Origin of the sequence: Gordonia lacunae, from assembly GCF_002149015.1 — a bacterium.
Classification (GTDB): Bacteria; Actinomycetota; Actinomycetes; order Mycobacteriales; family Mycobacteriaceae; genus Gordonia; species Gordonia lacunae.
Window position 1 is genome coordinate 1 of sequence record NZ_NGFO01000036.1, and the last position, 46,199, is coordinate 46,199.

General features: G+C 67.7%; 48 protein-coding genes, 3 tRNA genes and 2 pseudogenes. 28 read left to right on the forward strand and 25 right to left on the reverse strand.

The features are described 5' to 3' along the window. Positions 1 to 385: 385 nt before the first annotated feature. The 3 genes and pseudogenes from CA982_RS27225 to CA982_RS27235 form a co-directional block, all read left to right on the forward strand. Positions 386 to 478, forward strand: a pseudogene (locus CA982_RS27225) (hypothetical protein); the annotation flags it as partial. A 109-nt stretch (positions 479 to 587) separates the two neighbouring features. Continuing rightward, positions 588 to 893, forward strand: a complete 306-nt coding sequence (locus CA982_RS27230) for a hypothetical protein (protein WP_425269102.1) — start codon at positions 588 to 590, stop codon at positions 891 to 893. 33 nt (positions 894 to 926) lie between these two features. Beyond that, positions 927 to 1,094 (forward strand): annotated as a pseudogene (locus CA982_RS27235) (DUF559 domain-containing protein); the annotation flags it as partial. Between the two features lie 106 nt (positions 1,095 to 1,200). Here CA982_RS27235 and CA982_RS22615 read toward each other — a convergent pair. Then, positions 1,201 to 2,025 carry a maleylpyruvate isomerase family mycothiol-dependent enzyme gene (locus CA982_RS22615; RefSeq protein ID WP_086537427.1) on the reverse strand — a complete coding sequence of 275 codons (825 nt, stop codon included), beginning with the start codon at positions 2,023 to 2,025 and terminating at the stop codon, positions 1,201 to 1,203. 159 nt (positions 2,026 to 2,184) lie between these two features. On the opposite strand from CA982_RS22615, the gene CA982_RS22620 reads away from it, so the two are divergent. The 5 genes from CA982_RS22620 to CA982_RS22640 all read left to right on the forward strand — a co-directional run bounded on the left by CA982_RS22620 (position 2,185) and on the right by CA982_RS22640 (position 7,179). Then, on the forward strand, positions 2,185 to 3,762 hold the full coding sequence (locus CA982_RS22620; RefSeq protein ID WP_086537428.1) for a serine/threonine-protein kinase: 1,578 nt from the start codon (positions 2,185 to 2,187) through the stop codon (positions 3,760 to 3,762). Positions 3,763 to 3,840: 78 nt separating this feature from the next. After that, positions 3,841 to 4,824, forward strand: coding sequence for a helix-turn-helix transcriptional regulator (locus CA982_RS22625; protein WP_086537429.1), 984 nt, complete (start codon positions 3,841 to 3,843; stop codon positions 4,822 to 4,824). Between the two features lie 102 nt (positions 4,825 to 4,926). Continuing rightward, positions 4,927 to 6,018: an NAD(P)H-binding protein gene (locus CA982_RS22630; RefSeq protein ID WP_086537430.1), complete on the forward strand. Its 1,092-nt coding sequence runs from the start codon at positions 4,927 to 4,929 to the stop codon at positions 6,016 to 6,018. A 50-nt stretch (positions 6,019 to 6,068) separates the two neighbouring features. Further along, entirely contained in the window at positions 6,069 to 6,776 is a 708-nt protein-coding gene (locus tag CA982_RS22635; RefSeq protein WP_086537431.1) for a CPBP family intramembrane glutamic endopeptidase, read from the forward strand. Positions 6,777 to 7,107: 331 nt separating this feature from the next. Continuing rightward, positions 7,108 to 7,179 (forward strand) — tRNA-Val (locus tag CA982_RS22640). A gap of 56 nt (positions 7,180 to 7,235) precedes the next feature. Here CA982_RS22640 and CA982_RS22645 read toward each other — a convergent pair. Further along, positions 7,236 to 7,712, reverse strand: a complete 477-nt coding sequence (locus tag CA982_RS22645; protein ID WP_086537432.1) for a hypothetical protein — start codon at positions 7,710 to 7,712, stop codon at positions 7,236 to 7,238. After that, positions 7,705 to 8,358 carry an RNA polymerase sigma factor gene (locus tag CA982_RS22650; protein WP_086537433.1) on the reverse strand — a complete coding sequence of 218 codons (654 nt, stop codon included), beginning with the start codon at positions 8,356 to 8,358 and terminating at the stop codon, positions 7,705 to 7,707. The genes CA982_RS22645 and CA982_RS22650 overlap by 8 nt, the downstream gene beginning before the upstream one ends. Positions 8,359 to 8,482: 124 nt before the next feature. Between CA982_RS22650 and CA982_RS22655 the strand changes: the two genes are divergently transcribed. The 7 genes from CA982_RS22655 to CA982_RS22685 all read left to right on the forward strand — a co-directional run bounded on the left by CA982_RS22655 (position 8,483) and on the right by CA982_RS22685 (position 11,437). Then, the gene (locus CA982_RS22655; RefSeq protein WP_086537434.1) at positions 8,483 to 8,986 is read left to right on the forward strand and encodes an Asp23/Gls24 family envelope stress response protein; all 504 of its coding nucleotides are present in this window, start codon (positions 8,483 to 8,485) and stop codon (positions 8,984 to 8,986) included. Continuing rightward, a complete protein-coding gene (locus CA982_RS22660) occupies positions 8,986 to 9,324 on the forward strand; it encodes a hypothetical protein (RefSeq protein ID WP_086537435.1) in 339 nt (112 codons plus the stop codon). Before CA982_RS22655 ends, CA982_RS22660 begins: the two co-directional genes overlap by 1 nt. Continuing rightward, positions 9,321 to 9,500 (forward strand): hypothetical protein, encoded by a 180-nt coding sequence (locus tag CA982_RS22665; protein ID WP_004022968.1) that lies wholly within the window; start codon positions 9,321 to 9,323, stop codon positions 9,498 to 9,500. The genes CA982_RS22660 and CA982_RS22665 overlap by 4 nt, the downstream gene beginning before the upstream one ends. After that, the gene (locus CA982_RS22670) at positions 9,493 to 10,047 is read left to right on the forward strand and encodes an Asp23/Gls24 family envelope stress response protein (RefSeq protein ID WP_086537436.1); all 555 of its coding nucleotides are present in this window, start codon (positions 9,493 to 9,495) and stop codon (positions 10,045 to 10,047) included. Before CA982_RS22665 ends, CA982_RS22670 begins: the two co-directional genes overlap by 8 nt. Next, the gene (locus tag CA982_RS22675; protein WP_086537437.1) at positions 10,044 to 10,622 is read left to right on the forward strand and encodes an Asp23/Gls24 family envelope stress response protein; all 579 of its coding nucleotides are present in this window, start codon (positions 10,044 to 10,046) and stop codon (positions 10,620 to 10,622) included. The genes CA982_RS22670 and CA982_RS22675 overlap by 4 nt, the downstream gene beginning before the upstream one ends. Beyond that, positions 10,619 to 11,167: a hypothetical protein gene (locus CA982_RS22680; protein WP_086537438.1), complete on the forward strand. Its 549-nt coding sequence runs from the start codon at positions 10,619 to 10,621 to the stop codon at positions 11,165 to 11,167. The genes CA982_RS22675 and CA982_RS22680 overlap by 4 nt, the downstream gene beginning before the upstream one ends. A gap of 72 nt (positions 11,168 to 11,239) precedes the next feature. Beyond that, positions 11,240 to 11,437, forward strand: a complete 198-nt coding sequence (locus CA982_RS22685; protein WP_010841182.1) for a CsbD family protein — start codon at positions 11,240 to 11,242, stop codon at positions 11,435 to 11,437. 84 nt (positions 11,438 to 11,521) lie between these two features. Here CA982_RS22685 and CA982_RS22690 read toward each other — a convergent pair whose 3' ends face one another. The 4 genes from CA982_RS22690 to CA982_RS22705 all read right to left on the reverse strand — a co-directional run bounded on the left by CA982_RS22690 (position 11,522) and on the right by CA982_RS22705 (position 14,696). Beyond that, a complete protein-coding gene (locus CA982_RS22690; protein ID WP_086537439.1) occupies positions 11,522 to 12,727 on the reverse strand; it encodes an RtcB family protein in 1,206 nt (401 codons plus the stop codon). A 208-nt stretch (positions 12,728 to 12,935) separates the two neighbouring features. Further along, positions 12,936 to 13,418, reverse strand: coding sequence for a peroxiredoxin (locus tag CA982_RS22695; protein WP_086537440.1), 483 nt, complete (start codon positions 13,416 to 13,418; stop codon positions 12,936 to 12,938). Beyond that, positions 13,415 to 13,837: a DUF3052 domain-containing protein gene (locus CA982_RS22700; RefSeq protein ID WP_086537441.1), complete on the reverse strand. Its 423-nt coding sequence runs from the start codon at positions 13,835 to 13,837 to the stop codon at positions 13,415 to 13,417. The genes CA982_RS22695 and CA982_RS22700 overlap by 4 nt, the downstream gene beginning before the upstream one ends. Before the next feature lie 241 nt (positions 13,838 to 14,078). Then, a complete protein-coding gene (locus CA982_RS22705) occupies positions 14,079 to 14,696 on the reverse strand; it encodes a hypothetical protein (protein ID WP_144066096.1) in 618 nt (205 codons plus the stop codon). Between the two features lie 152 nt (positions 14,697 to 14,848). Here CA982_RS22705 and aceE point away from each other — a divergent pair, with 152 nt between their 5' ends. The 6 genes from aceE to CA982_RS22735 all read left to right on the forward strand — a co-directional run bounded on the left by aceE (position 14,849) and on the right by CA982_RS22735 (position 23,375). Then, entirely contained in the window at positions 14,849 to 17,731 is a 2,883-nt protein-coding gene (gene aceE / locus CA982_RS22710; protein WP_414963249.1) for a pyruvate dehydrogenase (acetyl-transferring), homodimeric type, read from the forward strand. Between the two features lie 76 nt (positions 17,732 to 17,807). Beyond that, entirely contained in the window at positions 17,808 to 19,079 is a 1,272-nt protein-coding gene (locus tag CA982_RS22715) for a PucR family transcriptional regulator (protein WP_086537443.1), read from the forward strand. A gap of 195 nt (positions 19,080 to 19,274) precedes the next feature. Continuing rightward, the gene (locus tag CA982_RS22720) at positions 19,275 to 20,183 is read left to right on the forward strand and encodes an ACP S-malonyltransferase (RefSeq protein ID WP_086537444.1); all 909 of its coding nucleotides are present in this window, start codon (positions 19,275 to 19,277) and stop codon (positions 20,181 to 20,183) included. A gap of 132 nt (positions 20,184 to 20,315) precedes the next feature. After that, complete coding sequence (gene acpM, locus CA982_RS22725) at positions 20,316 to 20,618, forward strand: meromycolate extension acyl carrier protein AcpM (RefSeq protein WP_004022984.1); 303 nt, start codon at positions 20,316 to 20,318, stop codon at positions 20,616 to 20,618. Further along, entirely contained in the window at positions 20,618 to 21,886 is a 1,269-nt protein-coding gene (locus CA982_RS22730) for a KasA/KasB family beta-ketoacyl-ACP synthase (RefSeq protein WP_086537445.1), read from the forward strand. Before acpM ends, CA982_RS22730 begins: the two co-directional genes overlap by 1 nt. Before the next feature lie 37 nt (positions 21,887 to 21,923). Continuing rightward, positions 21,924 to 23,375 carry an acyl-CoA carboxylase subunit beta gene (locus CA982_RS22735; protein WP_086537446.1) on the forward strand — a complete coding sequence of 484 codons (1,452 nt, stop codon included), beginning with the start codon at positions 21,924 to 21,926 and terminating at the stop codon, positions 23,373 to 23,375. A gap of 74 nt (positions 23,376 to 23,449) precedes the next feature. On the opposite strand, the gene CA982_RS22740 is transcribed toward CA982_RS22735, so the two are convergent. The 5 genes from CA982_RS22740 to CA982_RS22760 form a co-directional block, all read right to left on the reverse strand. Further along, on the reverse strand, positions 23,450 to 23,968 hold the full coding sequence (locus tag CA982_RS22740; RefSeq protein WP_004022987.1) for a DUF3145 domain-containing protein: 519 nt from the start codon (positions 23,966 to 23,968) through the stop codon (positions 23,450 to 23,452). Between the two features lie 128 nt (positions 23,969 to 24,096). Then, entirely contained in the window at positions 24,097 to 24,915 is an 819-nt protein-coding gene (locus tag CA982_RS22745) for a serine hydrolase domain-containing protein (protein ID WP_086537447.1), read from the reverse strand. Between the two features lie 23 nt (positions 24,916 to 24,938). After that, entirely contained in the window at positions 24,939 to 26,069 is a 1,131-nt protein-coding gene (locus CA982_RS22750) for an NDMA-dependent alcohol dehydrogenase (RefSeq protein WP_086537448.1), read from the reverse strand. A 256-nt stretch (positions 26,070 to 26,325) separates the two neighbouring features. Then, a complete protein-coding gene (fadD5, locus tag CA982_RS22755) occupies positions 26,326 to 27,930 on the reverse strand; it encodes a fatty-acid--CoA ligase FadD5 (protein WP_086537468.1) in 1,605 nt (534 codons plus the stop codon). A 78-nt stretch (positions 27,931 to 28,008) separates the two neighbouring features. Continuing rightward, a complete protein-coding gene (locus CA982_RS22760; protein ID WP_086537449.1) occupies positions 28,009 to 28,815 on the reverse strand; it encodes an enoyl-CoA hydratase-related protein in 807 nt (268 codons plus the stop codon). A 201-nt stretch (positions 28,816 to 29,016) separates the two neighbouring features. On the opposite strand from CA982_RS22760, the gene CA982_RS22765 reads away from it, so the two are divergent. Then, entirely contained in the window at positions 29,017 to 30,204 is a 1,188-nt protein-coding gene (locus CA982_RS22765; protein ID WP_086537450.1) for a TetR/AcrR family transcriptional regulator, read from the forward strand. A gap of 540 nt (positions 30,205 to 30,744) precedes the next feature. Here the strand turns inward: CA982_RS22765 and CA982_RS22770 are convergent. The 5 genes from CA982_RS22770 to CA982_RS22790 form a co-directional block, all read right to left on the reverse strand. After that, positions 30,745 to 31,656 (reverse strand): hypothetical protein, encoded by a 912-nt coding sequence (locus CA982_RS22770; RefSeq protein WP_086537451.1) that lies wholly within the window; start codon positions 31,654 to 31,656, stop codon positions 30,745 to 30,747. Positions 31,657 to 31,718: 62 nt separating this feature from the next. After that, positions 31,719 to 32,144, reverse strand: coding sequence for a pyridoxamine 5'-phosphate oxidase family protein (locus tag CA982_RS22775; RefSeq protein ID WP_086537452.1), 426 nt, complete (start codon positions 32,142 to 32,144; stop codon positions 31,719 to 31,721). Positions 32,145 to 32,210: 66 nt separating this feature from the next. Further along, the gene (locus CA982_RS22780; RefSeq protein WP_086537453.1) at positions 32,211 to 32,963 is read right to left on the reverse strand and encodes an isocitrate lyase/PEP mutase family protein; all 753 of its coding nucleotides are present in this window, start codon (positions 32,961 to 32,963) and stop codon (positions 32,211 to 32,213) included. 118 nt (positions 32,964 to 33,081) lie between these two features. Then, on the reverse strand, positions 33,082 to 33,729 hold the full coding sequence (locus CA982_RS22785; protein WP_086537454.1) for a dihydrofolate reductase family protein: 648 nt from the start codon (positions 33,727 to 33,729) through the stop codon (positions 33,082 to 33,084). A 122-nt stretch (positions 33,730 to 33,851) separates the two neighbouring features. Beyond that, positions 33,852 to 34,712: an SDR family oxidoreductase gene (locus tag CA982_RS22790; protein ID WP_086537455.1), complete on the reverse strand. Its 861-nt coding sequence runs from the start codon at positions 34,710 to 34,712 to the stop codon at positions 33,852 to 33,854. 106 nt (positions 34,713 to 34,818) lie between these two features. On the opposite strand from CA982_RS22790, the gene CA982_RS22795 reads away from it, so the two are divergent. Together CA982_RS22795 and CA982_RS22800 are read left to right on the forward strand one after the other, a co-directional pair. After that, the gene (locus tag CA982_RS22795) at positions 34,819 to 35,211 is read left to right on the forward strand and encodes a winged helix-turn-helix transcriptional regulator (protein WP_086537456.1); all 393 of its coding nucleotides are present in this window, start codon (positions 34,819 to 34,821) and stop codon (positions 35,209 to 35,211) included. 60 nt (positions 35,212 to 35,271) lie between these two features. Beyond that, a complete protein-coding gene (locus CA982_RS22800; protein ID WP_086537457.1) occupies positions 35,272 to 35,460 on the forward strand; it encodes a hypothetical protein in 189 nt (62 codons plus the stop codon). Between the two features lie 69 nt (positions 35,461 to 35,529). On the opposite strand, the gene CA982_RS22805 is transcribed toward CA982_RS22800, so the two are convergent. Further along, positions 35,530 to 36,591 (reverse strand): hypothetical protein, encoded by a 1,062-nt coding sequence (locus tag CA982_RS22805; RefSeq protein ID WP_086537458.1) that lies wholly within the window; start codon positions 36,589 to 36,591, stop codon positions 35,530 to 35,532. 96 nt (positions 36,592 to 36,687) lie between these two features. Next, positions 36,688 to 36,760: transfer RNA gene (locus tag CA982_RS22810), tRNA-Asn, on the reverse strand. Between the two features lie 297 nt (positions 36,761 to 37,057). Here CA982_RS22810 and CA982_RS22815 point away from each other — a divergent pair. After that, positions 37,058 to 37,131 (forward strand) — tRNA-Ile (locus CA982_RS22815). A gap of 38 nt (positions 37,132 to 37,169) precedes the next feature. On the opposite strand, the gene CA982_RS22820 is transcribed toward CA982_RS22815, so the two are convergent. The 6 genes from CA982_RS22820 to CA982_RS22845 all read right to left on the reverse strand — a co-directional run bounded on the left by CA982_RS22820 (position 37,170) and on the right by CA982_RS22845 (position 43,483). Then, positions 37,170 to 37,409, reverse strand: coding sequence for a three-helix bundle dimerization domain-containing protein (locus CA982_RS22820; protein WP_086537459.1), 240 nt, complete (start codon positions 37,407 to 37,409; stop codon positions 37,170 to 37,172). A 79-nt stretch (positions 37,410 to 37,488) separates the two neighbouring features. Beyond that, positions 37,489 to 38,046: a dihydrofolate reductase family protein gene (locus tag CA982_RS22825; protein WP_086537460.1), complete on the reverse strand. Its 558-nt coding sequence runs from the start codon at positions 38,044 to 38,046 to the stop codon at positions 37,489 to 37,491. A 116-nt stretch (positions 38,047 to 38,162) separates the two neighbouring features. Then, the gene (gene dnaG / locus CA982_RS22830; protein ID WP_086537461.1) at positions 38,163 to 40,085 is read right to left on the reverse strand and encodes a DNA primase; all 1,923 of its coding nucleotides are present in this window, start codon (positions 40,083 to 40,085) and stop codon (positions 38,163 to 38,165) included. A 64-nt stretch (positions 40,086 to 40,149) separates the two neighbouring features. Further along, positions 40,150 to 41,466, reverse strand: coding sequence for a deoxyguanosinetriphosphate triphosphohydrolase (locus CA982_RS22835; protein WP_086537462.1), 1,317 nt, complete (start codon positions 41,464 to 41,466; stop codon positions 40,150 to 40,152). Then, positions 41,459 to 41,962 (reverse strand): cold-shock protein, encoded by a 504-nt coding sequence (locus CA982_RS22840; protein WP_086537463.1) that lies wholly within the window; start codon positions 41,960 to 41,962, stop codon positions 41,459 to 41,461. The genes CA982_RS22835 and CA982_RS22840 overlap by 8 nt, the downstream gene beginning before the upstream one ends. Before the next feature lie 135 nt (positions 41,963 to 42,097). Beyond that, positions 42,098 to 43,483 carry a glycine--tRNA ligase gene (locus CA982_RS22845; RefSeq protein ID WP_004023004.1) on the reverse strand — a complete coding sequence of 462 codons (1,386 nt, stop codon included), beginning with the start codon at positions 43,481 to 43,483 and terminating at the stop codon, positions 42,098 to 42,100. 203 nt (positions 43,484 to 43,686) lie between these two features. On the opposite strand from CA982_RS22845, the gene CA982_RS22850 reads away from it, so the two are divergent. The 3 genes from CA982_RS22850 to CA982_RS22860 all read left to right on the forward strand — a co-directional run bounded on the left by CA982_RS22850 (position 43,687) and on the right by CA982_RS22860 (position 46,110). Next, complete coding sequence (locus tag CA982_RS22850) at positions 43,687 to 45,225, forward strand: M28 family metallopeptidase (RefSeq protein ID WP_086537464.1); 1,539 nt, start codon at positions 43,687 to 43,689, stop codon at positions 45,223 to 45,225. An 85-nt stretch (positions 45,226 to 45,310) separates the two neighbouring features. Then, positions 45,311 to 45,685: an ArsR/SmtB family transcription factor gene (locus CA982_RS22855; protein WP_086537465.1), complete on the forward strand. Its 375-nt coding sequence runs from the start codon at positions 45,311 to 45,313 to the stop codon at positions 45,683 to 45,685. Then, a complete protein-coding gene (locus CA982_RS22860; protein ID WP_086537466.1) occupies positions 45,682 to 46,110 on the forward strand; it encodes a Fur family transcriptional regulator in 429 nt (142 codons plus the stop codon). The genes CA982_RS22855 and CA982_RS22860 overlap by 4 nt, the downstream gene beginning before the upstream one ends. Positions 46,111 to 46,199 lie beyond the last annotated feature (89 nt).

The following is a 46,199-nucleotide window of genomic DNA, read 5'->3' on the forward strand; positions in this document are numbered from 1 at the left end:
GTCGTTGCCCACAAAGATCATGACACTCGTTCACCTCGTCTTCGGTCGTCTCGACGATCTCGATGTGAACCTTCGGGAGATCACCCTGACGCGGCCTAATGGATCAGTGCTCACCCACACCTTCAGGGGGCACGACATCCCAGAAGCGTTCTAGCGGGTGATCCTCACCCGGCCGGGCCACGGTCTTCGTCTAGAAATCCAACACACCGTTTCAGGGTCCGGCAGTGGTCACCGACCGGGAAGGCTCACACGACCAGCATCCCCCAAAAGAGAGCCGATCCACCCCCATTAGGGTCCCGGGCTTCCGGGACAAACCGCAACCGGAACCTTCAGCCTCGCCGGCTGTTGTCACACAACGAAACCGAAACGGCCGCTGCCGCGTCCAATGCACGTGGACGACCTTCATCAACTCATCAGCAGACAGGATGGCGTGGTCTCGACGTCGCAGGCGATCGCGATCGGGGTGAGCCGATCGGCGATCAGCCGACGACGCGCCGCCGGTGAATGGGTCGCCGTTGCCCGCGCGGTCTACCTCGTCGCCGGCCATCATCGTTCGGCGCGCGCAGGCACGCATCGCCGTGCTCTCCGTGAGCGCAGACGCAGCACTCGGTGGAGTCGCCGCCGCGTGGTGGCTCGGTCTACATCCCACCGAGCCCCGAAAGCACCTCCTCTTCACAGCCTCTCGCGGAGTCCACGGGCGGTCGTCGGCGACCGCGGTGATCCGGCACCGACACCTCGACGACATCGCACTCCTCGATTCGGCTCTCCTGTCCGGCACCGTGAAACTCGGCGACCTGCAGGCAGCACACTCGCGATACCCCAGACAGCACGGATCACCGGCCCTCACCCAGTACTTGCGACTGCTCGGTGACGGTGCCCGATCGGAGGCCTAGCGAATCGTGGCCACGCTGCTTCGCAAGTCCGGCATGTCGGGCTGGACCCCGAACTCGAGCGCCGAGGGGTATGTCATCGACGTGGCTTTCACCCGGGAGAAGCTGGCTGTCGAGATCGACGGATTCGCCCATCACCGCGATGTCACGACATTTCAGCAAGATCGGACAAAGCGCAATGCGCTGATCCACGCCGGGTGGACCGTCCTGAACTTCACCTGGGCCGACATCATCGAACGCGGCGATCAGGTCGTGAGCGCGGTGCGACATGCCCCTGAACCGTTCGACCGCCCCGACGCGTCGCCGCCGATCAGATCACGTAGTTCATCCGGCTCAGGATCGCTTGTCCCAGAGCCTGATCACCGTGCAACTCCACCGCCGACGGATCGGCGTCACGCCGACCCCCGGCGAACCGCGCCAGGTTGGTCGCGTCCAGTCGGATGCGCACGTCGGCGGCATCGTCACCACCGTCGAACTCGTCGACGACGCCCGCCCGGTCGCCGACCGCGATCCGCACGGTTCGCGGGGCCACCCCGGTGACGTCGAAGAGCACGGTGCTGCCCTTGGGCGCATCGGCTCGCTTGCCGACGACGAACGGGAGCGACGCACCGATCTCGTCGAGTGCGAAGGACGCCGGCCCGGGGTCGGCGACCGCGGAACGGTCGGTGCCGTCACGCAGGTCGATCTCGTGCACCCAACAGTCGAAGATGCGGATCCGCATGAACCGGCCGTAGGTGTCGGGTCCGGCGGGCGTCATCGCCTCGGCGTCGAAGTCGCTCTGCGACATGGCTTTCAGCGCGGCGGTGCGGACCCCGATGATCTCGTCGAGGGCGGCGACGACCTCGGCACGCGGCTTCGGACGATAGTGGTCGACCCACTTCTCGTTGAGCTCGCCGATCGGATTGCGGACATGGTCGAGGGCGCTGACCGTACGGGTGGCCTCGACGTCGCGACCGTCGAGCATGCTCTCGGTTCCGACGATGTGGGCGACGATGTCGGCATTGGTCCACCCGGGGAGAACCGACGGAGCCGACCATGCGTCGTCGTCGAGCGCCCGGGCCAGCTCACCGATCACGCGCCACTGGGCGATCAGCGCCTCGGTCACGTCGTCGATCGGCAGGATCGTCGTCCCCATCGTCACTCCCTCGGGTCGGTGTCGGCGTTCGGGTTGCCGGCGGATCACTCGGATCAACCGTATCGGGGACCGTTCCACGAATCCCGGGACCCGCCGAACGAAGGACAACACGCGGGTGTCGGCTTCGGGGGACGACCACGGCCCCCTACTCTTGTCCGCGTGGCTGCAACCCTGCGCGCCGGCGACCGGCTCGGCCCCTACCTCCTCGAGGAGTTGATCGGACGGGGTGGAATGGGCGAGGTCTACCGCGCCACCGACAACCGCAAAGATCGGGTCGTCGCTCTGAAGGTGCTCGGCCCCCAGGTCCCAGACGATCCCGCCTTCCGCGACCGGTTCCATCGCGAATCACGCGTCGCCGCACGCCTCAACGATCCACACGTGATCCCGATCCACGACTGGGGTGACATCGACGGTCGCCTGTTCATCGACATGCGCCTGGTCGACGGGCGTGACCTGCGCACCCTGCTCGTCGAGGACGGGCCCCTGCCGGCCGAGCGTGCGCTGCGGATCGTCGGCCAGATCGGCGACGCTCTCGATGCGGCGCATCGTTCCGGGTTGGTTCACCGTGACGTCAAACCCGACAACATCCTCGTTGACGATCGCGACTTCGCGTACCTCGTGGATTTCGGCCTCGCACAAGCAGACACGGACACGCGGTTCACCAGCACCGGTACCGCGGTCGGCTCATTCGGCTACATGGCGCCCGAGCGGTTCGGCGACGACGTCGTGGGCCCGCCCGCAGATGTCTATGCGCTGACGTGCGTGCTCTTCGAATGCCTGTCCGGCGTACACCCGTTTGCGTCGGCGACCACCATCGAACGGTTGATCGCCGCTCACCTCACCTCCCCGCCACCGCTCCTGGGCGTGTCTGTCGACCGGGTCATTGCCCGCGGGATGGCGAAAGACCCTGCGCAGCGGCAGCATTCGTGTGCCGAACTGGTCGTCGACGCCGGCGCGGCTCTCCGCTCGGAGCCCCTCGGCGCGGCGCCGACGGTCATCCCGGCCGGACCGCCGACCGTCGTGCCCACCACGTCTTACCCGCGCGGACCGGGCGCCCCGTCCCGTCCGATCGGACCCTCTGGTCCGGGCGTGCAGTGGGATGCCACGCAGGCCGCGGCCTGGACCCCGCCACCCTGCCGTCGTTCGCCTCTCGTCCCGATCATCGTGGCCAGCGTTGTCGTCCTACTGATCGGTGCCGGAATCGTCGCCTGGGCCATCGTCGCCACCCAGCGGGACAGCCCGTTCGCGGCAGATGACACCTCAGCCCAGTCGACGGCCACCGCGACATCGGCCTCGCCGACGATGTCGACGTCGGTTGAACCCGGCAACACTTCACCACCGGGCCCGTCGGCTCGGCCAGAGCCAGCGTCACTACCCACAGCGAGTTCACCGCGCGCAGTCGTCCCGGGCGACCTCGGTCTCTCGGTGCCGATGACCCGGCCGGTGTGCGACGGCACGGGGATCGTCGTGGTCGCCAACGCGACCGCGCCCGGGAACTACCCCGACGAGGTGCAGTCCTACCTGAACCAGTATCCGGGCGCGAGTTACCTCCGAACCGACCAGTCGTGCCCGTCGCTGCGGCAGAGATACGACGACGGCAGTGCGATCTACACGGTCTACTACGTGGCGGGACCCACCCAGGATGAGGTGTGTTCCCTCAAGAGCCGCCTCGGTCCGTCGGCCTACGGCAAGTGGCTGGACACGGTCTCTGACCCGAGTGCACAGATCGCCTGCTGACCCGCGCTCGTGACCGGTCTCGGCGCTCGCGCCGAACAAGGACCGAACCTGTCCGCAACATCGGGCACGATGAGACGCATGTTGGAAACCTCCGCGCGGTTGCTGGCGCTGTTGTCGCTGCTGCAGACACGACGGGAATGGTCTGGTCGAGAGCTCGCCGAACGCCTGGACATCACCACCCGTACCGTGCGCCGCGATGTCGACAAGCTGCGCGAGCTGGGCTACCCGGTGGACGCCAACGTCGGCTCGCGCGGCGGGTACCGACTCGGCGCCGGAGCCGAGATGCCGCCGCTGCTGCTCGACGACCAGGAGGTCCTCGCGGTCGCCCTGGGGCTCGACGCGGTCACCACCGGCGCGGTCGCCGACATGGCGGAGGCGTCGGCGGGCGCATTGGCGAAGCTGCGCCAGGTCATGCCCTCGAGACTGCGCCACCGGCTCGATGCACTGCGGATCGAGGCCGTGCCCCGGACGGCGCCGGCGAGCGCCGTGTCGGCCGACCGGCTCACCGAGATCGCGACCGCATGCCACCGGAACGAGCGCCTGCGGTTCGACTACCGGCGCAACGACGGCGAGGAGAGTCGGCGCGAGATCGAGCCCTATCGGCTTGTGCGCAACGGAAATCGTTGGTATCTGGTCGGTTTCGACCTCCAGCGGATGGCCTGGCGGTCGTTTCGCGTCGACCGGATGGAGCCGAAGGTACCGACCGGCCCACGCTTCACCCCGCGCGAGCCCCCCGAGGGCGGGGCCGCGGCATTCGTGCTGCGCGGCCTGGGTTCGGTGTACCGACGGGCGACCGCGCGGGTGCGTATCCACGCGCCGCTCGACGAGGTCTCGGCGATGGTCCACGAATCGTGGGGGGCGCTCGAGTCCGGCGACGAGCACAGTTGCGAGGTCACCCTGTACAGCACGTCACTGGCATCGATCGCGCGCTGGATGTACGCGTTCGGAGCGGACTTCACCATCATCGAACCAGCGGAACTCCGAGCCGAGATGGCGTCGGCGGCGGAGTACCACGACCGTGTCGCCGAGCGGTACCGGAGAGCAGTCGACGCGCGACCGTGACCGGCGCCACATCCGTTATCGCGCCGTGACTTCGGCACCGTGTCCGTCACATGCACAGCCGTAGCCCGACCGAGTCCGCCGAATTTCTCTACCGTCGGTGTCATGCGACTTCTCATCACTGGCGCCACGGGGTACGTCGGGTCCCGATTGGTGTGCGCACTGCTCAAACAGGGACACGACGTGGTCGTCACGTCGCGGGACACCCGAAAGCTCGCCAGATTCGGTTGGTCGTCGCAGGTCACCAAGGTGGCCATGGACGCCGACGACCCGGCTTCGGTGACGAGGGCGGTGTCGGACGCGGGTCAGATCGATGCGATCTACTACCTCGTCCACGCCATCGGCCAGGCCGACTTCGCCAACGGTGACCGCGATGCGGCGCGGAACGTGGCCGAAGCCGCTCGCGACGCCGGAGTCGGTCGCATCGTCTACCTCGGCGGTTTCGTACCGTCGGACGACAAGCTGTCGACCCACCTGCAGAGCCGCGCCGACGTGGCCGAGGGACTCGTGGTCGACGGCGGGCCCGAACTGGTCTGGCTCCGTGCCGCGGTGGTCATCGGCGCCGGTTCGACGTCGTTCGAGATCATCCGGTACATGGCCGACCGGTTGCCGGTGATCCCGGAGCCCGACTGGATCACCAACGAGATGGATCCGATCTCCATCCGCGACGCGGTCCACTACCTGGCCGCGGCGTGCGATTCGTCGGTCCTGCCCGCCGGGAACTACGACATCTCCGGCCCCGACAGCGCACGCTACATCTCGATCCTGCACGAGTACGTGTCGGCGATCCGGATGCCGAGGCTGCGGCTGCCGGTCTTCGGGATCTCGACCCGGCTCGCGGGGCGGGTAGGCGGCATGCTCGTACCGGTCCCGACATCTCTCACCGAGGAGCTCGTCACCTCGCTCGACCATCCGATGACGGCGTCCGAGCACCGCATCCGCGATCTGGTCCCGCCACCGGCCGGCGGTCTGACGCCGATGCGCGAGGCCGTCCACGCCTCGGTGCGGTCGCCGTATCCGCGCTCGGTGTGCGATCTCGACGACCTGCACCACCTCGCCGACACCGATCCGGCCTGGGCCGGCGGCGATTGGCTACGTGTGAAGCGCAGCGTCGTCGAGACGATCGGGACGTCCATCGGGGTCGCGTCGAAGGTCGTCGGAGTCCTCCGGCCGCCGCGCGCCGATGTAGCGTCGTGACCGGTAACCGTTGATCGACCGATTCCTGACCGATCGAACTAGGTGGTGATGTGCTGGTGACCTCACTGGCGCGCGACCTGTACGACTCCGTCGCCGCGGACCGAGACCCCGATCCCGGCGCCCACTACGTCCGACGACGCTGGCTGGTCGGTGTCTTCCTCGTCATCGGCGCCGTCGTACTGGGCGTGTCCCTGCGGGTGGAGCCGGGAGATGCCGCCTTCTACCCGCTGACCATCGGTCTGGCAGCGGTGTGGATCGTCGGTGCGTTCGTCTCCGGACCGCTGCGACTCGGCGCCTTCAGCCCAACCCCCGCACGACCGCCCGACCGCATCGGCGCGATCGGCCTCGGCGTCGTGGTCGGTCTTGCGGTGGGCGGCGCGTTCGTGGTCGGCGGCCTGGTGGCACGGATGATCCCCGGCGTCAGCGACCTCGCCAACCAGGTGTTGGCCTTCGCCGACTTCGGCAGCCTGGCCGTGGTCACCGCGATCACCATGGTCAACGGCCTCGCCGAGGAGCTGTTCTTCCGCGGCTCGGTGTATTCGGCAGCGCGCCCGCACAATCCGATCCTCGTGTCGACGGTGATCTACGTGCTGGTCACCATGGCCAGCGGCAACGTGATGCTCGGCTTCGCCGGCGCGGTCCTCGGCACCGTCTGCGCGATCCTTCGACGCAGCACCGCCGGCGTCCTCGCACCCGCGATCACCCACGTGATCTGGGGCGCCGTGATGGTCCTGGCTCTCCCGCCCGTGTTCGCCTGACAGCCAGACCTCAACTCGACTGCCAGACTTCGATCGAAGTCTGTCGGTCGAGTTGACGTCTGCCGGTCCCCCGCCCTAGCACCCTTGAGGTGCCAGGCATCGACAATCCCAACCCATTGGGGCGCGAGGAGCGAAGGCGCCGGCCCCCTGATCCCTGAGGTGCGAAGAGCAGCAAGCACCCCTCTGATCCCTGAGGTGCGAGGAGCGATAGCGACGAGCCTCGAAGGGCCGGCGACCCGACCACTCAGCCCCCCGGTCAGACCCGGTTTGGGCGACAGGCATCGGAGCGACTAAATTCGTGTGCGCAGCGCCACGCTCGTCAGCGCGGCACGCGCGTATAGCTCAGCGGTAGAGCTCTGGTCTTACACACCAGCGGTCAGGGGTTCGAATCCCTTTGCGCGCACTCCCCCGATTCCACCGCCCCAAACCCGCCAGGCGCGGCTGAAAGCTACGAAACCTCTACCGACTCAGCCACTCTCGGGTGTAGACGTCCTGCCAGCGCACCGAGATGTTGCGGCGGGCGGCGGCGCTGCTGTCGGCCCCGAGGGTCTCGATCAGAACCCCCTCGACGATGTCGCGCACGTCGTCGGAGAGCGAGGGAAGGTCGTCGGCATAGCGGGCGATGAGGCCGACGCGCACGCCCTCGACGGTGTCGCCGGCGCCATCGACCGAGACGAAGACCGTCAGACGGCCGAGTTCGCGCCGGGTCCGGACGGCGATCAGTTGCTTGACGACGCGGTCGCTGGTCTTGATGCGGATCCCGTCGGTCGCCAGCGTTCGCGCGGGGCGCCGAATCCGCTGCAGGCTGCCCGAGATCGAGGAGATCAACCGGTCGACGTCGCTCGTGGGTTCGTCGGCGATCTGCTGCGTGGCCGCGACCAGCCAGGCGTCGGCGACGTCGGTGGTCTCGGCGTCGCGTGCGTAATTGTCAGGCACCGACCTCGCCTCCCTCCGCGTCGTCGACGATCGTCGTGGCCGTCGGTGTGGTTCTCGGTTTACCAGGGTTCCAGGGCTCCAAACGGGTCAACAGGAACTTCCGGCTGCGCTGGAGGTGACCCCGCACCGACCCGGTTGTGATGCGCAACACCTGTCCGATTTCCTCGAGGGTAAGCCCCTCGACTTCCTTGAGCCACCACGCGGCACGCGAATTGGCCGGGAGGTTGTCCAACTCGGCACGCAGGGCATCCATGAGGAGACTTCGCTCTGCCATGTCGGACGGCAGCGGTCCGGCGGCCTCGAGTTCGGCGAACCGTTCGTCGTCGAACGGTACATCGCGTCGACGTCGGTGGTAATCGACCGCTTTCCGGTGCGCGATGGTGAATATCCAGGTACGGAAGCTGCTCCGGAAGGCAAAGTCGGGCAACCCTTTCCATGCGTCGAGCAAGGTCTCCTGGGTGAGGTCCTCGGCGGTCTGCCGACCATCGACCATGCGCAGCATGTAGCGCAGCAGACCGGGTGTCACGCGCCGGACGAGCACGTCGAATGCCTCGGTGTCGCCGACCGCAGCCGCGCCCGCGAGCTCGTCATCGCCGAGCTCGAACAGGTCGAGCGCCTGTCTGTGAGCCGAATCACTGGGTCCCATGCGTGCAACTCCCCCCGTCCGTCCCGACTGACCTTACAGACGGATCGTGAACAGCCTTTGCGATAGCGCATCATCCGAACACGGTCCGTCTACGAAGAAGACACGACGACCGAAGGAGTTCGACATGTCCGCAAGCGCTACCACCACCAAGGACGCCACCAAGGACGACGCCGTCGACGCATCGCGCACCGACGCCACCGACACCGCTGCGGGCCGTGCGCTCGCCCGCCGTGATTCGACGGGCGACCGGGGACGTACCTCCATCGCCGACATCGTGGTCGCGAAGGTCGCCGGAATCGCCGCTCGTGAGATCGACGGCGTCCACGATCTGGGCGGCACCACCGAGCGTGTCGTCGGTCGGGTCCGCGACGTCCTGCCGGGCACGACGGTCAGCACCACCCAGGGCATCGAGGTCGAGGTCGGCGAGCGTCAGGCCGCCGTCGACGTCTCGATCGTGGCCGAGTACGGCGTCGCGATCCATCAACTCGCGGCAGCCATCCGACGCAACGTGATCAGCGCGATCGAGCAGATGACCGGCCTCGAGGTGACCGAGGTCAACGTGACCGTCCACGACATCGCGTTCGGCGACGACGAGCAGGAGTCGAACACCACCCCGCGGGTTCAGTGATGACGTCGGACCTCCCGGCCGCGCGGACGGACGACGGCGATTCATTGGCAGATCGCCTCGCCGCCGCCGTACTCGCGGTCCCGGGCGTGTACGACCTGCACAGTGGGCTGTTCGGAGAGATCGCCACCTATCTACCCGGGCATCGTGTCTCGGGTGTGACCCTCGCCGACGACAGCGGTGAGGTCCACATCGTGGTCGACGCCGCGCACGACCTCCAGGGCGTCGCCGCGGAGGTCCGCGACCTCGCCGAGAAACTCGCGGCGAGACCCGTCACGGTCACCGTGGCCGACATCACCGTGAGCTCGAAGCCGAGTCCGAACGAAGGGGAAGCGGAATGAACAACGCAGTCGTGGGCCTGTTCGTGGGCCTGCTCCTGGCACTGGCCGCCGTCGCAGGCGGGCTGGCGGGATTCCTGCTGGCCGTCGTGCTCGGTGCGGCGGGACTCGTGCTGGGTCTCAACCGGGACGGCGCCATCGACCTGGGCGCGCTCCTACGGAGCCGGGGTCGTGGCTGAGCAGGAGCCCGGCGGGCCCGTGTCGGGTGGCGGTCCGTCCGGGGACGATTCGCCGCCCGGGACGCTCACCATCGCCGACCGCGTCCTCGAAAAGATCGCGGCCCGAGCAGCTCTCGACATCCCGGGTGTCGTCCGCCATCGCAGCGGAGTCGGCTCGGTCCTGGGGCCGGTCGGTGAGCGGTCGGCACTACCCCACGCGACCGTCCATGCGGGCGGTACCCGGATCACGCTGTCGCTCGCCCTCGAATGGCCGTGTGCCGTCGCCGAGGTCTCCCGCCGTACACGCGATCACGTCGCCGCGGAGGTCGAGCGCCTCACCGGGGTCGTCCCGCTGCGTGTCGATGTGACGGTGTCCAAGTTCGAGCCACGGCAAGCGATCCGACGCCGGCAACGGGGGTACGTCGACCTACCGCCGGTCCGTGAGGACACGCCGCCCGACACGGCACAGGCGAACCCGCCGTCGGACGCACCGGACGCAGCAGGTCCGCCGCACCGCACCGCGGCGTTCACTCCGACCATCAGCATCGAGACGGGGGCACGACGATGACGACGCAGACCGCACTCGAACCCGATCACGCCACCGACTCCGAGCGCGTCTTTCCGCCCGCGGCCCTCCCCGGAGCCGCGATCGCCGGCGCCGCACTCGGTCTCGCATTCATCGCGTTGGGCGCGGTGGCCGTGCGCGACATCGCCGTCCGAGCGAACTGGCTCGACGGTCAGGCGTGGTCGGTCACCGCCGCCCAGTGGATCGCAGATCTGCGGTGGCAGAACTGGATGTGGCCCGCCGCCGTCGGGGCGATCGTGGTGGGACTGGTCCTGCTGTGGATCGCCGTCAAGCCGCGGCGCCGGACTCATCTCGCCCTCGCCGGCGGCGACGGCATGTGGACCCGACCCGGTGACGTCGCGCGACGGTGCAGCGCTGCGGTGTCCGACCTCCCCGGTGTGCTCGATGCCGACACGGTCGTGACCCGCCGCAAGCTGACCTGCACCGTCGGGGTGCGATCACAGGTGGCCGACCGGGCACTCATCGACAGCACCGTCGCCGCCGTCGCGGCCGACCTTCTCTCGCCGCCGCGGGTTGTGGTGCGGCTGCGCGATCGAGCACCGAGGAGCATCCGATGAATCGTCTTCCCGCAACCGCACACCGACTGTCGATCGGACTCGTCGCTCTGCTGCTCATCGCGGTCGGCGCGGCGGCCGTGGCCTGGCGGGTCGACGCCGAGCCGGTGGCCGGGTGGGTCGACCGTCTCGACGAGCGTGCCGCTCTCGATGCGGCTCAGGCGTCCTGGTGGATCTGGGTGCTGGTCGGCGTCACTGTGCTCGCCCTTGGCTGGGGTCTGCTGTTGCTGGCCACCAACATCCGGCCCCGCGCCGTCGACGATGCGCTGCTCGACGGTTCCGACCAGACCGGAACACTCACGGTCGCACCGAAACTGATGGCGAACGCCGCCGCGGAGGAGCTGGCCGGGAACCCGATGTTCCAGAAGGTGACCGCGAAGGCGATCGACGACCGGTCGCGCAGCATCATCCGGCTCGAGGTGTCGGCCGCACCGAATCGGAGCTTCGACGAGGTGACCGCGCCGGTCGCCGACACCGTCACCGCGATCCGTACCGCGTTGGGAGACTCCGGCGTACATGTCCAGGCGTTCGTCCATCTCGACCGATGACCTGGACGCGAGACCTCGACAGACGGCCTCATCAGGGGACGTCGTCGATCAATGAGATGAAGGAGAAGAAGAATGGGATTCAGCGACAAGGTCAGCAACAAGGCCGAGGACCTCTCGGGCAAGGCCAAGGAGACCGCAGGCGATGTGACCGGTGACGACCAGCTCAAGAGCGAGGGCAAGGGCGATCAGCTCTCCGCGGCCGTCAAGGACGGCGTGGAGAGCGTGAAGGACGCCGCATCGAACATCAAGGACAAGCTGTCCGGCAACTGACCCCCATCACCGGTGATCAGGGCGAATCCCGAAGGTGCTCGGCACCTTCGGGATTCGTTTCGTTCGGACGTCAGACGCGGCCGGTCACGTCCCCTTGACGTTGAGGATCTGCCGCAGGGTGTGCTCGATGTCCACGAGATCCGCGGCGTCGGCCATCACCTGATCGATGTCCTTGTAGGCGTCGGGGATCTCGTCGACCCACTCGTCACCGTGCCGGTATTCGATCCCCGTCATCCGGGCGGCGAGATCGTCGGCCGTGAAGCGCCTGCGCGCCTCGCTCCGCGAGTACCGGCGGCCGGCACCGTGCGGTGCCGAGCACAACCCGGCCGGATTACCCTTGCCCCGCACCACATAGGACCGCGTTCCCATCGAGCCGGGGATGACGCCTCGCACCCCCTCGTGAGCGTCGATCGCACCCTTCCGGGTCAGCCAGACGTCCTTGCCGGCGTGCGTTTCCCGCACGGTGTAATTGTGGTGGCAATTGATCCGGTCCACCTCGAGGGAATCCGAGCCGGCGTCGACGCCACCGGGGACGTTGTCGCCGAACCACTCGGCGAACACCGCGACGAACCGATCCATCATCTCCGCCCGGTTCTCGAGCGCGAACCGCTGAGCCCAGGACAGATCCCGAAGGTATGCCGTGAGTTCCGGGGTGCCCTGCGGCAGGTAGGCGAGATCGGCATTCGGCAACCTGATCCACCACTGGCGGCACAGCCGCTGAGCGACCTTGATGTGCTTCTGCGCGATCTTGTTGCCGACGCCGCGCGAACCCGAGTGGAGGAACAGCCACACCACGTCACGCTCGTCGAGGCACAGTTCGATGAAGTGGTTGCCGCCGCCGAGCGAGCCCAGCTGTTCCCGCCACTTCGGCGAATGCGAGAGATCCACACCGTCGTCGGTCGCCTGCTCGTCGAGCGAGTCGATGCGCGCCCGGGTGAACTCGAACCGGTTCAGACCACTGTTGTAGTTGCCGGGCGACAGCGGGATGGCATCCTCGATCCTCGTCCGCAGTCGGCCGAGGTCCATCCCGTCGATGTCCTCGGCGCGCAGACGCGTCTGCACCGCGATCATGCCGCAACCGATATCGACTCCGACAGCGGCGGGGATCACCGCTCCGGTCGTCGGGATGACCGTGCCCACCGCGGAGCCTTTTCCGAAGTGCGCGTCGGGCATCAGGGCGATGTGCGGATGTACGAACGGCATCCGGGCGGTCTCAGCCGCCTGGGTGAGGGTGTTGTCGTCCACGTGCGATGCATAGTTCAGCACCTTGGGCGACGCCTTGGTCGGCATGGGAGGTGTTCCTTTCGTGAACGCCCGGGTCAGCGGGCCCACACATCACACCGTCGAATCCTCGAGGCGGCAACCGGTTTTCTGCTCCCGATGCCGACCCGGCACTCCCCATGACACCCGCCGCCGCGGAGAGATCTCTGCCCAGAACGCAGCTCCGGCAGCGACACATCCGGAGACCCATGCACCGACTCGAGTCGATGCCAGACGGTCAGCCGATCGCGCCGAGAGCCTTGTCCCAGACGGCGTTCTCGCGTACCTCACCCGGGCCGACCATGTCGGCGAAGACGATCAGGCCGTCGCGATCGACCAGGAAGGTGCCGCGGTTGGCGTAGCCGCGGTCCTCGTTGAACACGCCGTAGGCGCGTGCGGTGTCACCGTGCGGCCAGAAATCCGACAGCAGTGGAAACAGGAATCCCTGCGCCGCGGACCACACCTTGTGGGTGGGTGAGGGACCGACCGAGACGGTCACCGTCGTGACATCGTCGTTCTCGAACCGGGGTTGCTGGTCGCGGATGTAGCCCAGCTCGCCCTGGCAGGTGCCGGTGAACGCGAGCGGGAAGAACACGACGAGCACGTTGCGGTCGGCTCGCAGTGTCGAGAGCGACACCAGCTGGTTGTTCTGGTCGCGGAGGGCGAAGTCCGGTGCCCGCTCGCCGACGGTCAGGGGCGCAGAAGGCGGAGCACCGCTCATGCTTTCTTGCCCGCGCGGGCCTTGGGCTGGACCAGTCGTGCCGCCGACCAGTCGCCGAGGCTGATGGCCGAGGTCTGGGTGAGCCCCGCGGTCGGGGCGGCCTCGGCGATCTCACTCGGATCGACGTAGCCGGACTTGCCGGTCTTGGGCGAGAGAACCCACACGTAACCGTCTTCGGCGAGTGGACCGATCGCGTCCATCAGAGCGTCGACGAGATCACCATCGCCGTCGCGCCACCAGAGGACAACGACGTCCACGACGTCGTCGGCGTCCTCGTCGACCATCTCGGCGTCGATCGCGTCCTCGATGTCAGCGCGCAGTTCGTCGTCGGTGTCCTCGTCCCAGCCGAGTTCCTGCACGACCAAGCCTGCGGTCAAGCCCAGTTTCTGGGCGTTGCTACCGTCTGTGGCGGCTACCACCGCGCGTGACCTCCTGAAGATGTGTGAATCGTTGTGTGCGTCGTCTGTGCCGAATCCGCGTACGTTCCCGCACGCCGTTCGCCTGTCAGCATAGGCAACAGCCTAAAGCCTCACATTGCAAGCCGAACGCCGTCAGGGATTTCGGGCGTTTCGCGACCGGCTGTGCACAACCGGTACCCGCAGCGGAGCAACGTCAACCATCCGAGATCAGAGCAACGTCGATCACCGGGAGGGCCGCCGGCTATCCGCCGGGGCGTGCCGAGGTCGTCGAGGGGACGGACGGGCGCGGGGTGGCCGAGGAGGTCGCCGGGAGCGGCGTGTAGCCACCACACACGTCGAGCAGCCGCTGCTTGTCCCGGGACCACTGTCCCGACACCGGATTCAGGCCGGCACTCAGTTCACGACGGATGGCGTTCTCCAGCCGCGCGGTCGACTCGAGGAAGGTCCGCGCCGGCGTCGAGACGTCGACCGGGGCGGTCGCGGTGATCTTGGGGCGGATCTGATCGGCACCGGCGATCAGACTGGCCCGTGCCTTCTCGTCGAGATCGCCGACCCCGGGATACGACTGCGCGACGTTCAGCCGGGCGACGAAGGCGTTGAAGCCGCGGACCATCACCACCATCGACGCCATCGACTCGCGGCAGAGCTCGACGCCCTCGGCCCGTACCTCGGCGGCTGCCGACGCCGACAGCTCGGCGCGGTAGACCGCGACCTCGCCCGGCGCCGGCGCTCCCGCGCCACCGACCGTCGTGGCGCACGCACCCGACAGCGCGGCCCCGAGTGCGACCGCGGCCGCGGACACCGACCGGACGACGCGGCGTCGGCGGCGCCCGGCCGCCGCCGCTCCTCGATCCGGCATCCACTCCCCCTACTGGTCAGTAACCGTTTCTGGACGCTACCGCATCGAAGCGATCGCGACACCCGACACGGATCCACCCGGTGCCAAGCCACCCCACATGGGGCACGATGAAGGGAGGCACCGCACAACATCGGAGCGCGGTGCCCGACGCCATGCAGTCGGACCACCACCCCGAGTCCGGCCTGTCAGAGGGAGTAGGCATCACCGTGACCAACCAGATGGACCATGCGACACAGGACGTCTCGCCGAGCGATCGAGCCGGGAACACCGGCCCCAGCTCGAACGGACGCGCCGCCGGACAACGAGTCCGGGTCATCCGCGAGGGAGTCGCGTCCTATCTGCCCGACATCGACCCCGACGAGACCGGCGAATGGCTGGACTCGTTCGACGCTCTCCTCGATGCCGCGGGTCCCGGTCGCGCCCGGTACCTGATGCTCCGACTCCTCGAGCGGGCCGGTGAGAAGCGCGTGTCGATCCCCGCGCTCACCTCGACCGACTACGTCAACACCATCCCCACCGAGGCCGAGCCCTGGTTCCCCGGCGACGAGGACGTCGAACGCCGGTTCCGCCAGATGATCCGCTGGAACGCCGCGATCATGGTCCACCGCGCGCAGCGGCCAGGTGTCGGTGTGGGCGGCCACATCTCCACGTACGCCTCGTCGGCGTCGCTCTACGAGGTCGGCTTCAACCACTTCTTCCGCGGCAAGGACCATTCCGGCGGCGGCGACCACATCTTCATCCAGGGCCATGCCTCCCCCGGCATCTACGCCCGCGCCTACCTCGAAGGCCGGATCGACGAGGCCCGCATGGACGGGTTCCGGCAGGAACACAGCCACGCCGGCGAGGGCGGCGGCCTGCCGTCGTACCCGCATCCGCGGCTGATGCCCGACTTCTGGGAATTCCCGACGGTGTCGATGGGCATCGGTCCCATGAACGCCATCTACCAGGCCCGGTTCAACCACTACCTGCACGACCGCGGCATCAAGGACACCTCCGACCAGCACGTCTGGGCGTTCCTCGGCGACGGCGAGATGGACGAACCGGAGTCGCGCGGCTTCGCCAGCTTCGCCGCGACCGAGGGCCTCGACAACCTGACGTTCGTCATCAACTGCAACCTGCAGCGTCTCGACGGCCCGGTGCGCGGCAACGGCAAGATCATCCAGGAACTCGAGTCCTTCTTCCGCGGTGCGGGCTGGAACGTCATCAAGGTCATCTGGGGCCGCGAGTGGGACTCCCTGCTGCACGCCGACCGCGACGGTGCGCTGGTGAACCTGATGAACACCACCCCCGACGGCGACTTCCAGACCTACAAGGCCAACGACGGCGCCTTCGTCCGCGAGCACTTCTTCAACCGCGACCCGCGCACTAAGGAACTCGTCAAGGACCTCTCCGACGCCGACATCTGGAACCTCAAGCGCGGCGGTCACGACTACCGCAAGATCCACGCGGCCTACGCGTCGGCGATGACCCACAAGGGCCAGCCGACGGTGATCCTGGCCCACACCATCAAGGGCTACACGCTGGGCAAGCACTTCGAGGGCCGTAACGCGACGCACCAGATGAAGAAGCTGACGCTCGACGATCTGAAGGCCTTCCGCGACAGCACGCGGATCCCGATCACCGACGAGCAGCTCGAGAAGGATCCGTACCTGCCGCCGTACTACAACCCCGGCAAGGACTCCCCGGAGCTCCAGTACATGCTCGACCGGCGCAAGACGCTCGGCGGCTTCCTGCCCAGCCGTCGCACCAAGGCGAAGGTCTTGAAGGCCGACATGAGTTCGGCGCTGAAGGCCACCGCGAAGGGTTCGGGCAAGCAGCAGGTCGCCACCACCATGGCGCTCGTGCGGGTGTTCAAGGACCTGTTGCGCGACAAGGAGATCGGCAAGCGCATCGTCCCCATCATCCCCGACGAGGCGCGCACGTTCGGGATGGACTCGTGGTTCCCGACCCTCAAGATCTACAACCGCAACGGTCAGCTCTACACCTCGGTCGACGCCGAACTCATGCTCGCCTACAAGGAGAGCTCGGAGGGGCAGATCCTCCACGAGGGCATCAACGAGGCCGGCTCGGCGGCCAGCTTCGCCGCGGTCGGCACGTCGTATGCAACCCACGACGAGCCGATGATCCCGCTGTACATCTTCTATTCGATGTTCGGGTTCCAGCGCACCGGTGACAGCTTCTGGGCGGCCGCCGACCAGATGGCGCGCGGCTTCATCATCGGGGCGACCGCGGGCCGCACCACGCTGACCGGCGAGGGGCTCCAGCACGCCGACGGGCATTCCCCGTTGCTGGCCGCCACCAACCCCGCCGTCGTCGCCTACGACCCGGCCTTCGCCTACGAGCTCGGCCACATCGTCGAGAGCGGCATCGAGCGCATGTACGGGGACGACCCGGAGAACGTCTTCTTCTACCTCACCGTCTACAACGAGCCGATCAGCCAGCCGGCCAAGCCCGAGGGACTCGATCCGGCGGGCATCGTCCGCGGTGCGTACCGGTTCCAGAAGGCACCCGAGGGCAAGGAGCATCCGGCCAACATTCTCGTCTCCGGCGTGACCATGCCCGACGCCCTGCGCGCCGCCGACATGCTCGCGGAGGAATGGAACGTCGGTGCCGACGTCTACTCGGTCACCTCGTGGAGCGAACTCGCCCGGGACGGCATCCGCGCCGACCGCGAGGCACTGCGCGATCCGGCGGCCGACCCGGCCCCGGCATACCTGACCGAGCTGCTCGCCGACGCCGCCGGCCCGTTCGTCGGTGTCAGCGACTACATGCGCGGGGTGCAGGAACAGATCCGGGCCTACCTCCCGGGCACCTACCTCACGCTCGGCACGGATGGCTTCGGGTTCTCCGACACGCGTCCGGCGGCACGACGCTTCTTCAACGTCGACGCCGAGTCGATCGTGGTCGCGGTACTCGTCGCGCTCGCGCGGGACGGCAACATCGAGATGTCGGTGGCCAAGCAGGCCGCGGACAAGTACCGGATCGACGATGTCTCGGCCGCGCCCGAGCAGACCAGCGATCCGGGTGTCGCCTGAGCCTCGCGCCGACGGACACGGCCTGGTCTCACGCACGGTCGGGGACTCCACCCGTCCGAAGGTCTAGATTGAGGTCGTGTCCGATTCTCGCGTGAACAGGAAGCCACCACCGGCTGACGTGTTCGGTGAGCGGGGTGCCCACGTTCCGGCCCCCGCCACCGTGCACGACGCGCTCCCCGACACGCTGCTGCGTCGGGTCAAGCAGTACAGCGGCCGCCTCGCCACCGAAGCGGTCCATTCGATGCAGGACCAGCTGCCGTACTTCTCCGATCTCGACGCCGCCCAGCGCGCGAGCGTGCAACTCGTCGTACAGACCGCGGTGGTCAACTTCGTCGAGTGGATCCAGGACCCCGAGGGCAACGTGAAGTTCACGGTCCAGGCCTTCCAGGTGGTTCCCCAGGATCTCGCCCGTCGCATCACCCTGCTGCAGACGGTCGAGATGGTCCGCGTGGCCATGGAGTTCTTCGAGAAGTGGCTTCCGCTCCTGGCCCGCAACGATGCCCAGCTGCGCGCGCTGACCGAGTCGGTGCTGCGGTACGGACGGGAGATCGGGTTCGCCGCCGCATCCATCTACGCCTCCGCCGCGGAATCGCGCGGCGCGTGGGATTCGCGCCTCGAGGCACTGGTCGTCGACGCGGTGGTCCGCGGCGACACCGGGCCCCAGTTGCTCTCTCGCGCAGCGGCACTCAACTGGGATTCGGACGCACCTGCCACGGTGATCGTCGGGACGCCACCTCCGGAACAGAACGTGTCGGTGCCGCTGGCCATCCACAACACGGCCAAGTCCTTCGACCGCTCGGCCCTGTCGGTGGTCCAGGGTTCGGTCCTGGTGGCGATCGTGAGCGGTCCCGCCCGTCCGACCGAGAAGTTCGTCGCCGCGCTGCTCTCCCACTTCGCCGAGGGTCCGGTGGTGATCGGACCGACGATGCCGAACCTCGGCAGTGCGCACTCGAGCGCCACCGAGGCGATGGCCGGTATCGAGGCGGTGGCGGGCTGGCCGAGTGCCCCGCGCCCCGTCCACAGTCTCGAACTGCTGCCCGAGCGCGCGCTCAACGGCGACGAGTCAGCGATGACCGCTTTGGTCGAGTCCCTCGTCCACCCGCTCGCCGAGGGCGGCTCGACACTCACCACCACACTCGACGCGTATCTCGACTCGGGCGGCTCGGTCGAGTCGTGCGCCCGAGTTCTGTACATACATCCAAATACGGTTCGTTATCGACTGAAGAAAATTTCAGAAATCACAGGACGTGACCCAACTAACCCGCGAGACGCCTACGTTCTGAGGGTCGCGTCAACGGTGGGTCGTCTGACACACTTCCGGCACAAATCGCCAACACCTGCCCCATAGGTCACACGCGTTTCATGTCCGATTCACCGTTTGTGCTGATAGGAGACCTGAGAACACGGTTGGGTAACAAATCTCAGACTGGTGACAAACCAGGTGACCCGGAGGTCACCTTTGTGGGAACCCCACAAAACGCAGCAACAAGGTTCATGCTTCTCCACACCCACATCCCGCGGGGAAAGGGTGTTCTCTGGTCACGTGCTTTCGATGCTTGCTCCCGGACAGGGCTCACAGACACCCGGCATGCTGACGCCGTGGCTCGAACTGCCTGGCGCGCGTGACCAGATCGCCACGTGGTCGAAACAGACCCGCCTGGACCTCGAACGCCTCGGCACCACTGCCACGGCGGAGGAGATCACGGACACCGCCGTGACCCAGCCGCTCGTCGTCGTCGCCGCACTGCTGGCCTACGACGAGGTGCGCAAGAACGGTGAGCTGCCCGCCGACGCCGTCGTCGCCGGACACTCGGTCGGCGAGCTCGCCGCCGCCGCGATCACCGGCGTCATCTCCGCCGACGAGGCCGTCACGCTGGCCGCGATCCGCGGCTCCGAGATGGCGAAGGCCTGCGCACTGCAGCCCACGACCATGGCCGCCGTGCTCGGCGGTGACGAGGCAGCCGTCCTGGCCCGCCTCGACGAACTCGACCTGGTCCCCGCCAATCGCAACGCGGCCGGCCAGATCGTCGCCGCCGGCGCCGCCGCGCAGATCGACGAGCTCATCGCCTCGCCGCCGGAGAAGGCCCGCATCCGCAAGCTCGCGGTCGCCGGCGCGTTCCACACGCACTTCATGGCCCCGGCCCAGGACGCCGTCGCCGCGGCCGCCGCCCAGATCACGCCCGCCGATCCCACCCGGACCCTGCTGTCGAACTCCGACGGCCGGCCTGTAACGAACGGCGCAGATGCGCTGACAAAACTGGTGGGACAGGTGACCAGGCCGGTCCGCTGGGATCTCTGCTCGGCGTACCTGCGGGACCACTCGGCCGACGCCGTGGTGGAACTGCCCCCGGCGGGAACGCTCGTGGGTATCGCCAAGCGCGAACTCAAGGGCACTCCCGCGCTGGCGCTCAAGGAGCCCGGCGACATCGCGAAGATCACCGAACTTGGATAGCGGTCGCGGGTAGTCCGCGACCCCCGGGACGCCGGCTCTGATGCCGGCGTGTCCAAGCGCGCGGACTGATCGGTCCGTGCTGCGCTCCGGAAATCTCACATCCACGTAGGAAAACGGAAAGGGAACCACACAGTGGCTGCCACCCAGGAACAACTCATTGCCGGCATCGCCGAGATCATCGAGGAAGTCACCGGCATCGAGCCGTCCGAGGTGACCCTCGAGAAGTCGTTCGTCGACGACCTCGACATCGACTCGCTGTCCATGGTCGAGATCGCGGTGCAGACCGAGGACAAGTACGGCGTGAAGATCCCCGATGAGGATCTCGCCGGCCTGCGCACCGTCGGCGACGCCGTCGCCTACATCCAGAAGCTCGAGAACGAGAACCCCGAGGCCGCAGCTGCCATCAAGGCGCAGGTCGAGGCAGACGAGGCCTGATGACCCCCTCTTCCCTCCGCGAGTACTCCACGCTGGGTGGGAACTTCCCGAGCGTGGTGGTCACCTCCATGGTGGCCACCACCTCGTTGGGTGGGGATCTCGACTCGACCTGGAAGAACCTGCTGGCCGGCGAATCGGGCATCCGTGAGCTGACCGACGACTTCATCACCAAGTACAACCTCCCGGTGCGCATCGGTGGTCGTCTCCTACAGGATCCCGCCGAAGAGGTCACGCGCGTCGAGTCCCGGCGGATGGCCTACGTCGAGCGCATCGCCCACGTCATGAGCAAGCGCCTCTGGGCGCAGGCCGGCGAGCCCGACGTCGACAAGGACCGTCTGGCTGTCGTCATCGGAACCGGTCAAGGCGGCGCCGACGCGATGGTCGACGCGGTCCAGGCCATGGAGGGCACCGGCAACTACCGCAAGGTGTCCCCGCTCGCCGTCTCGATGGCGATGCCGAACGGTCCGGCGGCCGTGGCCGGACTCAACGTCGGCGCCCGCGCCGGCGTGATCACGCCTGTGTCGGCCTGTTCATCCGGTGCCGAGGCCATCGCGCACGCCTGGCGTCACATCGTGATGGGTGACGCCGACATGGTCGTCACCGGCGGCGTCGAAGGACACATCGACGCGGTGCCGATCGCCGCGTTCTCGATGATGCGTGCGATGAGCACGCGCAACGAGGATCCCGCAGCCGCCTCGCGGCCGTTCGACAAGGATCGCGACGGCTTCGTCTTCGGTGAGGGTTCGGCGATGCTGATCCTCGAACGCGAAGAGCACGCTCGCGCACGTGGTGCACACATCCACGCGCGCCTGCTGGGTACGGGCATCACCTCCGACGGATTCCACCTGGTCGCTCCCGACCCGAGTGGACAGGGCAACGCGCGGGCCATGACCCGGGCCCTGCAGACAGCCGGTCTGCAGCGCTCCGACATCAGCCACATCAACGCGCACGCGACGTCGACCCCCATCGGCGACACCGCCGAGGCCGCGGGCATCCTCGCCGCCATCGGTCAGCACGCCGCGGTGTACGCACCCAAGTCCGCGCTCGGACACTCCATCGGTGCCGTCGGCGCGCTCGAGTCGGTCCTGACCATCAAGAGCATCGAGGAAGGCGTCATCCCGCCGACCCTCAACCTCGAGAACCTGGACCCGGAATGCGACATCGACGTCGTGCACGGTGAACCCCGTTACGGGCAGATCGAATACGCGATCAACAACTCGTTCGGTTTCGGTGGGCACAACGTGGCGCTCGCCTTCGGTCGCTACTGAGCACGTCCGCCACACCCCCGACACCCAGGAGACATCGATGACGACCTTGGCTCCCGTTGCCGGCCGCGAAGAAGCTGCGGATCCCCGCGACCCCCTGTTGCGGCTCACCAACTTCTTCGACGAAGGCACGATGTCGCTGCTCCATCCGCGCGACAAATCGGGCGTCCAGGCCGCCATCGGTCTGGTACACGGGGTCCGAACGGTCTCCTACTGCACCGACGGCACCGTCATGGGCGGCGCCATGGGTGTCGTGGGGTGTGCGCACATCGTCAACGCCATCGACACCGCCATCACCGAGCAGGCGCCGGTCATCGGCATCTGGCACTCGGGTGGCGCTCGCCTCGCCGAGGGTGTCGAGGCGTTGCACGCGGTCGGCCAGGTCTTCGAGGCCATGGTGCGCGCCTCCGGCTACATCCCGCAGATCTCGGTTGTCGTCGGATTCGCCGCCGGCGGCGCCGCCTACGGTCCGGCGCTGACCGATGTCGTGATCATGGCGCCGGCCGGCCGGGTCTTCGTGACCGGGCCCGACGTCGTCAAGAGCGTCACCGGCGAAGAAGTCGACATGGAGTCACTGGGCGGCCCGACCACCCACGGCAAGAAGTCCGGCGTCTGCCACATCGTCGCCGACTCCGAGCCCGATGCACTGTGGCGCGCGCGGCGGCTGGTGTCGACGTTCACCCAGCAGGGACACTTCGATCGCGAACACGCCCGGGCCGGCGACACCGACCTCAAGGCACTGCTGCCCGAGTCGAATCGGCGTGCCTACGACGTCCATCCCGTCGTCGAGCAGTTGCTCGACTCCGGCGTGGCCGCCGACGGTGAGACCGAGATCTCGAGTTTCGAAGAGCTGCAAGCCAAGTGGGCACCGAACATCGTCGTGGGCTTCGGCCGCCTGTCCGGTCGCAGCGTCGGGATCATCGCGAACAACCCCCTGCGGATGGGCGGCTGCCTGAACTCCGAGAGCGCAGAGAAGGCATCGCGCTTCGTGCGCCTGTGCGACGCCTTCGGCATCCCGCTCATCGTCATCACCGACGTGCCTGGTTACCTGCCCGGCGTCGGCCAGGAATGGAACGGCGTCGTCCGGCGTGGCGCGAAGCTCCTGCACGCGTTCGCCGAGGCCTCGGTCCCCCGGGTCACCCTGGTGACCCGCAAGATCTACGGCGGCGCCTACATCGCGATGAACTCGCGTGCGCTCGGCGCCACCGCGGTCTTCGCCTGGCCCGGGTCTGAGGTCGCCGTGATGGGCGCCAAAGCCGCGGTGGGCATCCTGCACAAGAAGGCTCTCGCCGCAGCGCCCGACGACGAGCGCGAGGCCCTGCACGACCGTCTGGCCGCCGAGCACGAAGCGATCGCCGGCGGTGTCGGCCGGGCTCAGTCCATCGGGGTGGTCGACGAGATCATCGACCCGGCGCAGACACGCAGCATCATCGCCGAGGCGCTCGCGGCAGCACCCGCACGTCGCGGACGCCACAAGAACATCCCGCTCTGACGCATCAGCACAGACGAGAAGTGCCCCGGTCCGCCAAGGACCGGGGCACTTCTCGTTGTCGTGTCTGCTCCCTGCTAGCCCACCCGCTGCTGCAACCAGGTGACCTCGGCGCCGGCACCGCCCATCCGGTATTGCTCGAGCGCGTTGTCCCACGCGGTGCCGAGCGCGCCTTCGAGTTCTCCGGCGAGACCGGCGCTGTCGGGCTGTGATTCGATCATCGAGCGCAACTGGTTCTCGCCGATGATGACGTCCCCGTTGGCGCTCGTGGAACCGCGCCAGAGGCCGAGACCCGGGACATAGCAGAACCGCTCGCCGTCGACGCCTTCGCTCGCGTTCTCGGTCACCTCGAAGCGAAGTGCCGACCACTCACGCAGAGCCGTCACCAGACGCGCCGCGGTGCCGACCGGTCCAGCCCAGTCGACAGTGGCACGCTGCATGCCCGGCTCGGCATCCTGTGCCGACCATTTCAGGTTGGCGCGCGCATTCAGGGTCGACGACAGAGCCCACTCCACATGCGGGCACAGCGCCACCGGCGCCGAGTGGATGTACACCACTCCTGTTGTCATGTCCGCAAACTGATTCAGATTGCGCACCTTGTTCACCTCCGTTGTCGACGAGGAACGTCTTCCCCAACACACCTCGCGACAGCGGATATCACATTCGTGAGCTCAATTGTGCCCCATGATGCACGTGTTGCGCTAGTTTCTGGTGCGAGAAAAATTCAGTTCTGTGACAAGAGTTCATCAACGACACGGTCGTTGAACTCGCTCCAGAGCGGCTTCGCCCACGCGCCGAAGGCCCGATCGGTCAGCACGACGCACGCCGCGTCGAGCGCCGGATCCACCCAGAGAAACGTCCCGGCCTGCCCGAAGTGCCCGAACGTGCGCGGGGAGTTCCTCGTCCCGGTCCAGTGCGGTGACTTCTCCGAGCGGATCTCGAAGCCGATCCCCCAGTCGTTGGGGCGATGCTTGCCGAAGCCGGGAACGAACCCGTCGAGGCCGGGGAACCGGACCGACGTCAGCTGCCCGAACGTCTCCGGCGCCAGCAGGCGCGGTGTCAGCAGCTCCTGCGCGAAGACAGCCAGATCTGCCGCGCTCGACCGCGCGGCGTGGCCGGCCGGTCCGTAGAGCGTGGTCGACGACAACCCCAACGGTGCGCAGACGGCTTCGGAGAGGTACCGGCCGAACTCGATACCGGTGGCGTCCGCCACGACCTCGGAAGCCACCTCGAAGCCCGAACTCGAGTAGATGCGCTGTTCCCCCGGCGACGCCTCGACCTCCCGGGTGTCGTAGGCCAGGCCGGACGCGTGCGAGAGCAGGTGGGCGAGGGTCGACCCCGGTGGGCCCGCCGGGTCATCGAGTTCGACGGCCCCTTCCTCGACGGCCACGAGAACCGCGTAGGCCACCAGCGGCTTGGTGACCGAGGCGAGTTCGAAGACGCGATCGGGGTCGCCGAACTGCTCGGCGACCCCGTCGCGGGTGATGATCGCCGCCGACACGTGGTCGACGGGCCATTCCGTCAGAGAATCAAGGACAGACACATCGGGTCACGTTACCCGGGTGCTCACCAGTCCTCTTCGGTGTAACGGATGACACCGCGGATGTTCTTGCCGTCCAACATGTCCTGGTAACCCTCGTTGATCTGGTCCAGGCGGTACTGCCGGGTGATCATGTCGGCGATGTTGAGCTTGCCGATCTTGTACATCGACAGCAGCTGCGGGATGTCGAGCTTCGGGTTGGCACCACCGAAGATGGAACCCTGCAGGTTCTTCTGCAGCAGCGTCAGCATCGCGAGGTTGAGGTTCACATCGCTCTCGAGCATGTTGCCCATGCCGGTCAGCACACAGGTGCCGCCCTTGGCGGTGATCCCCATCCACAGGTCGACGTCCTTGCCGTGAACCTCGCCGACAGTGACGATCACCTTCTGGCACATGCCGCCGTGCGTGGTCTCCGCGATCGCCATGGCGGCCTCCTCGACCGACGCGAACGCTGCCGTGGCCCCGAACTTCAGCGCCTGCTCGCGCTTCCACTCGACCGGGTCGATGGCGAAGAGATTGCGGGCACCGGAGATGACCGCACCCTGCAGGGCCGCGGTGCCGACGCCGCCCACACCGACGATCGCGACGTCCTCGCCCGGACGCACGTCGCCGCTGCGGGTCGACGAGCCGTAGCCGGTGGGGATGCCACAGCCACACAGCGCGGCGACCTCGAACGGGATGTCCTTGTCGATCTTCACCGCCGACGCCTCGTGCACGACCATGTACGGCGCGAAGGTCCCCAGCAGCGTCATCGGGTAGACGTTCTCACCGGATGCGGTCTGGATACGGAAGGTGTTGTCCGACACGGCTTCGCCCTGAAGCAGCATGGCGCCGAAGTCGCACAGGTTGGCCATGCCGGACTGACACGACGGACATTTGCCACACGACGGGATGAACGACAGCACGACGTGGTCGCCGACCTCGAAATCGGTGACGCCCTCGCCCACCTCGGCGACGACACCCGCCCCCTCGTGGCCACCCAGGATCGGGAACCCGGCCATCGGGATGCCACCGGTCATCAGATGATGGTCCGAATGGCACATGCCCGCGGCTTCCATCTTGATCTTGATCTCGTGCGCCTTGGGATCACCGATCTCGATCTCCTCGATCGCCCACGGCTTGTTGTGCTCCCGCAGCAGTGCACCATTTGTCTTCACTGAACTCCTCCGTTCGAACCCGGCGACGTCTCGCACCGGGAGGATCTACTCACTCCGACGGTTGCCGCCATGACGTGACAGTAGTCACTCAACCACAAAATTGGAACGTGTTCTAGTGTGCGTTTCTTGGCCGCGTCGACGCCCGCAGCGGTCGGTACGGACGAGACCACGACGACCTGGGCGCGAGTGCTCGCGCCCAGGTCGGAGGGTGTCGATGTCGCCGACTGTGCAGATGGCGACGTGGAAGACGAGGACGTCAGTCGGACAAGCCGGCGTCCTTGCTTCCGTAGCTCTGGCGCAGCGTCGGCTTGACGACCTTTCCGCCGGCGTTGCGCGGCAACTCGTCGACGATGACGAGGTCCTTCGGGTGCTTGAACCGCGCGAGGTTCTCGTTGAGATACGGCTCGAGGTCGGCGAGGGTCAGATCGTCGACGCCCTCGGCCAGCACGACCACGGCGACCGGCACCTCGCCCCACTTCTCATGTGCCCGACCGATGATCGCCGCCTCGGTGATGCTCGGGTGACCGAAGAGCGCGTTCTCGACCTCGGCGCAGTAGATGTTCTCGCCACCGGAGATGATCATGTCCTTGGCGCGGTCGACGACGTAGAGGAATCCCTCCTCGTCGGCGCGGACCAGGTCGCCGGAGTGGAACCAGCCACCGGCGAATGCATCGGCCGTGCCCTGCTCGTTCTGCCAGTACCCCTTCATCATGTTCGGGCCCCGGTAGACGATCTCCCCGACCTCACCCTGCGCGACGTCGTTCCCCTCGGGGTCGACGATGCGCGCGGTCACCGCGGGGACGACCTTGCCGATGGAGCCGATCTTGCGCAGGGCGTCCTTGCCCTCGAGCACACAGGTGATCGGCGACATCTCGCTCTGCCCGAAGACGGCGACGTTCAGCGCATCGGGGAAGGTCTCGTTCATCGCGTTCAGAACCGTGTCCGACGCCGGGGCGGCACCCCAGCTGATCACCCGGAGCTTGAGGTCGCGCGGCTTGGCCTGCTGCGCGGCACAGACGGCCTGCCACTGCGCGGGCACCAGAAAGATCGAGGTGGTGCCCTCCTTCTCGATGGTGTCGAGCATGTCGTCGGGATCGAACGCGCCGAGCGGATGGATCACCGAGAGCGCACCCATGTAGAACAGCGGCGCCATCGCGCCCAGGCCGGCGATGTGGAACATCGGCGCGACACAGGAGCCGATGTCATCGGACCGGGTCTGCAGAGCCTGTAGACAGGTGACGGCCTGCGCCTGCATGTTCGTGTGGGTGAGCATGGCGCCCTTGGGCTTTCCGGTGGTGCCCGAGGTGTACATGATCAGCGCGACGGTCTCTTCGGGAACGTCGATCTCCTCGAGATCCGACGAGTCCTCGGCGACCAGCGCCTCGAAGTCGAGGTGGTTGTCCTTGTCCGATCCGCCGACCACGATGGTGTGCTCGATCGCGCCGGTGGACGCGGCCGCCGCGTCGGCCAGCGGCGCCAGAAGGGTCTCGGTGACGATCACCTTGGCACCGCTGTCGTTGACGAGGAAAGCGACCTCGGCCGGGCTCATCCGGATGTTCACCGGCACGGGGATCGCGCCGATCAGGTTGGCGCCGAGAACCGCTTCGACGTACTCCGAGCGGTTGAGCAGGACGATCAGGACGCGATCACCGAACTGCACACCACGCCGGCTCAGCGCGGCGGCGAAGGCACGGCTGCGCTCGTCGAGCTCCCGCCAGGTGGTGATGTTGCCCAGAAACTTCAGCGCGGGCTCGTCCGGGGTCATGAAGGCGTGTCGGCGGATCTGGTTGTTCCAGTGGTTGCGGCGCGAGCGCAGCGGCTCGGTGGCCAGGTCGCTGAAGGTGTCGACGGTCGCGGTCATACGATCGGTCTCCTCGTTGTCATTCTGGTGATGGGGTCGGGAACGGTTGTGGCGCAAGGCGTCCGGGCGACGCAGCACTCACTTGGAGGCGCCGGCGAACGCGGTGATCGCCGCCTGGAACTCCGGGGACTGGAGCAGTTCGGTCTGGCCTTCGAGCTCTCGCTCGATGGCGGCGTCGAAACCCGCCATCGTGTGCGCGTCGAGCGCGGCCTTCGTGAGCCGCAGCGCGGCGGCGCTCTTGCCCGCCAGCTTGCGGGCCACTGTGCCGACCACCTCGTCGAGCGCGGCGCGGTCGTCGACGACTCCGTTGACGAGCCCGGCGTCGAGAGCCTCTGCGGCACGCAGCTTCTCCCCGAGCAGCGCCAATTCGTTGGCGCGTACGCGACCGACCGCCGTGGCGAACGACATCGACGCGGCACCGTCGGGCATCAGACCGATGTTGACGAACGCGAGCAGGAAGTACGACCGCGCCGTCGTGTAGATGAGGTCGGCACCGAGTGCGAGTGACGCGCCGATCCCGGCTGCCGCGCCGTCGACGGAGGCGATCACCGGGACCGGGACCGACCGCACGGCCCGCAGGAGAGCGGAGCCCCCGGAGATGATCTGCCGGGCCTGCTCGCGGGTGAAACCGGACGCACCACCCTCGGTCGACCTCTCGGCGAAGCCCCGGACATCGGCACCGGCGCTGAAACTGCCGCCTGCGCCGTCGATCACGACCACGCGGACGTCGTCCCGAGTCGACCACTCCGCGAGCGTGTCCTCGATCGCCTGATGGGCCCCGCCGTCGAGGGCGTTCATCCGTTCCGGGCGGGAGATCGTCAGACGCCCGATTCCCGAATCGTCCACAGACGTCACCACTCCGCCGTGCGTGATCTCGTCGCTCACTACCTCTCCCCACTCCTGCCGGTTCCGATAGACACAGCACACCCACCGCTGTGCCATCGCCTAGATTACTATCACAGTGCGACGCAGATCACGAGAATTCTCGTTAACTTATCCGCAGCAGCCTGCCGCTTTTCCTGCGGTTTTGTCGCCGACGGTCGAAACCTGTCACGAGAACGTGGTCTCCGGTTAGGCTGTGTCGTCATGACCGCCCGCCCGCAGACGTCCCGCCCCGAAACGGGCGCCCGGCGTCGCCGTCCCGCCGATCGGCGACGCATGATCATCGACTCCGCGGCCAAGGCGTTCAGCGACGGCGGGTACCACGCGGTACGTCTCGACGACATCGCCGAGGCGGTCGGCATCTCCACGCCTGCGCTGTACCGGCACTTCCCGAACAAATACGCACTGTTCGCCGAGACCACCGCTGAGCTCGCCACCGGTCTGCGCGGCGTCCTCGACACCGTCCCCGAGGGGACGCCGGCGGAGTTGCATGCGCTGCTCGAGGCCATCACCGCCACCTCGTTCGACAACCGGCGCCGCGGCGGGTTGTACCGCTGGGAATCGCGATACCTCGAACCGGCCGACGCCGCGATCGTCCGCGATGTCGTCGTCCACCAGCACCGGCGCGTGCGCGCGGCCGCCCGGCGGCTGCGGCCGTCACTGAGCGAGGACGACGCCAACCTCGTCGTGGCCGCGATGATCAGCGTCGCGGCGAGTCCCACGACGCACCGCGCCGCGCTGCCTCCCCGTGAGGCGACGGCTCTGATGTCCGCCGCCGCGATCGGCCTGTTCGACGTCGTCCTACCCGAACCCACCGAACCGGGGCCCCCGACGGTCACCGGCCTCGCGCCCGCGGCCAAGCGCGAGGTCATCCTGACCGAGGCGATCGAACTCTTCGCCGCCCGCGGGTTCCGCGATGTGACGATCGAGGACATCGCCCAAGCGGCCGACCTGCCGGCGTCGGGCGTGTACCGCCACTTCCCGAGCAAGGTCGCAATCCTCGAGGCATCGTTCTGGCGCGCCACCGACCGGGTCACGTCGGCGATAGCCGACGCGCTCGCCGCGTCGACGACCCCCCGGGAGGCGATCGTCTCGATACTCGCCGCCTACATCCGGTTGAGTTCCAGCACCACGGATCTGATCGCCATCTACGAAACCGAGATCGGGCATACGACTCCGGAGGCGCGCGCGGAACTCCGCAACCAGCAGCGGATCACCGTCGACGAGTTCGCCACCTGGCTCACCCGCGACCGCGACGAGCTGTCGCTCTCCCAGGCCCGGTTCCTCGTCCATGCGGCGCTCAACGTGGTCACCGACCTGTCCCGCCAGTCCCCACCACCCTCGCCCGAGCGGATCGAGGCGCTCGCGATGCGTATTCTGCTGCCCGGCTGAGCAATCGATCGCGGGCACGCTCGCGACTCCGGTCCTTGAGCCGAACGAAGCGACACCATTGCTCCCTGGGGAGCGTCCGGAGCGTCCGGAGGGCGCGTCACTCCCCGCTCCCTGAGGAGCGTCCAGAGCGTGCGGAGGGCGCGTCACTCCCCGCTCCCTGAGGAGCGTCCAGAGCGTGCGGAGGGCGCGTCACTCCCCGCTCCCTGAGGAGCGTCCGGAGCTTGCGGAGGGCGCGTCACTCCCCGCTCCCTGAGGAGCGTCCGGAGCTTGCGGACGGCGCGTCACGAAGGGTCCGGCGACCGAGGTTGCGAAACCCTTCGTGACGCTCGCGAGCTCGCTCCTCAGGGAGCAGAGAATGACGCTCGCAAAGCTCGCTCCCCAGGGAGCAGAAAATGACACTCGCAAAGCTCGCTCCCCAGGGAGCAGAAAATGACACTCGCAAAGCTCGCTCCCCAGGGAGCAGAAAATGACACTCGCAAAGCTCGCTCCCCAGGGAGCAGAAAATGACACTCGCAAAGCTCGCTCCTCAGGGATCGGGGGTCACAGCACGGCGAAATCGTCCATCAGCCACCGGCCGTCCTGCTCGACGAGTGTGACCTTGACCCGCGACTGGTACGGAAATCCGTCGGGGAACTCCTGGGCGGTCTGCGGGGATTTCAGGGTCTGGTCCAGCGTCACCAGCACCACGGCCTTGCCGTTGTCGATGGACATGATGCCCGCGTTGTCGGCCTGCGCCGTCGACACCGATTCGGCCGCAGTGGAACCGCGTCGGGCGTCTTGTGAGGACTCGATGTACGTCTGGGTGAAGGCTGGCGTCGAGATCTCTCGGATCCGCCGATCGAGGTCGGCGTAGTCGGCGCTGTTGTAGGTGGAGATCTCGGCCGCGTACCGCCGCGCGGTCTCGAGCACCGATGTGGTGGCGCCGGCTGACGCGCTCGTCCCGGCCCGCTCGTCGGCGTCGACATAGGCCACCGCGAGCACTGCGGTCGACACCGCGAAGGCGACGACCGCCACGATCAGCGCGATCACGGCCCAGGGACGGGAGCCGACCGTCGACGTCCATCCGGTCCAGCGGGAGCCGCCTCGACCGGCCGCGGCGGGATCGATCTTGCGTGGCGTCCGGTCTGCGTCGGCGACGGGCTCGACGGACGGCGCAGCCGCGTCCGGGCTCGTGACCTCCGGGTCCGCGAGATCGGGCCCGGTGGAGTCGGAACCCGTTGTGCCACCCTTACGCTCGGCTTTGCGTGCCGCTTTGGCCTCGGCCTCGGCTCGGTACTTGTCGCGGTTGCTGCGGTTGGCCTCGAGGAACTCGTTGCCGTCGAGGGGGGTCACCTGTTCGCCGCTCGGCGACGTCGCCTGCCGCGGTCGGGAGTCGACGGGCTGATCGGACTCGACGCCGGATGGGCTGGACCCGGGGTCGGGCTGATCGGACGTGGAACGCGACTTCGGCATGCGTTCAATGTAGCGAGACGTCCGGGGCCGGTTCGTCTCGCTGCCGGATCAGCGGCCCTCGGTCACAGGCTGCCGAGGTCCAGCGAGACCCACTGCCTGGGCTCGAGAAACAGTTTCGTCTGCGGACCGTGGTCCTTCTCGGCCATCTCCACGTAGGGTTCGACCGCTTGGGGCGGAAGATAGCGCGCCGCCATTTCCTGCAGGTCGGCGCGAGTGCCGGCGACCAGGTCGACCGCATCCCCCGACACGGCCACGTACATCAGCCGCGGCGACACCTCGTCGACCATGAGCGTGAACCGCCCGGCGGCCCGGATGAGCTGCAGTTTGCGCGACTCGGTTCCGGTGAGCAGCCAGGGACGTCCACCCGGCTCGTAGTGGTACCAGATCGGGACGGTCAGGGGCGCCCGGCCGGGCTCGGCCTCCACCGACAGCGCCGCGACGTGAGGTTCGGACAGAAACGCTTCTCGTTCGGATTTCGTGAGTGCCATGCGCCGACGGTAGTCCGCACCACCGACATCCCGTCCGGGTTCGACGACCCGGACGGAATGCTCCGGCTACTTCCAGGGCTCGAGGACCTCGGCGGCGCGTTCGGCGAGCACCATCTGGAAGATCGGACCGAAACTGACCCGGGCGACGCCGAGTTCGGCGAAAGCCGACTTCGAGTTCTTGGTCGGATGGCCGATCGCATTGACCGGCAACGGCAGCTCCGCGGTGAGTCTCTTCTGCGTGGCGTCGTCGTGGAAACCGACCGGGTACAGCACGTCCGCACCGGCTTGGGCGGCGAGCTTCAGCCGCTGGATGGCGCGGTCGACGCGGTCGGATTCGTCCCCGATCTGCTTCACGAAGAGATCGGTGCGCGCGTTGATCACCACGTGCACGTCGGTGGCGTCGGACGCCGCCCGCAGAGCGCCGACGAAGTCGGCGTGCTCCTGGGCCTCGCGAAGACGCCCGCCCTCGCTGTGCACCGTGTCCTCGATGTTCAGGCCGACGGCGCCCGCGGCGATCAGTCCCTCGATGAGCGCCTTCGGGTCTTCTCCGTACCCGGATTCGATGTCGACGGAGATCGGGACATCGACGGCCGCGGTGATCTGCCGGATGCGGGTGGTCAGTTCGTCGAACGTGATGCCCTCGTTGTCGGGCTTGCCGATGGAATCCGACACGGGATGACTGCCGACCGTGAGCGCCGTGAATCCCGCGGAGACGGCGAGGTTCGCCGACCAGGCATCCCACACGGTGGGCAGGATGACCGGATTCCCGGGCTGGTGGAGTTCGAGCAGAGTCGTGGCCTTGCTGGAGAGTTCCGTCATGGTCCCTACAACTACGCCGATCGGCGACCGCATTCCACCGCCCCCGCGATCCGGTTGTCTTCGGTCCCGGATTCCGGGACAAACCGCAGCCGGATCGCGGTGAGTGACCGACGACCCGCTAGTCACGCCAGAACAGGTGGTGCGTGACCCCGCTGGAGCTGGGGACCGTCTCGTGGTGGTACCGGTCCTCGAGTTCCTCGGGCGACTCCCAGAGTGTGAGCCCGGCGCCGATCGTGACGGGCGCGACGGCGATGTGCAGGGTGTCGAGGAGGCCGGCGTCGAGGAACTCCCGCACGGTGCTCACGCCGCCGCCGACACGTACGTCCTTGCCGTCGGCCGCGGCCTTCGCCTGCTGAGCGGCCTCGGCCGGCGTCGCATCGAGAAAGTGGAACGTGGTGTCGCTCAGCGTGAACGACGGTCGCACATGGTGCGTCAGCACGAAGACAGGTGTGTGAAAGGGGGGCTCGTCACCCCACCAACCCTGCCACTCGTGGTCGGTCCACGGGCCGCGTTGATAACCGAACTTGTTGCGGCCCATGATCTCCGCACCGATGTTGTGGGCGAAGTCGCGAGTGAAGTAGTCGTCGAGGCCGCGGGTGCCACCCGGGTCGGTCCGGTTGGGCCAACCGGCGGTGGCACCCGCCCACGACATCAGTTCCCACGGTTCGACGCGGTCACCGAAGGGCCGCTCGAACGTCTGGTTCTCCCCCGCCCCCACCCCGTCCTGCGAGATGGAGAAGTTCTGGACTCTGAGTAGCTGCGGCATGGCTTTCCGTTCCCGTCATCTGTCGGCACGAGCAATCTATGCGGACTGACCCGGTGGCGCCGGAAAACTCATCGTTGCGACCCAGGCCGGAACACCTCAGCCGCCGGTCCTGCGCCGGCGGTTCAGCCGAGCGCCTGCGCGATGATGTCCGCGACGGGGGTCGACGACCGGCCGATGAGCGACTGCAGATCGCCGGAATCGGTGTCCAGCTCACCGCGGCCGATACCCGCGTCCGAGCTGGCCAGCATGGTGGCGACCGGTTCGGGCAGACCCGCGCCCACGAGGGTGGCCTGGTAGTCCGCTTCGGAGAGATCGCGGTATTCGACGGTCGCACCGGAGGCCTCACCGATCGCGCGGGCGAACTCGGCGTACGTCAGCCGCTCGTCGCCACCCAGCTCGTAGACCTTGCCGGCCTGATCGGAATCGGCGGTGAGTGCAGCCGCAGCCGCGGCTGCGTAATCGGCGCGTGCGGCGGCCGCGAGCCGTCCTTCGCCGGCGGCACCGAAGAGAGTCCCGGTCGACACCGCCTGCGGGATGGCCGCCAGATAGTTCTCCCAGTACCAGCCGTTGCGCAGGATCACGGCGGGAACGGACGATTCGCGCAGCCGGGCTTCGGTGGCGACGTGCTCGGGAGCCAGGCTCAGACCGCTCGTATCCGCGTGCAGCAGGCTCGTGTACGCGATGAGCGCGACACCGTTGGCTTCGGCGGCCTCGATCACGTTGGTGTGCTGGGCGAGACGCTGCCCGACCTCTGACCCCGAGATGAGCAACAACTTGTCGACTCCCGCGAGCGCGTTCCGCAGCGAGTCCGGATCGTTGTAGTCGGCGACGCGGACCGTGATGCCCTGTGTCGCAAGCTTCGACGCCTTCGACTCGTCACGCACGATCGCGACGACGTCGCCGGGCGCGACGCCGCGAGCGAGTAGTTCCTCGATCACGAGGCCGCCGAGGTGTCCTGTCGCGCCGGTCACTGCTGTGGTCATTGTGTCCTCTTCTCTTCTGGGTTGGTGACCACAGTATGCACTAACTTTTCGTAAGTGCAACATCAACTGTTAGCAAGATCTCGCCCCTTCGGCTACCGTTGAACCCGTGACCGAGATCAGCGACCAGTCCCTCGAGGCGGACGTCTTCGCCCGGGACTGCTCGTCCCGGACGACGCTGCAGGCCGTCACCGGACGCTGGGGCAGCCTCGTCCTGATCGCCTTGGGCGAGAGCAACTATCGGTTCAGCGCGCTACGGCGGCGCGTCGACGGCGTCAGTGAGCGGATGCTGTCGCAGACCCTCCAGAACCTCGAGCGCGACGGCATGATCGTGCGCACCGTCCTCGAGGCCATCCCACCGAAGGTCGAGTACCACCTCACCCCGCTGGGTCGGCAGGTCGCCGACCACCTGAGCGGACTCATCGAACTCGTGCAGGACAACATGCCCGCCGTCCGGGACGCCCAGGCCCGCTACGACGAGCGACGCGGGGCCGGAGACTGAAATCCATCTCGTCGGGTACATGTGGACACGTAGGAGTTCGACGACGAGAGGAGCGACCCGATGACGTCACCGGAAGCCGACCTGCCGATCGAGGCCAACGAGGCCGATGCGATCGAGCAAGCCCAGCCGACGGACCCCGACACCGCCTCCGGACCGGAGCCTACGGTGCCCTTCGACGCCGATGCCGCCGACGCCGCCGAGCAGGCCGTCGAGGTCGACACCGACCCCGAGGACTACCCCCGCGAGTAGGCCGGTCGTCCACCCGGTACGCGAAGGGCCCATCATCTGCTCAGCAGGTGATGGGCCCTTCCGTTCGCGTTATCGGCTCTTGCTCGTCGCCGAGCGCCGATCGCCATCGTCGTCCCGCTCGAAACGCTGGCGTTGCCGAGCCCCATAAGTCGCTGCCCGGACGGCGTCGTCATCCTCCATGCCTGAACCGAGCGCACCGCCCAATGTCGCCACCGATGCCACCAGCCACGCCATCACCACCAGAGTCCAGAAGTCCACCGGATCACCGATCTGGTCGGTGACCATGTCGGGCGGTATCGTCCACCACGCTGTGAGGAGCAGCAGGAAGAACACGACTACGTAGAAGACGATGACACCGATCGTCAGGGTGACGACGGTGGACATGTTGTACAGCACCGCCCGTTCGCGCTCTTCCCGCGACGGCGGCCGTTCCCACAGGTCGTGCTCGATGATCAGCCAGGCGATCAGCGCGGCAATCGACAGAACAGTGGCCACACTCAGTCGCCACGGCCCCATCATGTCGGACAATTGCCACATGGTCCCGTATGCGAGACTCACTGCGCCGGTGGCGAAAGCAGCCATCATCACCTTCGACATACCGGCGACCACGCGCCACGGCCGATTGGCGTAGACCATGCCCGCGAGCAGCCGAAGACGCGACAGTCTGGACGGCGCGAGATAGTGCACGACGTCGTCGTCCTGCACCCGATGAATGCGTTCAGTTGCCGGCTGTTCACCCGGTTCGCTGGACACCTCGGCAACGACCATTCGCGCCAGATCCCTCGTGCGGCGATCGACGGATGCAGCCCCCATCCCCGGAATCGAGATCACCCCCAGCCGTTTCGAGAGGTGGATCTCGGCGACGAGCGGGGTCGTCCCCGATCGGCGCACGAGGTCGGTGAGGTAGATGACGACGTCCTCGCTCGCGGAATCGGGATCCACCGTGCCGACCACGTCGGAGAAGTCGGTGTCTTCGTCGATCGGATACGCGTGACTTCGGGTCGAGACCTGCCGGCCGACGGCGCTTTCGCTGTCCGCCGACAAGGATTCGGACAGCCGCTTGCCGATCGCCTCCGTCGCACCGGGATCGGCGATCACCAGAACAGATTGTGACGACGGGTCTGTGTGCATGCAGGGGCGCCTACCCCCGCCGTCGGGCCGCGAAACGAACGGTGGTCCGAAAGCAGAAAGCCCGTCGCCTGCTCTTGCAGGTGACGGGCTGTTCTGCTCCCCCAACTGGACTCGAACCAGTAACCGTTCGATTAACAGTCGAATGCTCTGCCAATTGAGCTATGGGGGATTGCCGCGGCCCTGTTCGGCACCCTCAGGGGCTTCACCAGAACCGAGGTCAGACTCTAGCGCATCGTCGCGCCGGAGAACAAAACGCGCGGTCAGCCGTCTAGGCGTGGCGGTGACCGACTGACCGTCGACCGCGATGGGACGAACGCGCGACACCTTCATCTGAGTGTTCGTCGCCGGCCGCTTGCGAGCCCCGTGGCCCGCCGCGCCAGATGGTCGACACTTGTGCACGCACGCGTCTCCGAGCGTTCCCCGGGTGTGCGGTAGTGTCCTCTCCCGCAGGACGCAAGACCTGCGCGGGGAGTTAGCTCAGTCGGTTAGAGCCGCGGACTCATAATCCGTAGGTCGCGGGTTCGAGCCCCGCACTCCCCACTCATGAGGCACCGGACTGGTGTACGAGTTCCCCGACGTCAGCCACCCAACGCCGGGGGCACCTCGGCAGAATCGGCCATCACCGAAGACCCACTCAGTGCGTTGTTGGCACGCCGCTCAACGAGCAGTGGCACGAAGTCGCGGACATCGATGCCGTCGAAGTGCCGATACGCGGCCTCGACGGCCTCGGCGACCTCTTCGGGCTTCTTGTCGGTGTACATCCCGATCAGGCGGTGCTGCACCTCGGTGACCTGCCTGCGCTCGTCATTGGCGTCCACGCTCCCACGGTAGGCAGCCGCCGGCGGACTCGCAGCCGGGAGCACGAACCGTCGTCGACTGTTCAACTCCGGTTCGGGTTCATCGCTCCACTCGACACCAGTACTCGCTCTCACCGGGGATCGGTGTGAGCCGGACCTCGCCACCGCCGGGCCGGTCGAACAACCGCACGCCCGCGCCGAGAAACACCGGGACGAAGAACACGAGCACCTCGTCGAGCAACCCGTGATCGATCATCTGTCGCGCGACATCGGCACCGATCACGGTGACATAGGCGTCGCCCGCGATCGCGGTGGCGGTCTCGACCGCCTCGTGCAGATCGGACACGAAGGTGACGCCGTCGACGGGGTCGGCGGGTGGGTTGTGCGTGAGAACAACAGCGGGCCCGTCATATTCGCCACCGAACGCACCTTCGCGGTCGGTGCCCTTGTTGGGATCATCGCCGCGGAACGAGCGATTGCCGACCAGCAGTGCGCCGGTGCCGCGCATCAACCGTGCGGCGGCATCGTCCGCTGCAGTGGACGCCGGCTGCCCGTCGGCGGGCACGTCGAAGAATCGGGTCAGCCACGACATGTCGCCACCGGGTCCGGCGATGAACCCGTCGAGTGATGCCGTCGCCGAGAAGATCGTTGTCGCCATGGATTCCTGCCTCCGTCGGTGGCGTGGGGGGTGCCGACGGGGTAGACCGGGCCGGAGACGGATACTCATCGTCCGCCGGCCCCGCGACCGTCGGTGCGAAAACCTACGCGGGTGTGTCAGCCCGCGTCGACGATCGGGTCGACAGCCTGTTCCAGCAGGCTACGACGATAGGCCTCGAGCGCCACGAGATCACCGAAGACCGCGTTGTAGCCGTCGGGGTCGTCGCTGGGTGCCATCCGGCGCAGGCGCGACTTGATGTCGGCGATCTGCGAACCCACCCACACCTCCTGCAACCGTGCGAGCACGCTGGAGATGTAGCGGGCGATGTTGTCCTCGTCGACCGGCATCGATTCGACGGCGAGTTCGGTCACGAGCGGATCGATGATCGGGTCGTCGACGGCATTGCGCACCGCGTCGACCCAGGCCGCGCCACCCAGACCGGACGACGTCCCGCCGAGCCCGGTCATCGCCTGGCGGATGATCGCGTAGGCCGGCTCGTTGAAGCACTCGACGGGCAGCGAGTCGAACACCGTCCCGGCGATCGCCGGATACTGCAGCGCCGCCTTCAGCGCTTCCCTCTGCGGCCACAGACGCGGGTCGTTGGGCTGCGGCCGGGCCGAGGTCGGTGCCGCCTCCGCCTCCGGGCGATTCCGAGCACCGCGCGTGGCGCCCCTACCGCCGGATGGGCTGACGCCCTGTGCCTTCCGGATTCTGGCGCCCTCCTCGCGCACGCGCCCGAGAACCTGGGAGACCTCTTCCCACCCGACCCAGCCGGCGAGCTGCCGCGCGTACTCGTCGCGCAGCGCGATGTCCTTGATCCGGGCGACCACCGGCACGGTGTCGCGCAAGGCGTGCACGCGACCTTCCGCGGTGTCGAGGTCGTGTCCGGCGAGCAGCGCCTTGATCGCGAACTCGAACATCGGCACCCGGCGGGCTATCAGGTCGCGGACGGCGGCGTCGCCCTTCTCCTGACGCAGCTCACACGGGTCCATCCCATCGGGCGCGATCGCCACGAACGTCTGGCCCGAGATCGACTGCTCCCCCTCGAAGGCCTTCAGCGCGGCGGCCTTTCCGGCATCGTCACCGTCGAAGGTGTAGATGACCTCGCCCCGGAAGTACGAGTCGTCCATCATCAATCGACGGATCAGCGCCAGGTGATCCTCGCCGAACGCGGTGCCACACGACGCGACGGCGGTGGTGACGCCGGCGAGATGCATCGCCATCACGTCGGTGTAGCCCTCGACGACCACCACCTGATGCCCCTTGGCGATGCTCTTCTTCGCGTGGTCGAGACCGAACAGCACCTGAGACTTCTTGTACAGCATGGTCTCCGGCGTGTTCATGTACTTGCCGAGGTTGTCGTCGTCGAAGAGCTTGCGGGCACCGAAGCCGATGATGTCGCCGGCGAGGTTGCGGATCGGCCACAGCAGACGGCGGTGGAACCGGTCGATCGGCCCCTTGCGGCCCTGTTTCGACAGCCCCGCCGCCTCGAGCTCGCTGAACTCGAATCCCTGCGACAGCAGCGCCTTGGTCATCGTGTCCCAGCCGGCCGGCGCATAGCCGCAACCGAACTGGACGGCCGCCACCGCGTCGAAGTCGCGTTCCTTCAGATACTCGCGCGCCGGTTGGGCCTCCGGCGACTGTAGCGCGGCGGCATAGAACTTCGCCGCGGCCGCGTTGGCCGCCACCAGGCGGGCGCGCGTCCCGCGGTCGCGCTTGATGGCGGTCCCGCCGCCCTCGTAGTTGATCTGGTAGCCGATCCGGTCGGCGAGCTGCTCGACCGCCTCCACGAAACTGATGTGTTCCTGCTTCTGGAGAAAGCTGTAGACGTCTCCGCCCTCGCCGCAGCCGAAGCAGTGGAAGTGGCCGTGGTTGGGCCGGACGTGGAACGACGGCGACTTCTCGTCGTGGAACGGGCACAACCCCTTGAGGCTGTCGGCACCGGCGCGGCGCAGGGCGACGTAGTCGCCGACGATGTCCTCGATCCTCGTCTGCTCACGGATCGCCGTGATGTCGCGATCGGGAATTCGGCCTGCCACGCGACCAGTGTAGTGACGCCGGTGATGCCGCCCGGCCGGGTGCTTCGTCGACCCCCGCCCCGGTCTACCCGAGGTGCGCCTGGGCCCCCGAATTGTGCTTGTCGGTGCGCTCGAGCCGGCCTTCGGTCATCGACGCGATCTGGTCGACGATGACGCGCATGCGGGCGGCGTCGTCGGACGCGGCGTTCCACCACGGCACGAACACCGGGTCCAGTCCCCCGGGCGCCGCCTCGACGAACCAGTTCGCCACGCGATGGACGCGTTCCCGCTGACGACGCTGTGTCGCCTTGTGGCGCTCGTTGGAGAAGATGAACCGCAGTGCCAGGGTCTTGAGCATCGACACCTCGGCGGCGATGAGCTCGGGCACCTCGAGGTCGGCGTCGTAGCGCGACACCGGCCGGTCCCCGACCACCTCGCGGGTCCCGGTGATCGCCGCCGACGCGAAGCGGCCGATGAACTCACTGGTCAACCGTTTGAGCGCGACATAAGAGTCGAGCGTGCCGTCGAAGACGCCCACCGAACGCACGATGTCCATCCGGTGCAACCGCGCGGCGGCGTCGACGAGCGCCTCGGGATCGAGGCCGGGGAACTCCTTGGCGCCGATGTCGGCCAGCGCGCGCTGATCCTGCGGGTCCCCGAGGGTCCGCAGATCGATGCGACCGCCGATCACACCGTCTTCGAGGTCGTGCACGGAGTACGCGACGTCGTCGGACCAGTCCATGATCTGGGCTTCGACGCATTGCCGTGTCCCCGGCGCATCCCGACGAATCCAGGCGAGCATGCCGGCATCGTCGTCGTAGGCCCCGAACTTCCCGCCGGGGCTACGACGGGTCCACGGATATTTCAGGGTCGCGTCCAGCGAGGCGCGGGTGAGATTGAGGCCGACGCTGTGCCCGTCGGCGTCGAGCAGCTTGGGCTCGAGCCGCGTCAGGATCCGGAGGTTCTGGGCGTTGCCCTCGAAGCCGCCGTGATCGGCGGCCACCTCGTCGAGCGCGCGTTCGCCGTTGTGTCCGTAGGGCGGATGCCCGATGTCGTGGGCGAGTCCGGCGAGTTCGACGAGGTCGGGTTCGGCGCCGAGGCCGATGGCGATACCCCGGCCGATCTGCCCGACCTCGAGCGAATGCGTGAGCCGGGTGCGGGGCGTGTCACCCTCGCGCGGACCGACGACCTGAGTCTTGTCGGCCAGCCGCCGGAGCGCCGCGGAGTGCAGAACCCGAGCGCGGTCCCGGGCGAAGTCGCTCCGATGATCGGTCCGGGTGCCGGGCAGGCTCGCGACCTTGGCCCCCTCGGGCAGGAATCGTTCGACGGCCTCGTCGCCGTACGTCGCCACCGCCGGGAGTACGTGACCGACGGTCTCCGGCCCCTGTCGGGTGTCAGTCAAGCACCCAGCCCCGGGCGACGGCGAAGTCGGTGACGCGCTGCCGGATCGCCACGATCTGGCGTGCGGTGAGGGCGCCGTCGGCGTCGAGCAGGAGTTCGGTCAGCTCCTCGGTGAAGGCGGCGGAGTCCAGCGAGCCGCCGGCGCGCGGACGACGGCTGCCGCGGTCGTCGTGGCGTCCGCGGTCGCCCCGATCACCGCGGTCGCCCCGATCACCGCGGTCGCCGCGATCACGGCCGTGGTGATCGTCACGGCGGTGCGCACGCGCGCCCGCGGATTCATCGGCGGGTGCGGCCTCGGTGACCGCGACGTTGATCGCCTTGGAACCCCGATCGGTCTCCTCGACGTCGAAGGACACCTTCGCGCCGGGTTTCAACGAGTTCTCGTCGATGTCGATGTCGTTGATGTGAAGGAACACATCGGCACCGCCCGATTCCGGCGCCAAGAAACCGAATCCCCGATTCGCGTCGTAATGAACGACTTTCCCGCTGACAGGCACGACTCCACTCACTCTCTCGTCGCGCGCACGACGGACCCCATGCCCGAGTCCACGCGACAACTCGTCCTCAATTGTGACAGACATCCGCAGGTCAGGCTGAATCGTGAGCGTACGGCCGTGGCGCCGCGAGAGGCCTCAGGCTCCGAGCAGCTTGCCGCCGAGATACTCGGCGACCTTGTCGAGCGCGACCCGCTCCTGGCTCATGGTGTCCCGTTCGCGCACCGTGACGGCCTGGTCGTCGAGGGTGTCGAAGTCGACGGTCACGCAGAACGGCGTGCCGATCTCGTCCTGTCGGCGGTACCGCTTGCCGATGCCCTGCGCGTCGTCGAACTCGACGTTCCAGTGCTTGCGGAGTTCGGCGGCGAGGTCGCGGGCCTTCGGCGAGAGCTTCTCGTTGCGCGACAGCGGCAGCACGGCGACCTTGATCGGCGCCAGACGCCGGTCGAGCCGCAGCACGGTACGAGTGTCGGTGCCGCCCTTGGCGTTCGGCACCTCCTCCTCGGTGTAGGCGTCGCAGAGGAACGCCATCAGCGAGCGTGTCAGGCCGGCGGCCGGTTCGATCACGAACGGGGTGTACCGCTCGCCCGACGCCTGATCGAAGAACGACAGGTCCTCGCCCGAGTGCTTGCTGTGCGTGGACAGGTCGTAGTCGGTGCGGTTGGCGACACCCTCGAGCTCGCCCCACGGGTTACCGGTGAAGCCGAACTTGTACTCGACGTCGACGGTCCGCTTGGAGTAGTGCGACAACTTCTCCTTCGGGTGGTCGTAGAGCCGCAGGTTCTCCGGATCGATGCCCAGGTTGACATACCAGTCGAACCGCTGGTCGATCCAGTACTGGTGCCATTCCTCGTCCTCACCCGGCTTGACGAAGAACTCCATCTCCATCTGCTCGAACTCGCGGGTGCGGAAGATGAAGTTGCCCGGCGTGATCTCGTTGCGGAAGCTCTTGCCGATCTGCGCGATGCCGAACGGCGGCTTCTTGCGGGCGGTGGTCATCACGTTCTTGAAGTTCACGAAGATGCCCTGGGCGGTCTCCGGGCGCAGATAGTGCAGGCCCTCTTCGTCGTCGACGGGACCGAGGAACGTCTTCATCAGACCGCTGAAGGCCTTGGGTTCGGTCCAGTTGCCGGGCTGCCCGGTCTCCGGGTCGTTGATGTCGGCCAGACCGTTGGCCGGCGGGTGGCCGTGCTTGGCCTCGTACGCCTCGATGAGGTGGTCGGCGCGGTAGCGCTTGTGGGTGTGCAGCGACTCGACGAGGGGGTCGGTGAACACCTCGACATGGCCGGAGGCCTCCCACACCTGGCGCGGCAGGATGACCGACGAATCCAGACCCACGACGTCCTCACGGCTGATGACCATCGTGCGCCACCACTGGCGCTTGATGTTCTCCTTGAGTTCGACGCCGAGCGGGCCGTAATCCCAGGCCGACTTGGTACCGCCGTAGATCTCACCGCACTGGTAGACCAGGCCCCGACGCTTGGCGAGGTTGACGACGGATTCCACATTGGACTGGGCGGCCACGGTTAACTGCTCTCCACGGGTTGAGTGTTCGGCTGGGACGGTCGTGCTGACGCTCGGTGCTCGGCGTGCATCCAGGGATGCAGGCGGCAACCCGTACAGACTACCGAGCAGGTGTCCTGTTTCCCGAAAGCACCGTTCATCCGAGGCACTCGTCACGAACCGTAGGGCACACGCCGGCGTTCCGGAACTGCCACAGTGGCAGTGTGATCGTTCCAGCACGACGGCGCGTCGGCATCCCCGTTCCGGCCCGGGCTCGCCGGTCGGTGACCCTGGCGGCATCTTTGGCGGTGACCCTGGCGCTCGGCGCGGGGTGCGCCGGCGAACAGGCCGCCGAGGTCGATCGACCCTCGCCGTCGCCGGTGTCCACGCCGTCGCCGGCACCACCGATCGCGACGGTCACGCCGGCCGCGCTGGGCCAGGCCGTCACCGTCGAGAACGTGATGGCCCACGTTCGCGCCTTCCAGCAGATCGCCGACAACAACGGCGGCAACCGCGCGGCCGGCACGTCCGGGTACGACGCGTCGCTCGACTACGTCGCCGGGTTGCTCCGCACGGCGGGTTTCGACGTGACGACACCGCCGGTCGGCTACGAGCGCTTCGACGCCGGGCCGGTGAGCCTGACGGCCGACGACCTGAAGGTGGCGACGCGCATCGTCGAATACTCCGCAGGGACGGGCGACACCCCGGTCACCGCCGCGCCCGTATCCGTCCGCGGGCTCGGCTGCGCGAGCACCGACTTCCCGAGCACGGTGCGCGGGTCCGTCGCCGTGATCCCCCGGGGCACCTGCACCTTCGCCGACAAGGCGCGGAACGCGCAGTCCGCGGGCGCGGTCGGGGCGATCATGGTCAACAACGAACCCGGCCCGCTCACGGGTGCCACGCTCGGGCCGGACGACCGCCCCACGATTCCCGTCCTCGGGGTCTCCGCCGACGACGCAGAGCGGGTGCGGACAGCAGGATCGGTGACGCTCTCCGTCGAGGCGGAGACCTCCAGCATCAGCACGCGCAACGTGATCGCCGAGACCCGGACGGGTGCCGCCGACGACGTCGTGATGGCCGGCGCGCACCTCGACAGCGTCGTCGACGGACCCGGGATCAACGACAACGCGAGCGGCAGCGCGGCCGTCCTCGAGACCGCGCTGCGACTCGGCTCGTCCCCGCGCGTTCCACACCGGGTGCGGTTCGCGTTCTGGGGCGCGGAGGAGGACGGACTGGTGGGTTCCTCGGAGTATGTCCGCGGACTCGATCCGGCCGCTCGCGCGGCGGTGGCCCTCTATCTCAACTTCGACATGCTCGCCTCACCCAATGGCGGCTACTTCACCTACGACGGCGACGACTCCGAACACGAGGGAGCCGGTCCCGGCCCGGACGGCTCCGGAGGCATCGAGCGGACCTTCGAGAAGTTCTACGCCGACCGCGGCATCCCGCTCGCCCCCGACGACTTCGACGGCCGCTCCGACTACGGTCCGTTCATCGCGGTGGGCATCCCCTCCGGCGGGGTGTTCACCGGCGCCGAGACCGAGAAGACCGAGGCGCAGGCCGAGCTGTGGGGTGGCCGTGCGGGAGAACCCTTCGACCCCGACTATCACACCGCGCGCGACACCCTCGACAACATCGACACCGACCTCCTGGCCGTCAACGCGTCCGCGGTCGCGTTTTCGGTGGCGACGTACGCGTTGTCGACCGCAGGCGGGGACGGGGTGCCGCCCATCACCGATCGCCGTCGCGCCAACGGTGGTTGACCAGCGACGACACCCGGGCATTGATTGAAAACCATTTCCGTTAGAATGGGCGGGTCAGTGGCGCGAGCCAGGCGAGAGGAGCGCGATGTCGACCCAACCGTTGGACGGGCCCGACCCCGTCGAGGCGACCGATGCCGCGGCACGGGAAGCCGCCGCCGACCTGCTGCGCGCCCTCGCCTCCCCCACGCGGGTCGCGATCGTGCTGTCGCTGCGTGAGCGGGTGCAGTGCGTTCATGAACTCGTCGGGCATCTGGGCCTGAGTCAACCGCTGGTCAGTCAACACCTGCGTGTCCTCAAGGACGCCGGCGTGGTCCGCGGCCAGCGCAACGGCCGCGAGATCACCTACGAGCTCCTCGACGATCACGTGGCGCACATCGTCGGCGACGCCCTGATCCACGCGAACGAGACCAACGACGGCCGCGCGGTGGCGTCCGATGCCCCCCGGGCGGTGAGCGAATGAGCGGGGTCGCCTCCGGACCGCAGCCGGTCACCGGCATCCGGTCGACGCGCCAGCGAGCCGCGATCGCCGACGCCCTGGCCGGCACCGAGGATTTCTGCTCCGCCCAGGAGCTGCACGAGATCTTGAAGGCCCGGGGCGAATCGATCGGCCTGACCACGGTCTACCGCAATCTGCAGGCGCTGAGCCAGGCCGGGCAGATCGACGTCCTGTGGGACGGTTCCGGCGAGACCCGCTACCGCCACTGTTCGTCGGGACACCACCATCACCTCGTGTGCCGCGAGTGCGGCACCACGGTCGAGGTCCAGGCCGAACCGGTCGAGCGCTGGGCCGCGAAGATCGCGGCGCAGCACGGCTTCACCGACATCAACCACACCGTCGAGGTCTTCGGTCGCTGCGGCGACTGCCATGTCGCCGAGAACGACTGAGCAAGAACACCTCTCGAGTCCTGCGGTGGCCAGCCCTGCCGCTCCCCTGAAGAGCGAGCTAGCGAGCGTCACCCCCGCCCCCTGAGGAG

What these genes read in the sequence shown, in the direction of transcription:
- CA982_RS22615 (WP_086537427.1), bottom strand. Translation starts at nt 2,025, where the DNA reads ATGGGGACGACGATCCTGCCGATCGACGACGTGACCGAGGCGCTGATC.
- CA982_RS22625 (WP_086537429.1), top strand. Translation starts at nt 3,841, where the DNA reads ATGTTGGAAACCTCCGCGCGGTTGCTGGCGCTGTTGTCGCTGCTGCAG.
- CA982_RS22630 (WP_086537430.1), top strand. Translation starts at nt 4,927, where the DNA reads ATGCGACTTCTCATCACTGGCGCCACGGGGTACGTCGGGTCCCGATTG.
- CA982_RS22650 (WP_086537433.1), bottom strand. Translation starts at nt 8,358, where the DNA reads ATGGGACCCAGTGATTCGGCTCACAGACAGGCGCTCGACCTGTTCGAG.
- CA982_RS22655 (WP_086537434.1), top strand. Translation starts at nt 8,483, where the DNA reads ATGTCCGCAAGCGCTACCACCACCAAGGACGCCACCAAGGACGACGCC.
- CA982_RS22660 (WP_086537435.1), top strand. Translation starts at nt 8,986, where the DNA reads ATGACGTCGGACCTCCCGGCCGCGCGGACGGACGACGGCGATTCATTG.
- CA982_RS22665 (WP_004022968.1), top strand. Translation starts at nt 9,321, where the DNA reads ATGAACAACGCAGTCGTGGGCCTGTTCGTGGGCCTGCTCCTGGCACTG.
- CA982_RS22675 (WP_086537437.1), top strand. Translation starts at nt 10,044, where the DNA reads ATGACGACGCAGACCGCACTCGAACCCGATCACGCCACCGACTCCGAG.
- CA982_RS22680 (WP_086537438.1), top strand. Translation starts at nt 10,619, where the DNA reads ATGAATCGTCTTCCCGCAACCGCACACCGACTGTCGATCGGACTCGTC.
- CA982_RS22685 (WP_010841182.1), top strand. Translation starts at nt 11,240, where the DNA reads ATGGGATTCAGCGACAAGGTCAGCAACAAGGCCGAGGACCTCTCGGGC.
- CA982_RS22690 (WP_086537439.1), bottom strand. Translation starts at nt 12,727, where the DNA reads ATGCCGACCAAGGCGTCGCCCAAGGTGCTGAACTATGCATCGCACGTG.
- CA982_RS22695 (WP_086537440.1), bottom strand. Translation starts at nt 13,418, where the DNA reads ATGAGCGGTGCTCCGCCTTCTGCGCCCCTGACCGTCGGCGAGCGGGCA.
- CA982_RS22705 (WP_144066096.1), bottom strand. Translation starts at nt 14,696, where the DNA reads ATGCCGGATCGAGGAGCGGCGGCGGCCGGGCGCCGCCGACGCCGCGTC.
- aceE (WP_414963249.1), top strand. Translation starts at nt 14,849, where the DNA reads ATGCAGTCGGACCACCACCCCGAGTCCGGCCTGTCAGAGGGAGTAGGC.
- CA982_RS22730 (WP_086537445.1), top strand. Translation starts at nt 20,618, where the DNA reads ATGACCCCCTCTTCCCTCCGCGAGTACTCCACGCTGGGTGGGAACTTC.
- CA982_RS22735 (WP_086537446.1), top strand. Translation starts at nt 21,924, where the DNA reads ATGACGACCTTGGCTCCCGTTGCCGGCCGCGAAGAAGCTGCGGATCCC.
- fadD5 (WP_086537468.1), bottom strand. Translation starts at nt 27,930, where the DNA reads ATGACCGCGACCGTCGACACCTTCAGCGACCTGGCCACCGAGCCGCTG.
- CA982_RS22765 (WP_086537450.1), top strand. Translation starts at nt 29,017, where the DNA reads ATGACCGCCCGCCCGCAGACGTCCCGCCCCGAAACGGGCGCCCGGCGT.
- CA982_RS22770 (WP_086537451.1), bottom strand. Translation starts at nt 31,656, where the DNA reads ATGCCGAAGTCGCGTTCCACGTCCGATCAGCCCGACCCCGGGTCCAGC.
- CA982_RS22775 (WP_086537452.1), bottom strand. Translation starts at nt 32,144, where the DNA reads ATGGCACTCACGAAATCCGAACGAGAAGCGTTTCTGTCCGAACCTCAC.
- CA982_RS22780 (WP_086537453.1), bottom strand. Translation starts at nt 32,963, where the DNA reads ATGACGGAACTCTCCAGCAAGGCCACGACTCTGCTCGAACTCCACCAG.
- CA982_RS22785 (WP_086537454.1), bottom strand. Translation starts at nt 33,729, where the DNA reads ATGCCGCAGCTACTCAGAGTCCAGAACTTCTCCATCTCGCAGGACGGG.
- CA982_RS22790 (WP_086537455.1), bottom strand. Translation starts at nt 34,712, where the DNA reads ATGACCACAGCAGTGACCGGCGCGACAGGACACCTCGGCGGCCTCGTG.
- CA982_RS22800 (WP_086537457.1), top strand. Translation starts at nt 35,272, where the DNA reads ATGACGTCACCGGAAGCCGACCTGCCGATCGAGGCCAACGAGGCCGAT.
- CA982_RS22805 (WP_086537458.1), bottom strand. Translation starts at nt 36,591, where the DNA reads ATGCACACAGACCCGTCGTCACAATCTGTTCTGGTGATCGCCGATCCC.
- CA982_RS22825 (WP_086537460.1), bottom strand. Translation starts at nt 38,046, where the DNA reads ATGGCGACAACGATCTTCTCGGCGACGGCATCACTCGACGGGTTCATC.
- CA982_RS22855 (WP_086537465.1), top strand. Translation starts at nt 45,311, where the DNA reads ATGTCGACCCAACCGTTGGACGGGCCCGACCCCGTCGAGGCGACCGAT.
- CA982_RS22860 (WP_086537466.1), top strand. Translation starts at nt 45,682, where the DNA reads ATGAGCGGGGTCGCCTCCGGACCGCAGCCGGTCACCGGCATCCGGTCG.